This window comes from Streptomyces sp. NPDC006197, from assembly GCF_040613865.1.
Lineage (GTDB): Bacteria > Actinomycetota > Actinomycetes > Streptomycetales > Streptomycetaceae > Streptomyces.
Genome location: NZ_JBEXSZ010000018.1, coordinates 1 through 57671 on the forward strand (window position 1 = coordinate 1; position 57671 = coordinate 57671).

Sequence of the window (57671 nt, forward strand, 5' to 3'; positions counted from 1 at the left end):
CAGGCGCGGAACGCGGAGGCGCCGCTGAGCGCGCCGTCCCGTGTGCCCACCCGTCCCGCCCTGCGGGACGATTGCCCACACGGGCGGGTGGGCGGGGCACCGCCCAGCGGGGGCACGGGCCCACATGGGCGGGGGCAGGGGTCCGCGGGCGCGGAAGCGGCCTCAGGCGCGCCCCAGGACGTCCAGCGCCTCCGCCGCCGCGAGTTCCGCCGCCGCCGGGGCCGTCTTGAAGCCCGCGCCCGACCAGCCCGTCGCGAGGACGATCCGGCTGTCGGGCCGCTCGCGGCCGAGGTGGGGGCGGGAGTGCGGGGTGTAGAGGTCGACGCCCTGGCGTCCGCCGAGGAAGCGGGTCGCGGGGTCGGCGAGCCAGGGCCACCGCGCGGCCGCCCCCTGGCGTATGTACGCCACGTGCTCGTCGGTCAGCGTGGCCTCGCCGCCCGGGGGCACGTCCCATTCGTCGACGGGCCGCCCGGCCATGTAGCCGCCGGCCGCCTCTCCGGTGAGCTGGGGCCGGCCCCAGACGCCGCTGACCATGTCGACGACGGTCGGCAGGCCGGCGGTGGCGGGGTGGTGGAAGAAGCCGTACCGGATGCTCTTGGTGCGTCCGGCGTCCGCGCCGCTGAGCCGGTGTCCGGCGATCTCCCCGGTGCCGCCGCCGGCCGCGAGGACGACGGCGAAGGCCTCGACGGGGCCGCCGGGTTCGAGGAGGACCCGGACCCGGTCGGCGCCGGGCGGTGCGTCGAGTGCGCGTACCCGGGCGGGCAGCAGCCGGGCCCCGTGGGCGAGGGCGCGGTCGCGGTAGACGCGCGCGGTACGGGGCGGGTCGGCGTAACCGGCCTCGGGTTCCCAGACGGCGGCGGTGACGCCGTCGACGGAGAGCCCGGGGAAGCGGGCCCCGAGCACCTCCGGATCCAGCAACTCCGCCGGTACCCCGGCGCCGTTGAGCTCGGCGACGCCCTTCTCGGCCTGTTCCAGGTCGGCGTCGCCGCAGAGGACGAGCGACCCGGTGGCCATGAAGCCGTACGGCCCCGGCGCGAGCGCGGCGGGCCCCCAGGCGAGGTGGTGGCTGCGGAGGGCGAGCCCGCGCAGGTACGGGTCGGCCTCGAAGGACCGGACGAGCCCGCCGGACCAGGCGGTGGCGTGCTCGTCCCGCCCGTCCATGGGGGCGACGAGCGCGACCCGTGCGCCGTGCCGGGCGAGGACGGCGGCGGTGGCGGAGCCGACGACCCCGGCGCCGACGACGATGACGTCGTAGGCCCGCCCGTGCCGGCCACCGGTACGCGCCGGCGCCCCGGCCGCCACGGGCACGGGCACGACGTCCCACCCCACGCTCCCGGGCTCGGGCTCCCCGAGCGCGGTGAACCCCCGGTCGGCGTGGGCCCGTACGGCGGCGAGGAGGGTGCGTCCGGTGCGTGCCGGGTCCTCGGCGAGCGCGGCGGTGGCGGCGGCGAAGGCCGCGTCCACGTGGGCTTCGGGCCCGCCGCGCATCCGGGCCACGTACGAGGAGGGGACAGGGCCGAGGAGCTCCGCGAACTCGTCGACCGCGCAGTCGTCGGTGAACCAGGACGCGCCCTCGAACCCGGCCGCCCGCCACTCCCGGGCCGCCCGCGCGGCCCCGACGTGGGTGCCGCAGACGACGAGCGCGGTGAGCGCCGAGGCGTCCCGCCCTTCCGGCCCGTCGAGGACGTCCGGGGAAGGCCCGGTCAGGGCCGCCGGCACCGGTACGGCGCCCGTCGCGGGCCCGCTGCCGTCGGAGACCACGGCCCCCGACGGGACGGCGGGCCGCGCGGCCGCCGGGGCGTCCCGTACGAGCAGGGCGAGCCGCTCCCCGTACGCGCTGCCGTCGTGCGTGACGGCGACCCGGGTGTGTCCCGCGTCCCGTACGGCGGCGAGCAGGTCGGCCGCCTGGGCGCGGTCGTCCGGGCACCAGCGCAGGAGGGTGCCGGCGCTGTCGGCGAGGAGGCCGGGCGTGGTGGCCAGCGGGAGGAGGACGGGGAGTCCGGCCGCCCGGTAGACGGGGAGGGCGGCCGCCGCGCCGGCGCTGTTGAAGTGTCCGACGACCAGGGCGTGCCGGCCTTCGGCGACGACCGCCTCGGCGATCTGCCGGGCCGTCTCGGCCTCGCCGCGGTCGTCGTACAGCTCCCAGTTCACGGCCGTGCCGTACCGTTCGGCCGCCCGCTCCAGGTGTTCGCCCCAGGCGGCCCGGGGTCCGGAGAAGGGCCCGACGACGGCGCCGCGCGGGAGGGCCTCCGCCTCAGGCACTGAAGACCGCCCCGGGCCAGGCCGCCACCGGCGTCCCCGGGGCGAGCGGGGCGAGGGCCTCCGCGTCCACCCGGCGGGGTTCCGGCGCGAGACCGAGGAGGGCCGTGAGCCGAGCGGAGCCGTACGGGAGGGCGGGCGCGGCCCAGGCGGACAGGGCGGCGGCGACGGCGAGCTGGGCGGAGAGCGCGGAGCGGTGCGCGGCGGCGCCGTCCGGGCGCTCGGCCTCGAAGCCGTTCACGTGGCCGAAGTCCTCGGCGAGGCAGACCGCTTCGTCGAGCAGCGCGATCGCGCGCCGCGCGTCGTAGCCGCCGATCTCCGCCCCGTACGCCTCGCGCAGCTGTCCGACGGTCTCGGTGAGCCGGGCACGCAGCCGCTCCCACGCCGGGCCCCGGGGCGCCTCGGCGGGGGCGAGGCCGTCGGCGGACTCGGCGACGGCGGTGAGCAGCCGGCCGAGCCAGCCGTCCCAGCGCTCGGCGAGCCGGGCGCGGCTGAGTTCGAGGGCGGACGAACTGAAGCTGGTCTGGCGGCCGTTGGGGCGGTCGGACAGGACGTGGTAGCGCAGGACGTCCGCGCTCGTCCGGGCGAGCTCCTCGTGCGCCCAGATGGCGTGGCGCCTGCTGGTGGAGAACTTGAGCCCTTCGAGCCGGTAGAACTCGTTGACGACGAAGGCCTTCGGCAGCGCGATCTCCGGGTCGTACGCCCGGAAGGCGGCGGGGAACAGCAGGGCGTGGAAGTAGCCGTTGTCGAAGCCGAAGAACTGGACGGGCGCGGGCGCGGGGCCGGTCCCGCCGGCGCCGGTCCACTCCAGGAGGTAGCCGGGGGCCATCTCGAACCAGACGTAGATCCGCTGCTCCGTGAAGCCCTCGACGGGCACGGGGACGCCCCACTCGGAGGGGTGGCTGACGGCGATCTCGGGGAGGCCGTCGGCCCGCATCCGCTCGCAGAGGGAGCGCAGGTGCGGCGGCATGTCGACCTGCTCCCAGAAGGCGGTGAGCTGCTCCTCCCAGGGGGCGAGGGGGAAGTAGAGCCGCTCGCAGTCGCGGAGTTCGGGGGTGGCGCCGCAGCCGGTGCAGACGGGGTTCGCGAGGTCGGCGCAGTCGTTGGGGCGGCCGCAGGGCTCGCAGGCGTTGCCGTTGGAGCCGGAGCCGCAGTGCGGGCAGTCGCCCTTGAGGTAGGCCTCGTACAGCCAGCGCTCGCAGCCGGTGCAGTAGGGCAGCGGGCGCGTGCGGGCGACGATGTGCCCGGCTTCGTGCAGGCGGCCGAAGAACTCCTGGACGGCCGACTGGTAGCCGACGTCGCGGCGCGGGCGGACGATCGCGTCGAAGTCGGCGCCGGCCTGCCGCCACACGGACTCGATGGAGGCGCCGTAGCCGTCGGCGACCTCCTCGCCCTTGCGTCCGCCGTCGTTCAGGCCGCGGACGGGCACGTAGCTCTGGTGGTCGTCGAGGCCGGTGGTGTAGCGGACGGGGCCGGCGCCCTCGGCGGCGAGGAAGCGGCGCAGGACGTCGCCGGCGAGGTAGGGCCCGGCGAGGTGGCCGATGTGGAGGTCGCCGTTGGGGGTGGGCGGGGTGGCGGTGATCCAGTGGGTGGACGCGTCGGCGCTCATGCGGCGACCTCCTCGGTGTCGGTGTCGTTGTCGGTACGGATGGCGGGCTCGCGCAGCGGCCAGTACAGGGAGAGCCAGCTCAGCTCGGCGTCACCGGTGTTGTGGACGACGTGCTCCTGGTTCCGGGGCAGCACGACGATGTCGCCGGCGCGGAACGGCGGCTCCAGGCGCCCGTCGAGGGTCACGCTCCCGGTGCCGCCGAGGATGATCATGACCTCGTCCTGGTTGTGGCAGTCGGGGTCGGAGTCCCCGCCGGGCTTCAGGAAGCAGGCCATGGCGCCGACGGGCGGCTCGGCGTCCCCGCCCGGCCAGGGAATGATCCGCTGGCAGGCGAGCCCGAACTCCTCGGTGGCGGCGCTGCGGTCGATGCGGAAGCGGCGGTCGGCCATGGGGGCGTCTCCGGTCTTCGGGGGGAGGTCGCGGTACGGAGTGGGGGCGAGAGCCGGTTCTCCGGGCGGCAGGATGGGCGAGGTGAAGGGCATGGGGTCTCCTGGGACTGCGGGCGCGGTCGGGGCGGGCGCGGTCTGAGCGAGGACTGCCTGGGCGGGTGCGGGTGCGGGCGCGGTCTGAGCGAGGACTGCCTGGGCGGGTGCGGGCGCGGTCTGAGCGAGGACTGCCTGGGCGGGTGCGGGTGCGGGCGCGGTCGGGTCGGGTACGGCCCCGGACGCGACGGGACCTGGGGCGCGACGGGACCTGCGGGGGGGAGCTGCGGGGAGGCTGCGGGAGTGGCCGCGGTGGTGGCTACCGGGGGTCGAGGCCCGTCACCGACGCGACCGGGATGCGGGCGAGGCCGGCCATGACCTGGCGCGGCCCGGCCCCCCACCCGTACCGCCGCTTGAGCGGCGCGACGTGCGTGGCGATGAGCGCGAGGAGGGGCGCGAGGTCGGTGGGCGTGGCGCCGAGGAGGGCGAGCAGTTGCTCCGTACGGGTCAGGCCGGCGCCCGGGCCGATCCCGTGCACGGCGGCGTCCTGCCAGGTGGCTCCGGCGCTTCCGGCGACGACGGTGTTGTGCAGGGCGAAGCCCTGGTTGTCGTGGGCGTGGATGCCGACGGGCGCGGACACGGCGGCGCGGGTGGACTGGACGAGTTCGATGACGCGCTCGGGGCGGAGCGAGCCGAGGGAGTCGACGAGGAAGACGGCGTCGAGCGGGCCGAGTGCGGCGCTCTCGCCGAGGCAGCGGTCGAGCTCCGGGTAGGAGGCGAGGTCGATGTGGGTGAGGAAGAGGCAGACGCCGAAGCCGGCTTCCCGCAGGCGGTGCAGCGGGGCGGCGGCGCGGGCCACCCGGTCGTACCGGACGGCGAGGCGGACGAGGCCGACGGGCACGGGCCCCGTGGCCAGGGTGTCGGCGATCCGCCCCGCGGAGGCCGTGGCGGCGGCGTCCGTGGCGGGCAGGTGCGCGGTGTCGAGGAGGACGGAGAAGCGGGGGCCGTAGCGCTCGGGGAGCGGGACCGGCAGCAGTGCGCCGCGCGGGGCGGAGCGGTCGGCGGGGTCGTGGACGTCGCCCAGCTCGATGACGTCGATGCCGAGCCGCGCGCAGACCGCGAGGTAGTCGGCGGCCAGCGCGGGGGGTACGGATCCGCCGGTGAGCCGTCCGCCGGTGCGCAGGGTGCAGTCGAGCAGGGTCATCCGGTCACCCCCAGCCGGTGTCGTTCGTGCCCGTGCCGGCGGCGGGCGCACCCCAGCCGGTGTCGTACGTGCCGGTGAGGACGGTCGCGCCCCAGCCGGTGTCGTTCGTGCCGGTGCCGCCGGTGACGGCGCCGGCGGTGACGGTGGCGAGGCCCGCGAGGCCGACGACCAGGGTGGTGAGGAGGGTGGTGCGGATCCGCCGCTTCATGTCGTGTGCTCTCTTTCCGCTTCCGCGAGGAGTAAGTCGTGTGTTTCCGTGCCGAGTTGCGAGCTTCGCTGGCTGTGCGAGCTTGGTGCGCTTTGACCTTGTGGGCGGTGATACGAACGTATCCAGAGCGGCATGACTATGGGGCGGACCGCATGGCTCATTAGGCTGCATGGCAGCAAGAGGACGCCGTCACAAACGGGGGAAAAGGTGGCGATACCAGAAATACCGCGGGCCGATAGCGATGACGGAACTCCGGACTCCGCCGCTCCGGCGGAAACGGCATCCGCCGGACCGACCCCGGAGTCCACCGCCCTGGCCGCGATCGGCGCCGCGGGAACGGACCTCCCCGCGCCGCCCTCCGAGGACCCCGAGGACCCCCTGACCCGGGTCTACACCTGCCTCCTGGCCCGGGACCCGGCCCAGCCGCCGGCGTACTCCGCCGACCTCGCGGCGGAGCTCGGACTGCCGCTCGCCCGGGTGGAGTCGGCCGTCTCGGCCCTCCTCGACATGGGCCTGCTGCGCCGCACCCCGGAGCGGGCGGTGCTCCCGGTGGCGCCGGACGAGGCCGTCCAGCGCACCCTGGGGCCGCTGGAGCGCGAGATGCGCGCCCGCCGCCAGCACATGGAGCGCACCCGCGAGCAGTTGATGGCCTTCATGCCGCTGTACGAGTCCTACCTGCTCCGGCTGACGCACCTGCGACAGGCGGAGTACGTGGAGCTGCTCACCGATCTCCGCGCGGTGCGGGAGGCCATCACCGAACTGGGCCGGACCTGCGAGCGCGAGGTCATGACGGCGCAGCCGGGCGGCGGCCGACGCGCCGAGGTCCTCGAGGAGGCGGTGGCCCGCGACGAGGAACTCCTGCGCCGCGGCGTCCGGATGCGCGTCCTCTACCAGCACACCGCCCGCTTCTCCTCGGGCACCTGCGCCTACGTGGAGCGGGTCGGCCGGCTCGGCGCCCAGGTGCGCACCCTGGACGACGAGTTCCCGCGGATGCTCGTCTTCGACCGCTCGACGGCGGTCATCCCGGTCCCGGACGACCCGCACGCGGCGGTCCTGGTCCGCGAGCCGCACGTGGTGGCGTTCATGGTGGGCGCGTACGAGCGACTGTGGCTGGAGGCCCTGCCGTTCGAGACGGAGTGGGACCGGCAGACCATCATGGACATCTCCGACGAGCTGAAGCAGACCATCGTCCGCCTGCTCACCGAGGGCCTGACGGACGCGGCGATAGCCCGCCGCCTGGGCCTGTCGGTCCGCAGCTGCCGCCGCCATGTGGCCGACGTGATGGCCGCCCTCGGCGCCGAGAGCCGCTTCCAGGCCGGTTACCTCCTGGCCCAGCAGGAACGCGAGCAGCCGGGTTCCTGAGGGGACCGCGGGGTCACCCGTACGTGGTGAAGAGCGCTCGGGGGCCGTCGCACGGGCGCCACCGGGCATAGGGTCCGTGCAGACGGCACGGACACGACGAAGTCAGGGTGGACATGAGCGACTTGGCGGCCGAGGAGCGATCCGAACGGGAGGGCCCGGAGGGAAGCCCTCCGGACGAGGGCGCCCCGGCGTCCGGCCGCGCCGCGAAACGGCGTCGCCCCTTCTGGATCGAGCTGCCGTTCCTCGCGGGGATCGCGCTCGTCCTGGCGTTCCTGATCAAGACGTTCCTGCTCCAGGCGTTCCTGATCCCGTCGGGATCGATGCAGAACACCCTGCAGCTCGACGACCGGGTCCTGGTCGACAAGCTCACCCCGTGGTTCGGCTCGGAACCCGACAGGGGCGAGGTCGTGGTCTTCCGCGACCCCGGCGACTGGCTGGCGGGACGGCCGGTGAAGCAGCCGACCACGCTGCAGAAGGGCCTGGGCTTCGTCGGGCTGATGCCGGCGGCCGGAGAGCAGCACCTGATCAAGCGGGTCATCGGCGTCGCCGGCGACACCGTCGAGTGCAAGGGCGAGGGCCCCCTGAAGGTCAACGGCAAGGCCCTGACGGAGCCGTACGTCTTCCAGGGGAACACGGCCTGCAGCACGGACCCGGAGGGCCAGTTCGAGGTCACGGTCCCCGCCGGCCACCTGTGGGTGATGGGCGACCACCGGCAGAGCTCGCAGGACTCCCGCTACCACCGGAGTGACCCCCGGGGCGGCATGGTGCCCGTGACGGACGTGGTGGGCCGCGCCGTCGTGATCGCCTGGCCGGTCCCCCACTGGTCGACCCTCTCCGTCCCCGACACCTTCGACCAGCCGGGCCTCGCCGACCGTCCCTGACGGCCGCGCCGAGGGCCCGACCTGAAAGGAGTTCAGGTCGGGCCCTTTCCCGTCCGGGGCGGATCCCGAGAGGTGCCGTGGACCCGTGGCGGGGGCGGGGGTCAGCGCTGGGGGCGGGTGCGCCAGAACTCCAGGACCGCGGCGCGCAGCGTCCGGTCGGCGGTCACCGGGGAGGTGGCGTGCCAGACCGAGGAGTCGAAGGCGATGATCGAGCCGCCCGCCGGGGGCAGGGAGAGGACCGGCGGGCGCGTGGGGTGGTGCGAGCCGCGGACCTCGAAGTGCCCTCCTCCGTCCGCGGGCCAGTCCGGGTTGAAGTAGAGGACGACCGTGAGGGCCTTCTCCGGCTCGTCGTGGTGGGGCGAGATGAGCTCGCCCGGGGCGTGCGTGAAGAGCCCGATGTCGTGGGGGAGCCGAGTGAGGTCCATGTCGCTGACCTCGCACAGGCGCTTGAGCAGATCCGGCCCCGTCAGCTCGTCGAGGAGCTGTAACCACGAGGGGGTGAGCCGCTCGGCTGCGGCCAGGTGCTCGCCGTCGCGATGGAGCCACAGGGAGCTCAGCTGGAAGCGCTTGACCGGTGTGTCGACGACGACCCGCTGGAACAGCTCCTCGGAGGGGAACTCCTCGTCGAGCCGCTCGATGTCGCCGGCTGAGATCAGGCCCTCCGCGACGTGAGCTCCGATCGCGTCCCGTGGCTGGGAGAAGGCTGTGTCCGCGTGCAGCATGATGGCGTCCCCTCCGGAGGTGACGGTGCAGCCGCACGGTGCGGCTGCGGTTCCGCCACGGTAGGTGCGGCCGAGAGGAGATGCTGTACGGAGAGCCGTACCCGGACTCCGGAGGTCAGCTTCGGGGTGCGGTGATGCCGTGGAGCACCATGTCGCACAGGAGCTGGAGCTCGCTGTGGAGGTCGAAGGACTTCTGGTCCTCGCGGGACCAGCGGTAGAGGGTTCCGAGGTAGCCGTCGCGCAACAGGTGCCCGGCGCGCTGGGTGTTCACCACGGGAGCGATCTCGCCCCGCTGCTTCGCCTCCTCCAGGATGTCGGAGAAGATCTTCGCGGCGTAGGGCTCCTCGTCCATGGGGCGACCCGCCTTGACCCAAGCCGAGAGCATCACGCGCGTCACGCCGCCCTCGCTCTCGTTCAGCTCGGCCAAGGCGCTCATACAGTGTTCCAGGGAGAGTTGGACGGTGCCCTGGGCCACCGGCTCCTGGAGCCGTTCCTCCAGGTACGATCGGCGCCGCGCTCCCCAGGTGTCGATCAGGTCCTCTTTGCGCTGGAAGTAGTTGAAGAACGTACGCCGGGCCACATCGGCCTCCTCGGTGATCTCGTCCACCGAGGTCTGGTCGTACCCCTTCTCCACGAAGAGCTTCAGCGCGGCGTCGTACAGGCGGTTCTTGACACGCACCTTGTTGCGCTCACGACGCCCGAGGGGCGGGGCGATACAGAGGTCGGGGTCGACCATGACTGCTCCTGCTCTCCGGGGTCCGGCTGTCGCGTGCTCGTCTGTCACACCCCCGTCGGCAACGGTTCGCCTGCCCCTGCATCGGTTACCTTCGAATAATATTTGTACCACAGTGCATGAATGCCCGCGAGTCTACTTATGGATGTGCGGTCGGTGAACGGACCGCACGGCGCCGGCCCGGCCGTCGCCGCGGGCACGAGGCCCGTCACGGGACGGCCGGGCTCCTCACCTCGGGAAGACCAGGCCCACGGGGAGATCACGCAGTCAGTTGTACGGGGCTCTCCGCGCCCACCAGACGGTTCAGCGCGATCTCGATGCCCTGCTCCCGGAGTTCCGCCCGGAGTTGAAGGGCCATCAGGGAGTCCAGGCCGTAGTCGCGCAGGGGGCGGCGTTCGTCGATCTGATCGGGCGCCATGCCGAGGAGCCGGGCGGCCCCCCGGACGAGCACCCGCGTCGGCACCGGCCGAGCCCCCTCCACCGCACCGGGAACGGGTGCGGAGACGGGCTCGGGTGCGACCACGGGGACCGGCACCGACTCAAGGACCCGGACCGGCTCAAGGACCCGGACCGGCTCAGGGGCCCGGGCCGGCTCGACGGGCGGGGCCATGGCCTCCTCCGGCGCCAGCAGGCCCGACAGCCAGGTGGCCAGGGTCCGCCGGCCGGACGTCACCGCACGCGTCACCACCGCGGCGGCGCCGGGCAGCAGATGGGTCCCGAGGGTGGCGAGCAGTTCCGGCGAGGCGGCCGACCGGTCCGGTTCCCGCCGCAGGCCGATCCCCCGGAACTCCGCCAGGGCCCGCCCGTCCGGCGCCAGCACGATCGCGTCGGCGGTCACCGTGTCGTCCCCGGCGCCGTCCGGGAACACGACGTGCACCCAGAAGGTCTCCGGCAGTGCGGACAGGAACCGGCTGGACCCGAACACCAGCGGCCGGTACGCGAGTTGGGCGCGGGAACCGCCGGGCAGAGCGGCCAGGAGGGGCAACAGGCACGCCTCCCACTCGGCGTGCCGGGGGACGTCGGGGCGGTGCAGCAGAGCCACCACCTCGCCGTCGCGCCGCCACAGCGCCCGTACCGTCCGGAACGCGGGCGCGACCTCGTACCCGCGCTCCGCGACGCGCCGCAGGAACTCCGTACCGGACCAGTAGGAGCGGCAGCGGGCGAGGGCCGCGTCCAGGTCCACGCGGTCCGGTGCGTCGGCCGCGGGCCGGACCGAGGCGGTCAGGGACGGTGCGCCGGGCACCTCCTGGGCTCCGTCGGAGAGGGCCCGGACGGTCGCCGAGCGGTTCCCGGCCGAGGCGTCGGAGATCTCGGTCCGCAGGGTCAGCGTGCCGCCGGCGGGGACCTCCGGCCAGGCGTCACCGACCCGGGCGTTCTCGATGACGAGCTCCGCGCCGTCGCAGGCGGAGCGGGCCGCGTCGTGCAGGACGGCAAGCTGTACGGCCGGCGGTACGGGCGCGAACCCCCGTGACCCGACGCCGGTCACCCGTTCGTCGAGCGCGTGGTCCGTGACCACTGCGGCGGCGGAGGCGGGGCCGTCCGGGGCGAGCCGCAGATGGTCCTCGTGCCAGCGGTAGAAGGGGAGCGGCACGTGCGGCGCCGCGCCGCCGAACCAGCGCTCCCAGTCGACGGCGCCGCCGTGCGCGAAGTGCCGGCCGAGCGCCCGGGTCAGGGTGACGCGTTCGTCCTGGCGCCGGAGGGTGGAGGCGACCACCCTCGCGGTGGTCCCCGTGTGGTCGAGCGTCGACCGTACGGCGGCGGTGAGGACGGGGTGGGGGCTGATCTCGACGAAGACGGAGTCCGCCTCCTTGGCCAGGCACTGGACGCTCTCCCGGAACCGTACCGGCCGGCGCAGGTTGTCCACCCAGTACGCGGCGTCCAGGCGCGCCCCGTCGACCGGGCCGCAGAAGACGGAGGAGTACATCGGGAGGCGGGGCGCGGCGGGCCTCAGGCCGACCAGCGCCTCGGAGAGCGGCTCGCGCAGCCCGTCCATCACCGGGGAGTGGGAAGCGACGTTCACCGGCACCATCCGGTGGAACACCCCCTGCTCCCGGAGCCCGTCGGCGATGCGTTCCAGAGCGGCCAGGTCCCCGGCGAGCACGGTGGAGTCGGGGGAGTTCTCGGCGGCGACGCAGACGTCGGCCCCCTCGGCACGGACGAGTTCGCGAACGGCCTCCGCCGGGAGTTCCGTGACGAGCATGCCCCCCTGACCGGCCACCCGGGTCATGAGCCGGCTCCGCCGGCAGATCACGGCGGCCGCGTCGGTCAGGGACAGGGCCCCGGTGGTGCCCGCGGCGGCGACCTCGCCCATGCTGTGCCCGACGGAGACGTCGGGCACGACGCCCATGGCCCGCCAGTGGGCGGACAGGGCCGTCTGCACCGCCCACAGGACGGGCTGCACGGTCCCGACGTCGTCGGGGAAGTCGTCGTCCGTCGTGGTCAGCACGTCGATCACCGACCAGCCCGTCTCGGCGCGCACCGCGGCGTCGCACTCCTCCAGCGTCCGGCGGAAGACGGGTGAGGACTCCAGCAGGGCGCGGCCCATGCCCGCCCACTGCGAACCCTGGCCCGGGAACACGAAGACGGTCCGGGGCGCGGGGCCGAAGCCGGCCTCGCCGGTGCCCGCGTTCTCCGTCTCACGGCCTTCGGCCACGGCCCGCAGGCCCGCGGCGAGTTCGTCGTGGCCGGAGCCGGTGACCCAGAGCCGGTACGGGTGGGCCTCGCGCCGCAGGGCGGCGGCGGCGCAGACGGCGGCCGGCGTGTGGGCCCGGCCCGGCCCGTCCGGGCCGAGGAACTCGGCGTAGGCCGTGGCGAGTCCGACCAGCGACTGCGGTGAGCGGGCGCTGAGCACCAGCAGGTGCGTGCCCTCCCCGGCGAACGGTGTGGCGCGGTCCGCGGGGGCGTCCCGGTCCTCGTGGAGCGGTGCCTCCGCGGGGGTGTGGGCACCGACGATCACATGGGCGTTGGTGCCCGACAGTCCGAACGAGCTGACGCCCACCAGGGCGCGGTCGCCGGCCGGGACGAGCGGGGTGTTGGCGGTGACGACCTCGACGGGCATGTCGTCCCTGGTGAGCAGGGGGTGCGTCCGGGTGGCGTGCAGCGAGGCGGGGATGAGGCCGTGCCGGGCGATCAGGACGGCCTTGATCAGGCCGGCGATGCCGGCGGCCGCCTCGGTGTGGCCGATGTTGCTCTTCACGGAGCCGGTCAGCAGGGGGCGCTCCGGGGTGCGCCGGTCCCGCACGGCTTCGGCGAGGGCGGTCAGTTCGACGGTGTCGCCGGCCGCGGTGCCGGTGCCGTGGGCCTCGACGTAGTCCAGGTCCGCCGGTTCGATGCCGGCCTCCCGGCACGCGGAGCGCATCATGTCGACCTGACCGGAGACGGCGGGCTTGAGCAGGAGGCCGCTGCCGCGCCCGTCGTTGACCACGGCGCTGCCGTGCAGCACGGCGAGGATCCGGTCACCGTCGCGCTCCGCGTCGGCGAGCCGCTTCAGCAGGACGACCCCGACGCCTTCGCTGCGGACGAAGCCGTCGGCGGTCTCGGCGCCGAACTTGCAGCGTCCGTCGGGGGAGAGCATGGAGGCCTGCGAGTAGGCGATGGCGTCGTGCGGCGAGAGGATCACGTTGACCCCGCCGGCGACGGCGAGATCGGACTCACCGGTCCGCAGGCTCTGGCACGCGGTGTGCACGGCGACTAAGGACGAGGAGCAGGCGGTGTCCACGAGTAAGTTGGGGCCGCGCAGGTCGAGCGCGTAGGAGACGCGGCCGGTGGCCATGGAGCGCAGGTGGCTGCCCACCACCTGGCGCAGGGTGTACATCTCCGGGTCGTCCCGCTGGGAGTACTCGGCGGTCGCCTGTCCGACGAAGACGCCGGTACGGCTGCCGGCCAGCGAGGACGGGACGATGCCGGCGTCCTCCAGCGCCTCCCACACGACGGTGAGCAGAAGACGGTGCTGCGGGTCGAGGGCCGCCGCCTCCGAGGGGGCGATGCCGAAGAACGTGGGGTCGAACGCGAACGGGTCGTCGAGGAAGCCGCCGAAGCGCGAGACGGTCCGGCCCGGGGTGCGGGGCACCGAGGAGTAGCAGGCGTCGATGTCGAAGCGGTCCGACGGGATCCGGGTGACGGAGTCGGTGTTCGCGGTCAGGTTCCGCCAGTACTGGTCGACGGATGCGGCCTGGGGGAAGCGGCATCCCATACCCACGACGGCGATCGCTGACGTCCGGACAAGAGCGTTCACGGCATGAACCCATCTGAGGAGGGCGGGCAAGGAAACGGACCGTGGGGGGCGTGCGGGCCTCGCGTCGGTGATTCTGATGCAAATCTGCACTGGAGGTCAAGATTGCTCTTCAGGTCTCCTTTGCACGCCCTTCACGCCCTCTTCACACCCTTTCGGCCGTTTCGACACTCCGGGAACGTCGTGAATCGATCACCGAATGTGACCTGGAGCACTAAATATTGAATCGCAGGGCAAAGTTGCACCTTAATGTAAGAAGCCTCGCTCCCTCGGCGGAGAGACCGTCGTGCGGATACCGGACAACACGTCAGAAGGCGGTAACGGTGCGTTTTCTCGTCAGCCGTGCGTTCCTGGACGATGGCCGATTACACAGGCTTCGCTCAGCCCACCAGAGCTACTGGCGAAGACTTCTCCACCAGGGCGTCCTCCTCGGCGGAGGCACCCTGGAGGAGGGCAGCCGGGAGGTCCTGGTCCTGAGGGCCAGTGACCGGGACACGGTCCACCGGGTGCTCGGCGCCGACCCGTACACCCAGGAGCGCCTGACCCTGAGCGTCACGGTCCAGGGCCTGGACAACCTGCTCGGCGCGGAGGAGCGAGCAGATCCCGGGCCGCCCCGTGCCACGGGCGCCGACACCGGCGCCGATCCGGCCGGCCGACTGAGCGCCCATGAGTGGCGGGTCTCCCGGATGATGCTGGAGGGACTGACCAACCGGCAGATCGCGGAGCGGCTCGCGGTGTCCCCACGCGCCGTGGAGCAGCACATCACCCGCATCTACCGCAAGCTGTCGATCAGCCGTCGTGCGCAGCTGGCGGTGGCGCTCCGGGCGGAGGAGGTCCCCGCGGCCTGAGCGGCACGATCGCGCCCTCGCCCCGCACACGGGACGGCGGCTCGCCCCGGCGAGCCGCCGTCCCGTCGTGCCCGGAGAACGTGCTCAGCGTGCGGCGCAGGCCACCGCCCTGCCGGCCAGCGGCCTGAGCCGACGGAGCACCTCCTCCTCACCGAGGCACTGGGCCACCTGGAACAGATCGGGGCTGCGCCGACTGCCCGTCAGGCACACCCGCAGCACGTTGGCCACCTCCCGGACCGAGCCGTCGTACGCCTCGGGCGCCGCCTCGTACACGTGGACGTCCGGAGCGAAACCGTGCCGCTCGGCGACCGCGCGCACCACGCCGAACCATTCCTCCGGCGTCCCGGCGTGCCGGTAGTCGGCGGCCAGGTCCGAGGCCAGGGTGACGACCACCGGCTCGGGCAGCCCGCCGAGCCGGGCGTCGTCCGGCCGCTCCACGAGCTCGTGCAGCTCCGGGAAGCAGAAGCCGTACGCCGTCCGGAACTCGGACCAGCACGCCAGGTCCTTGCGCGGCGTGCCGGTGCCCCGCCGCGCCATCTCGAACGCCGCCACGGCCCGGTCCGGACGCGCGGCGAGAAGGCCGTGCAGCTCGGGGTCGTGCACGACGGCCCAGTCGCTCAGCCGCGCCAGCGCCTCCTTCGGCGTCAGCGAGGCGATGTGGTCCCGGCTGAGGGAGCGCAGCTTGGCCAGGTCCACCATGGGGCCGGCGGTTCCCATCTCGCCGAGCCGCACCGGCTCGGCGAGGGCCTGCCCGGTGGGCAGACCGGCCAGACGGCTGTTGGCGAGACCGCGCAGATAGTGCTCGACGGCCTGCGGCGGATACCCGGCCGCCACGTAGAAGCCGGCGGCCGACTCCGGGTCCTTCCGCTTGCTGAGCTTGCGCCGGCTGCTGCCGTCCAGCTTCATCAGCGGCGCGATGTGGGCGTACTCGGGCGGCTCGAAACCGAGGGCGCGGTGCAGCTGGTGGTGCAGGGGCAGGGAGGAGATCCACTCGTCACCGCGCACCACGGTGGTCACCCGCATCAGGTGGTCGTCCACCACGTGCGCGAGGTGGTACGTGGGCAGCCGGCGCCCTGCGGCGTCGGCGGACTTCAACAGGACCACGTCGTTGCCGTTGTCCAGCATGGTCAGCGTCCCGCGGACCAGGTCGCGGAAGCGCACCCGGCCCGGCAGCCCCACGGGGCAGCGCAACCGGACGGTGTACGGCTCCCCGGCCGTGATCCGGGCGTCCGCCTCCCGGAGGGAGAGCGAGCGGCAGCGGGCCCACTTGCCGTAGTAGCCGAGCGGGGACCGGGTGCGCCGCTGCTCGTCGGCGTTGCGCTCCAGCTCACCGGACGTGCAGAAGCACGGGTAGGCCCGCCCGTCGCGGACCAGTTCGCGCAGGTACGACAGGTAGACGGCGGCGCGGTCGGACTGCCGGTACGGGCCCCAGGGGCCGTCCGGTTCGCCCTCGTCCGGTTCGCCCTCGTCCGGTTCGAGCCCGAAGTAGCGGAAGACCCGCGCGAACTCCTCGGCGGCGCCCGGGACCTCGCGTTCCTGGTCGGTGTCCTCGATCCGGAGCAGGTACCTCCCGCCCGAACGGTGCGCGAGGTCGCGCGCCAGGGTCGCCACGTACAACCCGCCCAGGTGCATCGAGCCGGTGGGGCTCGGGGCGAACCGGGTCACCCGGGCCTGTGCCGGCAGCTCCCGCGGTGCGTAGTGCCGCTCCCAGTGGGCGGGCGGGAGCAGGTCGGCGGGGAACCAGGAGTCGATGAGGTCACGGTCCTGCATGGTTCGTCCTTCCGTCGCGTTGCCTCGGTACGGTGCCTCGGTGCGGCGGCCTGGTGCCCACGGCCGCGTCGGGACGTCGACGTTAGGGCGCCACGGCCCCGGTTCGGCCGGACGGGTGACGCGGATGTGTGGGAACCCGTACCCCCGGGGCCGCGGCCTCCCCCCGAACGCCCCGCGCCGCGCGAGTCTTGGACGCGACCGCGACGGCGACGGGAAAGGAGGCAGGACGTGCTGCGCGTGCTGCTGCTCGGCCTGGGAGCACTGGCCGTGGGAACCGACTCGTACGTGACGGCGGGGCTCCTGCCCGCGATCGGGCGGGACCTCCACGAGCCCGAGTCGGTGACCGGCCAGCTCGTGACCGTCTTCATGCTCTGTTACGCGCTCCTCGCCCCACTGGTGGGCGCGGCCCTCGGCCGGTGGGGCGTCCGGCACGTGCTGCTCGGCGCGCTCGGCCTGTTCTGCCTGGCCAACGCCGCCACGGCGGTGGTGTCCTCGCTGCCGGCGCTCATGGTGGCGCGCGGCCTCGCCGGGGTGGCCGCCGGGGTGTTCATGCCGGTCGCGGCGACCGCGGCCGCGGTGCTGGCCGGCCCCGAGCGGCGCGGGCGGGCGCTGACCGTGGTCCTCGGCGGGCTGAGTTCGGGCACGGTGCTCGGGGTCCCCGCCGGACTCCTTCTCGCCGAACACACCGGCTGGCGGTCGGCCCTGTGGCTGGTGACCGCGATCGGCGGGCTGGCGCTGGCCGGCTCGCTGGCCCTCCTTCCGGACGTCGCCGGAGCCGCCATGCCGTCCTTGCGCGAGCGCGGCGCCCAGCTGACCGACGGCCGGGTGGTCACCGCGGTGCTCACGACCTTTCTGCAGACCGTCGCCAGCCTGGGCCTCTACACCTACCTCGTACCGGTGCTCGACGCGTCCGGCGTCACCGCGCACCAGACGGCGCTGTGGCTGTGGGGCGCGGGCGGGGTCGTCGGCAGCTTCCTCGTGGGCCCGCTGCTGGACCGCACCGGCCGGCCCGGCGTCCATGTGGCGGTGCTGCTCGCCGCACTGTCCCTCGGCCTCGCGGCACTGCCGCTGCTGAGCGGGACCGCCGTCCTCCCCGTGCTCGTGCTGTGGGGCGCGGTCGGCTGGGCGTTCGTGGTGCCGCAGCAGCACCGGCTGCTCGGCCTGCGGCCGTCCGGAGGCGCTGCCGTCCTCGCCCTGAACAGCTCCGCCACCTACCTCGGCGGATCGGCCGGCGCGGCCCTCGGCGGGACCGCGCTCGCCGTCGGGGTCGGCCCGTCCCACCTGCCGTCGGCGGCGGCCGTCGCCGCGGCCGCCGCCTGTCTGTTGCACGTCCTCGTCCGCCGGCGCCCGCCGGCCGCCCCCCGCCCCGCCCCGGCCCCGGCGTCGTCCCCGGGGCTCGAACAGAACGGAGACTCCAGTGCGGTTCGGAGCTAACCTGCCCAACTACGGCCCGGCGACCACGCCCACGAGCATGCTGGACTGGGCGCGGCGCCTGGAGGCCCTCGGCTACCACCAGCTGATGGTCTCCGACCACGTGGCGAGCACGACCGACGTGGAGAGCCTGTTCCCGGCCCCGTTCTACGACCCGTTCACCGTGCTCGCCTGGCTCGCGGGGACCACGAGCCGGGTGCGCCTCGGGACGACCGTGGCCATCCTGCCGTACCGGCACCCCCTCCTGGTGGCCCGGCAGGTGGCCAACATCGACCAGCTCAGCGGCGGCCGGTTCGTCTTCGGCGCGGCCGCCGGCTGGGCGCCGGGCGAGTTCGCGGCACTCGGCGTGCCGTACGCCCGCCGGGGTGCCCGCAGCGACGAGTACCTGCGCGTGATGAGGGCCTTCTGGACCGAGGACGTCATCGCCCACGACGGCGAGTTCGTCTCCTTCGGCCCCGTGCGCACCGGGCCCCGGCCGGTGCGTCCGTCCGGGCCCGAGGTCTGGATCGGCGGGCACAGTGCGGGCGCCCTGCGGCGGGCCGTGCGGTACGGCGACGCCTGGCATCCCACCTCGGTCACCGCGGACTGGCTGACGCACGTCGGACTGCCCGCCCTGCGGCACACCGCCGAGCGGCTGGGCCGGGCGGTACCGGCACTCGCGCCGCGGATCAAGCTCCGGCTGACCGATCGCCCGCTGTCGGCGGGGCGGGTCCTCGGCGAGGGGAACCTGGAGCAGATCCACGACGACCTGGCCCTCCTGGAACGGCTCGGTGCGGAGGCGGTCGTCCTGGACCCCACGTTCCCCGCGCAGGTGCGCACCGCCGCGTCCGCGAAGGACGACCTCGCCGCGTTCGAGCTGCTGGCGGACGAGGTGATCGATCTGGAACACGGACGGCTGCGCTGACGTTGCGCCAGACATGGATGAGGACATGGCACACCCCGCCGGGAACCAGGGATGGGTGGCGGCCAGGCCGTACGGCAGCGAACCCGATCTGCGCAAGCTGCGGGTGCTGGTGGAGCTGGACCGGCGGGGCACGGTCAGCGCCGTGGCGGCCGCGCTGCACCTGACCCCTTCGGCGGTCTCCCAGCAACTCGCCGGACTGGCCAAGGAACTGGGCGTGCCGCTGACCGAACCGGTGGGCCGGCGGCTGCGGTTGACGGGCCAGGCGAAGCTGGTGCTGAGGAGCGCCGAGGAGATCTTCGCGTGCGTCGACCGGCTGCACCGCTCCCTGGCCGAGTACGGCGGCGGCGAGCGGGGCGAGGTCTCCGTCTCCGGGTTCGGCACCACCCTCGCGCCCCTGATCCTCCCGGCCGCCGGCATCGTCAAGCGGAACCGTCCCGGGCTGCGGACGAAGCTCGCCGAGGTCGATCCCCCGGCCAGCTTCGAACTCCTCGAACAGGGCCGCACCGACGTGGTCATCGCCGTGGAGTCCCCGGCCCTGCCCGCCTTCGACAGCCGCTTCGAGAAGCACCCCCTGATGACGGAGGTGTTCGACGTCGCCCTGCCCGCGGAGCATCCGCGGGCGCGGGTGCCCGCACTGGCGCTCGCGGACCTGGCCGAGGACGCGTGGATCTTCGCCACGGTCGGCATGTGCCAGGAGATCCCGCTGGCGGCCTGCGCGGCGGCCGGCTTCACCCCGCAGGCCACGCACGTCATCGGCGAATGGGACGCCACCCTGGCGGCGGTCCGCGAGGGGCTGGGCATCTGCCTCGTGCCCCGGCTGGCCCGCCGCGGCTCCCGGCCCGGTGTGGTGATCCGGCGGCTCGAGGACGCGCCCTCGCGACGGGTGTTCGCCGCCGTGCGCTCCGGCAGCGGCGGCATGCCGCAGATCGCGGCCGTCCTCGACGCCCTGCGCGAGGCGGCCCGGACCGCGGAAACGGAACTGAACGGCAGCCCCGTACCGGAAAACGAAGGCCAGGGGACCTCGTAGCCTTCCGATCGAAACATTCAGTCGCCCTTCACATTCATCGGAAAATTCCCTTGCTGGACGTGGAGCAGTCCCCGGAGCGACGCTTTCGAAGCGGGTCGACGGACGCATTTCCGTCCCTCCCCGCTCCCCTCGTTCCTTTCTCCCGTCCGCATCGAATGTGAGGACCGACCATGAAAACGGGCGCGCTGTTACGACTGTCCGGACTGAGCCTGCTGTGGGGTTCCGTCTTCCTGTGGATCAAGATCTCCGGCTACGGCTTCTCGCCGGTCGAGATGGTCTTCGTCCGGCTCGTCCTCGGAGCGGCCGTCCTGATGGCCATCGGCCTCGCCAAGGGCCAGCGCCTCCCCCGGGACAAGGCGACGCTCGGCCACATGACCGTGGCCGCGCTGCTCGGCAACGCCGTCCCCTGGCTGCTCTTCGCCCAGGGAGAGGTCGACGGCTCCAGCAACGTCGCCGGCATCGTCAGCGGCACCGGGCCGGTCTGGACGCTCGGCGCGGCCGTGCTCCTGGGCAGCGAGAAGCGACTGGGCGCCGGGCGCGTCTGGGGCATGGCCATCGGCCTGCTCGGCATCGTCCTGGTGGCCGCCCCCTGGGACCCGGGCACGCACGCCTCCACCAGCAGCATCGTCTTCTTCGTCCTCGGCGCCATCAGCTTCGGCAGCAGCTTCGCCTACGTCGGCCGCTTCCTGGCCGGCCGCGGCATCCCGATCTTCATGCTGGCCGGCGGACAGCTGAGCATCGCGGCCCTGCTCACGCTCCTCGCGGTGCCGTTCCTCGGACTCGACCCCGTCGAGTGGCGCACCGACTCCACGATCGCCCTGATCATCCTCGGCGTGGTGTGCACCGGCTTCGCCGTGCTGCTCAACACGGTCATCATCACCAAGGACGGTCCGGCGGCGGCGGCCACCGTCATCTACCTCATGACCGTCGTGTCCGTGGTCCTCGGCGCCGTCTTCCTCGGCGAGTCGCTCAGCTGGACCGTGCTGCTCGGCACCGCCGCGGTGCTCGCCGCGACCGCACTCCTCCGTCGCAAGCCGGCCGAGAAGCCGTCCGGCGAGCTCGCCGACACGTCCTCCCGGAGCACCGGCACCGCGGCGCCGGCCCAGCGCACGGCCCCCGTCGCCGGCACCAAGTGAGCCCGGAGCCCGACACCCGGGCGGGACCCGGCCGGCCGGTACCACCACGGCCCGCCGGGTCCCGCCGTTCCACCGGGGGTTCCGGCGCCCACGGCCCCCACCGACCCGCTGAGGTGACCCACCCATGCCGTACGTCGTCGAACGCACCTTCCACCCCGCCGAGTCCCGCCTGCGCCAGGCCTGGTCCGAACACCTCGCCCACCTCCGGTCCCTGACGGGACGCGGCATCCTCCTGGGCGGCGGCCCCGCCGGGGCCGGCGACGGCGACATCCTCGTGCTCGCCGTGGAGGACGAGGTGTCGCTCCACCGGGTGCTGCGGGGCGATCCGCTGGTGCGACAAGGACTCGTCGCCCGGACGAGGGTCCGCTCCTGGACCGTCGAGTACGGGCACAACGCGCTCACCGGACGCGAGCCGGACGGCCCCGCGGCCGCCCCCGTCGGCCCGCTCACCCCGCACGAGTCCCGCATCGCCCGCATGGTGGTCTCCGGCATGACCAACCAGAAGATCGCCGAGGAGCTGAACGTCTCGTGCCGCGCGGTGGAGCAGCACCTCACCCGCATGTACCGGAAGTTGTCGATCCACCGCAGGGCCCAGCTCGCCACCGCCATCGGGGCGTCCGACCCCCGCTACGGAATTCCGCACAGGGTACGGCTCACTGCGTGATTCCGTAGTGCCCCGGCATCACCCCGAGACCTAGCGTTTCCGACGATCCCAGCCGTCAGGAAACGTCGTGGAAAAGGGGAAACAGATGTCCTTGCATTCTGCGGAACGCGTCGGGGTGGTCGTTCCTTCCGGAAATGCGGCCGCCGAACCGGAAATCGGAGCTCTCGTCCGGCCCGCAATGAACGTGCACACCTCGCGTTTCCCGGTCCTGCCGGGAATGAGCCTGCGCGAGCGGCTCGACACGTACAACGAGCGCCTCGACGAGGTCGTCGGCGGATTCGGCGGCCTGAAGCTCGGCGCGACCGTGGTGGCCTGCAGCGGCTCCCACTACCTCCTCGGCCCCGAGGGCGACCGGGCGCTGTGCGAGAAGCTCGGGGAAGCCGGCGGCCACCCCGTGGCCTCCTCCACCCTCGCCACCCTCGACACCTGCGCCGACCTCGGCATCCGCGACATCGTGCTCGTCTCGCCGTACGCGCCCTGGCTGACCGACCTGTCCCGCACGTTCTGGGAGGACGCGGGCCTGACGGTCTCACAGGTCGTCCCGGTCAAGGCCGGTGACCGCTTCTCGCCGTACGACGTCAGCACCGACGACCTGGTCCGCCAGGTCGCCGACGCCGGTCTCGGCGACGACCGGGCCCTGCTCTTCACCGGTACCGGCATGTTCACCTTCGAGGCCCTGGCCCGGATCGGCGAGGGCAACGACCGGGTCCTGCTCACCTCCAACATCTGCTCGGCCCGCTGGGCGCTCAAGCAGACCGGGCTGCCCACCGACCCCGCGGAGGAGACCGGGCTGCTGCGCCGGCTCGCCGACCGCGCCGGCGTGACGAAGTGAGCGCTCGCCGCCGTCCGGTGGTCGTGGTGGGAGCCGGGCCGGTCGGACTCACCGCGGCCCTGGTCCTGGCCCGGGGCGGGGTTCCGGTGACCGTGCTCGACTCCGGTCCCGGCCTGTCGACCGCCTCCCGCGCCTCCACCTTCCACCCCTCCACCCTCGACCTCCTCGACGAGCTCGGCGTGGCGTCCGCGCTGCGCACGGCGGGCCGGGAGGTCCACGAGATCCAGTGGCGCGACCTGGAACAGCGGGTGCTGCACCGGATGCGCTACGACACGCTGACGGGTCACACCGCACATCCCTACCGGGTGCACGTCGAGCAGTCGCGCCTCACCCCCCTGCTGCTGGCGGCACTGGAGGCCCACCCGCACGCCGAGGTGTGCTTCTCCAGCACCGTCGTCGACGCCGGCCCCCGGGGCGACGACGCGGTACGCCTCCGGATCGACGGGCCGGCCGGAGCCCGCACGACCCTGGACGCCGGACACGTCGTGGCCGCCGACGGCAGCCGCAGCACGGTCCGCGCCGCCCTCGGGCTGCCGTCGGAAGCCACCGAATACCCCTGGTACGCCCTGCGGGTGGTGACCACCACGGCCCTGGACGAACTCCTTCCCGGACTGGCGCCGTTGGCCTACGTCCGCGACCCCGGTCTGTCGTTCAGCGTCCTGGGCATGCCCGACCACTGGCGACTCATCTTCCGGATTCCGGCGGACGTGCCGCGCGAGCAGGTCGTGGAACGACCCGCGGTGCGCGCCCTGCTGGAGCGGGCCCTGCCCTCCCGCGCCACGGCGATCGAGCTCGCCGACGCGCACACCTACCGGCTGGCGTCGTACGTCCTGCCGCACTACCGCGCGGGCCGCGTCCTCTTCGCCGGGGACGCCGCCCATCTCACCTCGACCGCCGGCGGCATGAACATGAACTGCGGGCTGCACGACGCGGTCGCCTGGGGACGCGCGCTCACCCGGATCCACGACGGCGAGGCCGACGAGCGGATCCTCGACGGCGTGGCCGCCGAACGGCGGTCGGCCGTGACGGACAAGGTGATCCCGCGCAGCGAGGCCCGCACCGCGGGCATCGACGACGCGGCCGGGCTGCGCCGCGCCCTGGAAGGCATCGGCCGGATCGCCGCCGATCCGGCCCGCGTCACCGACTACCTGTTCGCGGCCTCCCTCCTGGACTGCGCCCCCCGCCCCCGGCAGCTCACCCCCTGAGCCCCGCCGGACCCCCGCACCCCCACGCCCCCCACAGCCACACCCGATCGTCCGCACCCTCATGTCCCGCCCACCCACAGAGAGGACGGAAGCGCCATGCGCCTCTGGTTCCACAAACACACCGTGGAGGGACGGCTGCCACTGCTCGACCAGTGGTATCGCGAGCACCTGGACGCGATCGCCGCCCCTGGCACCACCATCGACATCAAGACGCTGCCGGCCGACACGTACCCCGACAACACCCCGTTCGGGCTCGTCGGCCACCACGCCGCCCAGGTGCTCTTCAGCGAGCACTTCGCGCACGCGGCCCTGGAGGCCGAGCGCCAGGGCTACGACGCCTGGATCACGGCCGCCGGGCAGGACCCCGGCCTCCGCGACGCACGCCACCTCGCCGCCGTCCCCACCCTCGGATACGGCGAGACCGCGTTCTTCCTGTCGGCCATGACCGGGCACCGCTTCGGGCTGCTCGGCTTCATGCCGCCCCTCGAAGAGCCCATCCGGGCCAACATCACCCGCTACGGCCTGGAGCGCTCGCTCTCCGCGTACGAAGTCGTCCCCGGCGGCTGGGACGGCGTCCACCGCGCCCTCGACGGCGACTACGACCAGTTCGTCACCGTCTACAGCGAGGCCGCCGCCCGCGCCCGCGCGGCGGGCGCGGAGATCATCGTCCCCGCCGAGGGCATCCCCAACGAGATCCTCTGGCACCTGGGCATCCGGGAGCTGCACGGCATGCCCGTCGTCGACCCGGCGGGACTCGCCGTCAAGGTGGCCGAACTCATCGTCGCCATGGGCGAGTTGGGCATATTCGCCCGATCCGGGGCCGGTTACTGGTTCCAGCGGCCGCCCGCCGAGATCTCCCGCCACCTCGAAAAGGTCTTCCTCGGCTCGACCCTCCAAGGAGCGTGATTCCCCATGTCCATCCAGTCCTCCATCGGCGTCGCCCCCTTCAGCACCCCCGCCGCCGCCCCGCTGCACCGGCCCCGCCGCCTGCGCCGCACCCCGCAGCTGCGCCGGCTCACCTCCGAGACCCAGGTCAACGCGGCCAACCTGATACAGCCGCTGTTCCTGCGCGAGGGCCTCGCCGAGCCCCGTGAGATCCCCTCCATGCCCGGCGTCTTCCAGCACACCCGGGACTCCCTGCGCAAGGCCGCCGCCGAGGCCGTCTCCGCCGGAGTGGGCGGGCTGATGCTCTTCGGCATCCCCGAGAACGACAAGAAGGACCCCCAGGGATCGGGAGCGGTCGACCCCGACGGCGTCCTCCAGGTCGCCCTCCGGGACGTCGTCGCCGAGGTCGGCGACTCCACCGTCGTCATCGGCGACATCAACCTCGACGAGTACACCACCCACGGCCACACCGGCGTCCTCGGCCCCGACGGGGACGTCGACAACGACGCCAGCGTGCGGCTCTACGCCGAGGCGGCCGTCGTGCAGGCCGAGGCGGGCGCCCAGATCGTCGCGCCCAGCGGCATGATGGACGGCCAGGTGCGTCACATCCGCGCCGCCCTGGACGCCGCGGGCCACCACACCGTCGCGATCCTCGGCTACTCGGCCAAGTACGCCTCCCACTTCTACGGGCCGTTCCGCGACGCCGTCGAGTCCTCCCTCCAGGGCAATCGGCGCACCTACCAGCAGGACCCGGGCAACATCCGGGAGTCCCTGCGCGAGGTCGCCCTCGACCTGGCCGAGGGCGCCGACATGGTGATGGTCAAGCCCGCCCTGGCCTACCTGGACATCGTCCGCCTCATCGCCGAGCGCGTCGACGTGCCCGTCTCCGCGTACCAGGTCTCGGGCGAGTACTCGATGATCGAGGCCGCCGCCGCCCGCGGCTGGCTCGACCGCGACGAGTCCATCGTGGAGAGCCTCACGTCCATCCACCGGGCCGGCGCCTCCCAGATCATCACCTACTGGGCCACCGAGTTCGCCCCCCGTCTGGGCCGCTGAGCCCCGCCCGTCGCGTACCGGCCCCCGGGCGCCCGCACCATCCCGCCCGGGGCCGTCGGCCGCACCCCTTTGTCTCCTCATCATCCGCGCCCGCCCTCTCCCCGAAGGTGTAAGGACTGTGCGACGAACGACACCGGACGACAACCGGTTCCTGGCGGTGGGCATCAGTCATGCCACCGCCCCCCTCGACCTGCTGGAACAGCTCTACGAGAGCCCCAAACCGCTCGACGACCTGGCGCAGGCCATCGCCGGCACCGAAGGCCTGGCCTCCTCCCTCGTCCTGTCCACCTGCAACAGGATGGAGGTGTACGTCGAGGCCGCCCCGGACACCGACCCGGTCCCCCTCCTCGACCGCCTGATCGCCGAGCACACCGGCGTCGGAGCCCAGGAGTTCACCCCGTACCAGTACGTGCGCCGTGCCGACGACGCCCTGCGCCACCTGTTCCAGGTCGCCTCCGGGCTCGACTCGGTCGTCCTCGGCGAGGACCAGATCCTCGGCCAGGTCAAGGAGGCCCTGGACCGCGCCCAGCGCACCGGATCCACCAGCAAGACCCTCAACCAGGCCGTCCAGGCCGCGCTCCGCGCCGGCAAGAGGGCCCGCAACGAGACCGGCCTCAACGAGGCCGGCCGCTCCCTGGCCACCGCCGGAATCTCCTTCTTCGAGCGGCTCGTGGGCTCCCTCGACGGGAAGACCGCCCTCGTCATAGGCGCCGGCTCCTTCGGCGGCGTCGTCCTCGCGGCGCTGCGCCGCTCCGGCCTGAGCACCGTCCACATGGCCAACCGCACCCCCGAGAAGGCCCAGCGCCTCGCCGAGACCGCCGCCGGCCGCGGCTACCCGCTGGAGGCCGTCCCCGAACTCCTCACCGAGATCGACGTGGTCGTCAGCTGCACCGCGGCCACCGAACCCCTGCTGCGGGCCGACGCCGTCGCCGCCGCCATGGCCGCACGCGGCGGACGCGCCCTGTACCTGCTCGACCTGTCGCTGCCCCGCAACATCGAGCCCGCGGCCGGTGCGGTCCCCGGCGTCACGCTCGTCGACCTCCAGCGCATCGCGGAGGAGGGCGGCGACGACGAACTCTCCGTCGCCAGCGTCGAGGCCGCCCACCGCATCATCGACAGCGAGGTCGAGAACCTCAAGGCCGCCCGCCGCGCCGCCCGGGCGACCCCGATCCTCGCCGCGATGCGCGCCAGCGCCACCGAGGCCGCGGACGCCGAACTCGACCGGCTCAGCAAGCGGTTGGACGGCATCGACGGCGACGCCCTGCAGGAAGTCTCCCGGACCGTGCAGCGCATCGTCGACAAGGTGCTCCACCAGCCCACGGTCCGCGCCCGCGAACTGGCCGGCCGCCCCGACGGCGAGGTCTACGTCGACGCCCTGCACGCCCTCTTCACCCCGCAGCCCGCACTCGCCCAGGAGGTCATGGCATGAGCGCAGTCTCCGCCCTGTGGAACGCCGAGTCCATCGCCGTCATCGGTGCCACCGAGCGCCCCGGCGCCCTGGGCCGCAAGCCCATGGACTTCCTGCTGCGGCACGGCTACAAGGGCCGCGTCCTGCCGATCAACCCGCGCGGCGGCGAGATCCTCGGCGTCCCCGCGTACACGTCCGTCACGGAGGCGCCCGGCCCGATCGACCTGGCCCTGATCATGGTCGGCGCCGACCGGGTCGCCGGCGCCGTCGACGACTGCGTCGCCGCCGGCGTGCCCCTCGCCATCATCGCCTCCTCCGGCTTCGCGGAAACCGGCCCCGAAGGGGCCGCACTCCAGGAGGAGACCGTCGCCCGCGCCCGGGCCGGCGGACTGCGGCTGATCGGCCCGAACTGCATCGGCGCCGTCAGCTTCAACAACCGCGTCCTCGCGACCTTCAGCCCCCTCTTCGGTGCGGAGAGCGTCCCCTTCGAGCCCGGCACCCTCGGCTTCGTCAGCCAGAGCGGCGCCCTCGGCTTCGGCGCGGCGAGCCTCGCCCTCCAACGCGGGCTGCGCCCCGGCTGGGTGGTCAGCACCGGCAACGACGCCGACGTCACCGCCCTGGAGGTGCTGCGCGAGCTGGCCGAGGAGCCCGAGTGCCACGGCCTCCTCGGCTACCTGGAGGACGTGCCCGACCTGGAGACCCTCCGCGCCCTCAGCGCCTCCGGCAAGCCGGTCGCCCTCCTGAAGTCCGGACGCACCGAGGCCGGCGGACGCGCCGCGGCCTCCCACACGGGCGCCCTCGCCACCGACGACCGGGTGCTCGACGCCGCCCTGCGCCAGCTGGGCATCGTCCGCGTCGACGACATCGACGAACTCCTCGACGTGGCCCACGCGTTCGAGTTCCCGCTGCGCCCGAAGGGCCCGCGGGTGGCCGTGGTCACCACCTCCGGCGGCTCCGGCATCCTCGCCGCCGACGCCATCGAGGACGCGGGCCTGGAGCTGAGCGAACTGTCCGAGGAGAGCATCGCGGCCCTCACCGAGATCGTCCCGCCCTTCGGCGCGGTGCAGAACCCGGTCGACATCACCGCGACCGTGCTCAGCGACCCCTCGCTCTTCGACCGGTCGCTGGACGTGCTGATCGCGGACGACTCCGTCGACCTGATCATCGCCTGCTTCTGCGTGATGGCCGGGCCGGACGTGGAGAAGGCGGTCACCGCCCTCTCGAAGGCGGCCCGCAAGGGCGGCAAGCCGATCCTGGTGGCCCGTACCGGCGCCGACTTCCTCGCCCCCGACGCCCCCGCCATGCTCCGGGACGCACAGCTGCCGGACTACCCGACCCCGGCGCGAGCGCTGAAGGCCGCCTCGGCCCTGTGGCAGGTCAGCCGGCCGCGCCCGCAGGGCACCCCGGCCGCCACCGCGGAGCCGCTTCCGGCACCGGCGGCCGACGCCACCGAGCCCCAGCTGAAGGCGTTGCTCGCCGGCGCGGGCGTCCCCGTGCCGAAGGGCCGCATCGCCCGGGACGCCGACGACGCCGCCGCGCTGGTGCGGGAGCTGGGCGGCGAGGCCGTGTTCAAGGCCGTGGTGCCCGGACTGCTGCACAAGTCGGAGGCGGGCGGCGTCCGCGTCGGAGTGGGGGGGCAGGAGGCCCCGGCCGCGTTCCGCGACCTCGCGGCGCTCGGCGGCGAGGTCCTGGTCGAGGAGCTCGCCGAGGACGGGGTGGAGGTGCTGGTCGGCGTTCGCACCAGCCCGCTCGGCAACGTCCTCACCGTCGGCCTCGGCGGCATCTTCACCGAGCTCCTCGACGACGTGTCCCACCGGGTCGCACCGCTGGCCGAGGGCGACGCCGAGCGCATGATCGCCGAACTGCGCGGTGCCGCCCTGCTGCACGGGGCGCGCGGCACGCAGGCCCTCGACACCGGGGCCCTCGCCGATCTGCTCCACCGGCTCTCCGACGCGGTGAGCACCTGGCCGGGCGACTTCGAGCTGGACCTCAACCCCGTACGGGTGCTGCCGAACGGCGTCGTCGTCCTCGACGCCGCCTTCACCGCCGAGGGCGGCGACCAGGCCGCCTGACGCCCCTTCGGCCAGGGGAGCCGACGACATCCCCCCGTCGGCTCCCCTTCCCTCCCCACCCCACTCTCAGCGACCGCGAAAGGCACCGACCGATGTCCTCACCCACCCTTCCGACCGTCCCCACCGCCACCGGTGCCGACTCGGCGGCGCTCTTCGAGCGGGCCGCGACCGTCATCCCGGGCGGAGTCAACTCGCCGGTGCGCGCCTTCGGTTCCGTCGGGGGCACCCCCGTCTTCATGGCCTCGGCGCAGGGCCCGTACCTCGTCGACGTGGAGGGCCGCGAGTACGTCGACCTCATCTGCTCCTGGGGCCCGATGATCCTCGGCCACCGCCACCCGGCGGTCCTGGAGGCGGTCACCGCCGCCCTCTCCGCCGGCACCTCCTTCGGCACGGCCACCGAGGGCGAGATCGCCCTCGCCGAGGAGATCGTCGCCCGGGTCGCCCCCGTGGAGAAGGTACGCCTCGTCACCTCCGGCACCGAGGCGACCATGTCGGCGATCCGGCTCGCCCGCGGCTTCACCGGCCGCTCGAAGATCGTCAAGTTCGCCGGCTGCTACCACGGGCACGTCGACGCGCTGCTCGCCGCCGCCGGTTCGGGCCTCGCCACGTTCACCCTGCCGGACACCCCGGGCGTCACCGGCGCCCAGGCCGCCGACACCCTCGTCCTGCCCTACAACGACCTGGCCGCGGTGGAGCGCGTCTTCGCCGAGCAGGGCTCCGAGATCGCCTGCGTCATCACCGAGGCCGCCCCGGGCAACATGGGCGCCGTCCCGCCGCTGCCGGGCTTCAACGCGGGTCTGAAGGAGCTGTGCCGGCGCCACGGCGCCCTCTTCATCTCCGACGAGGTCATGACGGGCTTCCGGGCCGACAGGGCCGGCTGGTACGGCCGCGACGGCGTGGCGGCGGACCTCTTCACCTACGGCAAGGTCATGGGCGGCGGCTTCCCGGCCGCGGCCTTCGGCGGCCGCGCCGACGTCATGGCCCATCTCGCCCCAGCCGGGCCCGTCTACCAGGCGGGCACCCTCGCCGGGAACCCGGTCGCCACCGCGGCCGGCCTGGCGACCCTGCGCCACTGCACCGACGAGGTCTACGAGCGCCTCGGGACCGTGTCCGACACGATCGGCGCCGAGGTCTCCAAGGCCCTGGGCGCGGAGGGCGTCCCCCACAGCCTCCAGTACTCGGGAACCATGTTCTCGGTGTTCTTCTCCGAACGGACGGTCACCGACTACGACCAGGTCAGGGCCACCGAGGCCTTCCGCTACCGCGCCTTCTTCCACGAGATGCTGCGCCAGGGCGTGTACCTGCCGCCGTCCCCGTTCGAGGCCTGGTTCGTGTCGGCCGCGCACGACGACCGGGCCGTCGACCGGGTCGTCGCCGCCCTCCCCCGGGCCGCGAAGGCCGCGGCGCGGGCCGTGCCCCCGACGGCCTGACCGGAGCCCGGCGCGGGCCGTGCCCCCGACGGCCTGACCGGAGCCCGGCACGCGTGTGCCGCCGACACGGGGTCCGACCCGGTCTCGGCGGCACGCACGGGGCGCACGGGCTCAGTCGACGAGCTCGATCCCGACCCTGATGTTCCCGCGCACGGCCCGGGAGTACGGGCAGCGGGAGTGCGCCCGGTCCACGAGCTCCCGGGCCGTCTCCGGGGCGACCCCCGGAAGCCGCACGGTCAGGTCCGCGCTGATGCCGTAACCCGAGTCGTCCCGCTCCAGGTGGACGCGGGCCGTCACGGTCGGCTCCCCGCCGAGCACCACCCGCGCCTCGCGCGCGGACAGGCGCAGCGCGCTGTGGAAGCAGGCCGCGTAGCCGGCCGCGAACAACTGCTCCGGGTTGGTCCGTTCGCCCGCGCCGCCCACTTCCTTCGGCGCGTCGAGCCGCAGCTCGAGCACACCGTCGGAGGAACTGACCCGGCCCGTGCGGCCGTCGCCGGACGACACGACTTCGGCGGTGTAGAGAACCGTCACGATTCCTGCCCTTTCGTAGGCGGGGAAATGGAGGAAAAGCACTCGGAAGGGTGGCAAGGAAAACCGGGCCGAGCCATACGGAAGCCCGAACAAGACATCGACGCAGCACTCTCAACCGATTCGTTGGAAATTCCTGGAAAGGGGAGGGACCCCATGGGCCCACTGCACGGAGTACGCGTGGTCGAGCTGGCGAGCGGCGCCCCGTGCGCCTTCGCCGCCACGCTCCTCGCGGACCTCGGCGCCGACGTCGTCCGCATCGACCGCCCGGGCGCGGGCGCGTTCGGCCCGGCCGACCCGCTGAGCCGCTCCCGCCGTTCGGTCACGGCCGATCTGAAGGACCCCGAGGGGGTGCGCCGGGTGCGTGCCCTCGTCGACCGTGCCGACGTACTGCTCGAAGGCCTGCGTCCGGGCGCGACGGAGCGTCTGGGATTGGGCCCGGCGTCCTTCGCCGAGTCCAATCCGGGACTCGTCTACGCCCGCGTCTCCGGGTGGGGACAGACCGGGCCGTGGGCGCAGCGCCCGGGACACGACCTCAGCTTCCTCGCCCTGGCCGGACTGCTCGACAGCGACGCCGACCCCTCCGACGTCCCGGCCCGGCCGGCGCCTCCGTCGACCTACCTCTCCACCTTCGCGGGCGGCGGGATGCTCCAGGTCCTCGGCGTGCTGGCCGCGTTGCACGAGCGCTCGCGCAGCGGGCGCGGCCAGACGGTCGACGCGGCCATGGTCGACGGGGCCGCCCTGCTGGAGGTGATGGTCCGGCAGTGGCGGGACAACCCCGGCAACGTCACCGTGACCGATGCGCCGTTCTACACCACGTACGCCTGCGAGGACGGCCTGAGCGTCGCGGTCGGCGCGATCGAACCGCGGTTCTACCAGGTGCTCGTCGCCCAGCTCGGCCTGGACGCCGACGAGCTGCCCGACCGCGACGACAAGAGCGCCTGGCCCGCGCTGCGGGACCGGATCGGAGCGGCCTTCCGCGCCCGCCCGAGGGACCACTGGGCCAAGGTGTTCTCGGAGCACGACGCCTGCGTGGTCCCCGTCCTCGCCCCGGACGAGTCCGCGGAGCACCCCGCCCTGCGCGAACGCACGACCTTCGTGGAGGTCTCGGGCCGACCGCAACCGGCGCCCGCACCGCGCTTCTCCCGCACCCCGGCGGCCGCTCCCCGACCGGCCCCGCACCCCGGCGACGACACGGAGCGGGTGCTGCGGGACTGGGGCGTGCCCGCCTGACGGTACGCATGCGCGCGAGCGTTCCCCGGCGGGCTCCGGTCCACCACCTGCCCGGCCCAGGCCCCTCGACGGGACCCGCCGGCCCCGCTCGGGGACGCTCGCCCCCCTCCGCCACGACGGACTGATCCGGAAAACACAAAACCCCAGGTCACGGCGAGTGAGTCCTGGGGTTTCGCTGAGCCGCCTTCGGGATTCGAACCCGAGACCTACGCATTACGAGTGCGTTGCTCTGGCCAACTGAGCTAAGGCGGCGTGCTGTGCAGACCCATCGTGGGTGCAGCAGCGTCGCCAAGTCTACACAGTTTCCGGAGGTGCTCCGACCACCCCCGGATCAGGCCTACGAGCAGCGCTTTCCGTCTGCCGGAGGGGTGCCCTCCAGGAGGTAGGCGTTGATCGCGGTGTCGATGCAGTCGCTGCCCCGGCCGTAGGCGGTGTGGCCGTCGCCCTCGTAGGTCAGCAGGGTGCCGGAGGAGAGCTGGTCGGCCAGGGACCGGGCCCAGCGGTACGGGGTGGCCGGGTCGCGGGTGGTGCCGACGACGAGGATCGGGGCGGCGCCCTCGGCGGTGATGCGGTGCGGCCGGCCGGTGGACGGGGCGGGCCAGTAGGTGCAGTTGAGGGCGGCCCAGGCGAGGCCCGCGCCGAAGACCGGGGAGGCCTTCTCGAAGGACGGGACGGCCTTCTCGACGGCCGCGGCGTCACGGTAGGCGGGCGGCAGGTCCAGGCAGTTCACGGCCGCGTTGGCGGACATCAGGTTGGCGTACGTGCCGTCCGTCTCGCGCTCGTAGTAGCTGTCGGCCAGCGCGAGCAGCCCGGAGCCCTCGCCGCCCATCGCCTGGGCGAGGGCCTCGCGCAACTGGGGCCAGGCACCCTCGTCGTACATGGCGGCGATCACACCCGTGGTGGCGAGGGACTCGCCGAGCTTCCGGCTCTCCCCCGTGGGCACGGGCTCGGCGTCCACGTCGCGGAAGAACTTCTTCATCGCCTCCCCGGCCGCGGCGACGGACCCGGTGCCCAGGGGGCAGTCCGGCTTGCGGACGCAGTCGGCGGCGAAGGCGCGGAAGGCGGTCTCGAAGCCGCCGGTCTGGTCCCGGTTGAGGTCGAGCGCGGAGAGCGAGGGGTCCATCGCCCCGTCGAGGACGAGACGGCCGACCCGGTCGGGGAACAGCTCGGCGTAGGTGGCGCCGAGGAACGTGCCGTACGACGCCCCCACGTAGGTGAGCTTCCCGTCGCCGAGCACCGCCCGCAGGACGTCCATGTCGCGGGCCGTCTCGACGGTGGAGACGTGCGGCAGGACCTTCCCCGACTTCTTCTCGCAGCCGGCCGCGAAGTCCTTGAAGGCCGCGCTGAGCGCGTTGATCTCCGCCGTGTCGTCGGGGGTCTGGTCGACCTGCGTGTACGCGTCCATCTGCGGGCCCGTCAGGCACTCGACGGGCTCGCTGCGGGCCACGCCGCGCGGGTCGACGGCCACCATGTCGTAGCGGGCGCGGACGGGCGCCGGGTATCCGATGCCCGCGTACCCCTGGAGGTAGCCGACGGCGGAGCCGCCGGGCCCGCCCGGGTTGACCAGGAGCGATCCGAGCCGCTTGCCGGGGCCGGTGGCCCGGGCCCGGGAGACCGCGAGCTCGACCTCCTCCCCGTCCGGCTTCGCGTAGTCGAGCGGGGCGCGCAGGGTGGCGCACTGGAAACCCTCGACGCCGCAGTCGCGCCACTTCAGCTTCTGCTCGTAGTACTTCTTCAGCTTCGGCGCCTCGGGCGCGGAGGAGGGTGCCGGCGCGGCCGTCCGGGGCGCGGCGGCGTCGCTCCCGCCCGAGCAGCCGGAGAGGACCAGCCCGGCGGCCACGAGGGCCGTGGCGGACGTACGGAGCAAGCGCCTGGAATCCATCCCCGGAGCGTATCCGCAGCGGTACGGACCGTGTCCAATCGCCCGGGGCCGGCCCACCGGGGTCAGCCCCGCAGCGCCATCGTCATCGCCTCCACCGCGAGCAGCGGCGCCACGTTCCGGTCGAGGGCCTTGCGACAGGCGAGGACCGCCTCGATGCGGCGCAGGGTCCGCTCCGGGGTGGTGTCGCGGGCGATCCGCTCCAGCGCGTCCCGCACGTCCGCGTTCGCCAACGCCGAGCGCGAGCGGAGCTGGAGGGCCAGGACGTCACGGTAGAAGCCGGTCAGGTCGGTGAGCGCGAGGTCCAGGCTGTCGCGCTGCGTCCGCGTCCTGCGCCGCTTCTGCCGCTCCTCCAGCTCCTTCATCGCCCCGGCCGTGCCGCGCGGCATCCGCCCGCCCTGCGCCGCGCCGAGGGCCGCCTTCAGCTCCTCGGTCTCCTTGACGTCGACCTCCTCCGCGAGCTGCTTCGCGTCCTCCGCGGCCGCGTCGACCAGCTCCTGCGCCGCCTTGAGGCAGCCGCCGACGTCGTCGACCCGCAGCGGCAGCTTCAGGACGACGGACCGGCGCGCGCGGGCCCGCTCGTCGGTGGCGAGCCGCCGCGCCCGGTCGATGTGCCCCTGGGTGGCGCGGGCCGCGGCGTGCGCCACCTCCGGCTCGATGCCGTCGCGCCGCACGAGCACGTCGGCGACGGCCTCCACCGGCGGGGTGCGCAGGGTCAGGTGGCGGCAGCGGGAGCGGATCGTGGGCAGCACGTCCTCCAGGGAGGGCGCGCAGAGCAGCCAGACCGTGCGCGGCGCGGGCTCCTCGACGGCCTTCAGGAGCACGTTCCCCGCGCCCTCGGTGAGCCGGTCGGCGTCCTCCAGGACGATGACCTGCCAGCGACCGCCCGCCGGGGAGAGCTGGGCGCGCCGGACGAGGTCGCGGGTCTCCTTCACACCGATGGACAGCAGGTCCGTACGGACGATCTCGACGTCCGCGTGCGTCCCGACGAGGGTCGTGTGGCAGCCGTCGCAGAAGCCGCAGCCCGGGGCCCCGCCGAGCGCCCGGTCGGGGCTCACGCACTGCAGCGCGGCGGCGAAGGCACGCGCCGCGGTCGCCCGGCCCGAGCCCGGAGGGCCGGTGAAGAGCCAGGCGTGGGTCATCTTGGAGGCCTCGGGGTCCGGCCCGCCGGCCGCGTGGGCGGTGACGAGCGCGTCGGCGTCGCGCGCGGCGGCGGCGAGCTGCTCCTCGACCCGGGTCTGTCCGACCAGGTCGTCCCATACGGCCATGTCTGCCCCTCCTCAGGTACGTCCTCCATTGTGGGGCAGCGCTCTGACAGCCCCCGCCGGCCTGTGGAAAACCCCTCCCCCTCAGGCCTCGCCGCGGGGCCGGGTCAGCCACAGGCCGACGGCGGAGCCGAGCAGGACCGCTCCCGTGCCGGCGCTTCCGGCGATCTGGAGGGCACCGGTCCAGCCGGCGAAGGAGCTGACGAAGACGTTGGCCAGGACGCTCGCGGTGAGCAGCAGCCAGAGAAGGACGCGCATGGGATGCCTCCGTGGGGCGGTTTCCGGGAGTTCGCCGTCGCGGTTCCGACGGCTCTTCGATCCTGGCCTCCGTCCCGTCCCCGCACAGCCGTGCCCGCCCCCGGAACGATGGTGTAGCCCGCTCCACCGTCCCCCGAGAAGCCGCCGCCTACCCTGGCTCCATGCGTGAGGCGATCAAGGAAGCGGCCCGGGCGTGGCTCCACCTCACGGTCGGGGCCGCGGTCTCCCTCCTCTGCCACCTGATGGTGGGAGTCGCCCTCTTCACCTCCGTCGTCACCCTCACGGTCATCGGAGCCGGCGTGCTCCCCGAGAGCGTGCTGCTGCTGCGCCGGCTCGCCGACTGGGAGCGGCGCCGTACGGCCGCGTGGACCGGGACGCCCGTCCCCGAGGCGTACCTGCCGCTCGAAGGACCCCTCCCCGCGCGCGTGCGGACCGCGGTCGGCGACCCGGGCACCCGGCAGGACCTGGTCTGGGCCGCCGCGCAGCTGCTCTACGGCCTGGTGCTCTGGTACCTCTCGCTGCTCCTCTGGGCGCCCGCGCTGCTGGTCGACGGCGTGAGGACCGGACTCACGGGACGGCGGCCGGTGGCCCTTCCGCTGATCGGCCGGCTCGCCGGCCTGGCGGCGGACTGGTCGCGCACGCTGCTCACGCCGACCCCGTCGGCCGCCCGGGACTCCGCCCTCGCCGCCCGGATCGAGCAGCTCACGGCCACCCGGGCGGGCGCGATCGCCGCGCACGGCGCCGAGCTGCGCCGGATCGAGCGCGACCTCCACGACGGCGCGCAGGCCCGTCTGGTGGCGCTGTCCATGCGGATCGGGCTCGCCCGGCGCGCGTACGACTCCGATCCCGCGACCGCCCGCAAGCTCCTGGACGACGCCCAGACGCAGGCCGAGGAGGCGCTCGCCGAGCTGCGGCACGTGGTGCGCGGCATCCACCCGCCGATCCTCACCGACCGCGGCCTGACCGGAGCGGTACGGGCCCTCGCCGCGAGCAGCGGCCTGGAGACGGCGGTCTCGGTGACCGGCCTCGGCGATCACGACCAGGACGGCCCCCGCGCCCCGGCCGCCGTGGAGGCCGCCGCGTACTTCGTGGTCGCCGAGGCGCTCACGAACGCCGCCAAGCACAGCGGCGCCTCCCGCGCCTCCGTCTCCCTGTCCCGTGAACCGGCCGCCCTACGCGTGCGCGTGCGGGACGAGGGGCGCGGCGGGGCCGAGGCGCGCGAGAGCGGCGGCTCCGGCCTGACGGGCATGCGGCGCCGGGTCGCCGCGCTCGACGGCACCGTACGGTTGACCAGCCCCACCGGGGGCCCGACCGTGATCGAAGTGGAGCTTCCGTGCGTGTGGTGATCGCCGAGGACAACGCCCTCCTCAGGGAGGGCCTGGTGCTGCTGCTGACCTCGTCCGGCCACGAGGTCGCCGGGGTCGCGGCCACCGGCCCCGAGATCCTGCCGCTGCTCCTGGAGCACCGGCCCGACGTGGCCGTCCTCGACGTGCGGCTGCCGCCCGGCTTCCGCGACGAGGGGCTGCGGGCGGCGCTCGCGGCCCGCGAGCGGCTCCCGGAGCTGCCGGTGCTCGTGCTCTCGCAGTACGTGGAGGAGACGTACGCGGCCGAGCTCCTGGGCGGTGGCGCGCGGGGCGTCGGCTACCTCCTGAAGGACCGGGTGGGCCGCGTCGACGAGTTCCTGGACGCCCTGGAACGGGTCGCGGCCGGCGGTACGGCCCTGGACCCGGAGGTCGTCACCGAGCTGATGGCCCGTCGCCGCGACGACCCGCTGGACTCCCTCACGCCCCGCGAGCGCGAGGTCCTGGAACTGATGGCGCAGGGCCACGACAACGGCACGATCGCCCGCTCGATGGTGGTCACCGAGCGGGCCGTGCACAAACACGTCGGGAACGTCTTCCTGAAGCTCGGCCTGCCGCCGACCGACAGCGGCGGCCACCGCCGGGTCCTCGCCGTCCTCGCGTACCTCAACGCCTAGGACGCGCCTCCTCCGACGCCCGGGCCCCGCCTCAACGCCCAGGACGCGCCTCCTCCGACGCCCAGGACGCGCCTCCTCCGACGTCCGGGCCCCGCCTCAACGCCCGGAAGCCGTCCGGGAGACCGGCAGGAACACGCCCGCGACGACCGTGGTCAGGACGACGCCCGCGATCGCGCCCGCCTGTGCGGGCGGCAGGTACGGCAGGCCTCCGGTGAGCGCCCAGGCGAAGGCGGTCAGCGGCAGCGCGCCCACCACGAGCCCGACGAGGAGGCCCGTCGCGGTCAGGAACCCGGCCTCCAGGCCGAGCATCCGGCGCAGCTGGCCCGCCGAGGCGCCGACCTGGCGGAGCAGTCCCAGTTCGCCGCGCCGCCCTGCGCCGATCAGGGCGAGGGTGCTCAGGACGGAGAGGACCGTGAGCCCGCCGATCGCCGCGACGATCCCGCCGGAGACGATCCCGTTCAGCTCGGCCCCGGGGGGCGTCACCGACTCGGGGGCGACGGGGGAGGCGCCCTCGGGTCCCGCCGCCAGTACGCGCGCGGGGTACGGATCGCTCATGTGCGGGGCCAGTTCGCCCTTCGGCAGGAGGAACTCGCCGAGGGCGAGCGAGCGTTCGTACACCGCGACCACCCGCAGCCGCTTCGGCGTCCCGTCGCCGAACCGCAGCTCCACCGTCGAACCGGGCTTCGCACCGAGGGACTCGGCCATGTCCGCGCCGACCGCGACCGTGCCCGCGGCGGCGAGTCCGGCCAGGTCGCCCGCGACGACACCGGGGTCGAGCGTGCCCGCAAGCCCCTCGGCGTCCACGCCGAGGACCGGGAGCCGGTCCAGGCGCGGCGTGCCGGCCTCGGTGCGGGCCAGGACCACGGTCGACCGCAGCACGTCCGTGGCCGTCTCCACCCCCGGGAGCTCGCGCACCCGCTCCGCCGTGGTGCCGGAGAAGGCGAGGTCGGCGGTGGTCGCGGCCCGCGCCTGTCCGGCGGCGGCCCGCTCCATGGTGGCGCCGGCCGAGAGCTGCACGAGGGCGAAGGAGGTGACGAGGACCACGGGCACGAGCGCGGCCCCGAGCCGGCGCGAGTGCGCGGCGGCACCGGCCGCGGTGAGCCGCCCGGCCGCGCCGCCGAACCACCGGAACGGGCGGTCCAGGACCGTCATCGCGGCCCGCGCGATCCACGGCCCGAGCAGCGCGCACCCGGCGACCAGCGTCACCGTGGCCGCCCCGGCTGCCGCGGCGGCCGCGTCGCCGCCCTGGAGCGTGGCCGTACCGGCCGAGGCCACGCCGAGCACGAGCAGCACGAGCCCGGCGACACGGCGGGCACCGCCCTTCCCCGCGCGGCCCGGCCGACGGGCCGCGAAGAGGACCACGAGCCGGGTGATGCCCACCACGAAGGCGGCGACGACGAGGACACCGGCGAACAGCCACGGCGGCGTGGGGAGTTCGAGGCCTTCCGGTACGACTCCGGTACGGGCCCGCAGCGCCGACCACAGCACCAGGAACACCGGCACGGACACGAGCGCGCCGAGCAGCGCCGCCGCGCCCGCCACCCGGGCCACCTCCCGGCCCGCCGCACCCCGCACCTGACGGGGCGTCGCGCCGACCGAGAGCAGCAGCTCCCGCTCGGCCGCGCGCTGTTGGAGGGCCTGCGCGACGAGCGAGGCGAGGACGAGGACGGCGACCAGGACGAGGGTTCCGGAGACGGCCGCGAGGAGCTGGAGGAGCTCCGTGCGCGCGGGCGGCGCGCCGAGGTGCTCCACGCCGCCCCGGCCGTTCCCGGTCAGCGCCCGGAGCGGCTGCCCCGCGGCTGCGTCCTGGAGTCCGGCGGCGTCCAGGGCGGCCCGTACGCGCGCGTGGAGGGTGTCCACGGGCACGCCGGGCTCGGCGAGGACTCCGACGGCGTCGACGGCACCGGGGTGCCCGGCGAGCCGCCGCGCCTCCCCCGCCGTGACGTAGAGCGCGGCCGGTCCCCCGGCGACGCCGACGACCCGGCGGCCGGCCACGGTGTCCCCGACGGCGGCGCCGAGACCGGCCCCCGCGACGGTCTCCCCGGCCTGCCGGGGCTCCCGCCCGTCGATCAACCGGTACGGGGCGAGCCGGGCCGCCTCCCAGGAACGCCCGGTGTACGCGCGCGACGCCGCACCCGCGGGACCCGCACCCCCTTCCCGTACGACGAACGTGTCGTCAGGCACCGCTTCCCGTACCCCCGGCACGGCCCGCAGGACGGCGACGGCCGCCTCGGGGACCCGTACCCGCTCGGTCAGGCCCACCGTCTCGGTCGTCGGCTCGCCGCCCCACGGCGTGGCCGTCCATCGGACCTCCTGGTCGCCGGCGACGACGACGGGCGCGGCGGCGTACCGCTCCACGCGCGCGTGGCCCAGTCCGGTGGAGCCCAGCGCGAGGGCCAGGGAGCCGAGCAGCGCGGTGGTGACGGCGACGGCCGCGAACACGGCGGCCCACGCCTTGCGGTGGGCCCGCAGCGACCGGGCGGCGAGCAGCCGCACGGCGGGGTTCGCGAGGCGGCTCACCGCGCCACCGCCGGGTGACGGCCGGCCGCGGCGCGGGCGCCGAGCGTCTCCCGCACGCCCGCCTCGTCCGGGTGGTCGAGGCGGGCGACGATCCGGCCCCGGTCCAGGAACACGACCTCGTCCGCCCAGGTGGCGGCCACCGGGTCGTGGGTGACGAGGACGACCGTGCGCCCCCGCTCGTCGACCGCGCGCCGCAGCAGGGCGAGGACCCCGGCCGCCGTGACCGGGTCGAGGGCGGCGGTCGGCTCGTCGGCGAAGACGACCTCGGGCTCGTCGATCAGGGCGCGGGCGATCGCCACCCGCTGCCGCTGGCCGCCGGAGAGGCTCTCGGGCCGGTCCTCGGCCCGGTCGGCGAGCCCCACGGCGTCGAGAGCGGCCAGGGCGCGGGCGTCGAGCGCCCGGCCTTCGCGGGCCCCGGCGAGGAGCAGCGGCAGGGTGACGTTCTCCCGCACGTTCAGGGCGGAGACGAGGTTGAGCGACTGGAACACGAAGCCGATCCGGTCCCGCCGGAGCCGGGTGAGACCGGCCGCCTTCAGGGTGGCGAGGTCGGTGCCCCCGATCCGTACCCGCCCGGCCGTCGGCCGTTCGAGCCCGGCCGCGCAGCGCAGCAGGGTGGACTTGCCGGAGCCCGACCGGCCCATCACGGCCACGAAGCGCCCGTGCGGCACGACCAGGTCGACCCCGTCCAGCGCGGGCGCCCCGCCTCCGTACGTGCGGCTCACCCCGTCCAGGGCCAGGGCGGCGCCGTTCTCCGTCACTACTGTCGTCGTCATGCCGACCACGCTAGAAAACCGCAGGTCACAGCGGTATGGAGCTGGCTGCCGCAGTGGGGGTGGAGCTAGCTCCACCCCCACCGGGGTTCAACGACGGCGGCGCGGGCCCTCGTCCTCGTCCTCGTGCGGGCCGAACAGCTCGTCCGCGAGGGTCGGCAGGTCGTCGAGCGGGGTCTCCTCCGCCCAGTCGGAGCGGCGGCGCGGCCGGCCGTTCTCGTCGAGCTGGGGCAGCTCCCGGGTCCGGTCGTTGTCCCCGTGCGGCTCGTTCCGCTCGTCGCGGAAGATGCCCGGCGGCACCCGGTCGGCGGGGTCGGACGCCCCGGCGCCCCGCACGGGAGGCAGCACGGCCGTCTCGTCGGCGGCCCGCGGGTCCCGGATCTGCGGCAGCACGGCGGTCTCGTCGGCAGCCCGCTGGTCCTGTACGGGAGGCAGCACGGCCGTCTCGTCGGCAGCCCGCGGGTCCCGGATCTGCGGCAGCACGGCGGTCTCCGCCTCCGGCCGCTCGACCGTCCCCGGCCGCTCGGCCGTCCCCGGCTTCACGACCGGCGTCTCCACGGTGACCTCGTCCGGCGAGACGGTCGGCGCGTCCGGCTTCACGAGCGGCGTCTCCAGGGTGACCTCGTTCGCCGACGCCTCCGTGGACCGGGCGGCACGAGCGGCCCGCTCCGCCGCGGCCGTCCGCTCGGCGGCGGCCTTCTCCGCGGCCGCCCGCTCCCGGGCCGCCTTCTCCCGGGCGGCCTTCGCGGCCTCGGCCCGTTCGGCGGCGGCCAGCTCCGCCGCGGCACGCTCGGCGGCCGCCCGTCCCGCCGCCGCCTTGGCCGCGGCCTCGGCGGCGAGCCTCTCCGCCGCGGCCTTCGCCGCCGCCTCCTCCGCCGCCTTCTCCGCCGCGGCGGCCTCGGCGGCCCGGCGGGCCTCCTCGGCACGGAGCAGGGCCTCCTCGGCCTTGCGCTGCTTCTCCAGGCGGCGCGCCTCGGCCTCGGCCCGCAGCCGGGCCTCCTCCTCGGCCTCCTTGCGGAGCCGTTCCTGCTCCTCCTGGCGGGCCTTCTCCTCGGCCGCGAGGCGCCGGCGCTCCTCCTCGGCGGCGAGCCTGGCCTCCTCGGCCCTGCGGCGGGCCTCCTCCGCCTGCCGTTCGGCCTCCAGACGGCGCGCCTCTTCCTCCTCGCGCCGCTTGCGCTCCTCCTCCTCGGCGCGGAGCTTGGCGAGCTGCTCCTGCCGCTCGCGCTCCAGGCGCTCCTCCTCGGCCTTGCGGGCGGCCTCTTCCTCCGCCAGGCGCCGGGCCTCCTCCTCGGCCTTCCGGCGGGCCTCCTCCGCGGCCTTCACCTCGGCCTCGGAGAGCGGCAGCACCCGGTCGAGCCGGTGGCGCACGACGGTGGTGACGGCCTCGGGCTCCTGCCCGGCGTCGACGACGAGGTAGCGGCCGGGGTCGGCGGCCGCGAGGGCCAGGAAACCGGCCCGTACGCGCGCGTGGAACTCCGGCGGCTCGGACTCCAGCCGGTCGGGCGCCTCGGTGAACCGTTCCCGCGCGGTCTCCGGGGAGACGTCCAGGACCACCGTCAGGTGCGGCACGAGACCGTCGGTCGCCCAGCGCGAGATGCGGGCGATCTCGGTCGGGGACAGGTCACGGCCCGCGCCCTGGTAGGCCACGGACGAGTCGATGTACCGGTCGGAGAGGACCACCGCGCCCCGCTCCAGGGCCGGACGGACCAGGGAGTCGACGTGCTCGGCGCGGTCGGCCGCGTACAGCAGGGCCTCGGCCCGGTTCGAGAGCCCCGCCGACGACACGTCGAGGAGGATCGAGCGGAGCCGCTTGCCGATCGGCGTGGCCCCCGGCTCACGGGTGACGACGACCTCGTGGCCCTTGGCGCGGATCCACTCGGCGAGCGCCTGGACCTGCGTGGACTTCCCGGCGCCGTCGCCGCCCTCCAGGGCGATGAAGAAACCGGTCGGGGAGGGCGCCTGGACCGGGTCGGAGCCGCGCAGCGCGTCGCGCAGGTCGCGGCGGAGCGGGACGCCCGCCCGGTCGTCGGTCTTCGCGAGGACGAGCGCGGCGACCGGAAGCAGCAGGGCGCCCACGAGGGCGAGCGTGAAGGCGGCGCCGCCGTGCGCGAAGACGAACTCCCCGGAGGCGAGCCGGTGCGGCCCGATCGCGGCGGCGAGCAGCGGGGCGGCGAGCGCGCCGAGGCCCATGGCGACGCGTGCGGTGGCCTGGAGGTGCTCGGTGGTCCGGGCCCGGCGGGGCTCCTCGGTCTCCTGGTCGATCAGGGTGTGGCCGGTGTTGGCCGCGACCCCGGCGGCGTACCCGGCGAGGACGGCGAGGAACAGCACGGTCGCCGTGTCCGGGACCAGGCCCATCGCGATCAGGGCGACGCCGGTGACGGTGACGGCGAGGGCCAGCAGCCGGCGCCGGGACAGGACCGGCAGGACGGAGCCCGCGGTGCGGATGCCGACGGCAGTGGCGCCGCCGAGCGCCAGGATCAGGAGGGCGTACGTGACGGGCCCGCCGCCCAGGTCGTACGCGTGGAGCACGGCGAGGGACGCGGCCGCGGCGATCGCCCCGGCGACGGTGGCGGAGGCGAGGACGAGCAGCGGCAGGGCGCCGGTGCGGCCCTTCCCCTCGCCCTCGGTCTTCCGGGCCGGCCTGCGCAGGCCCTCCAGGGGCGAGCGGGGCCGGGGCGTCTCCCCGCCGGGCAGCGCCATCGCGTACAGGGCGGTGACGGAGGCGGCGAACAGTCCGGCGGAGACGTACGAGCCGAGGGCCGCCTGGTGCAGCGTGAACCAGTCGATCCCGGCGCCGAGCAGGTTCCCGACGAGGGTGGCGACGAGCAGCACGGCGGCCGCGGCGGGGACGGCGAGGAAGCCGGTCCGCAGGGACAGCCGGCGCAGCGCGCCGAGGTGGTCGGGCAGCGGCCGCACGGCGGCGCCCTCCAGGGGCGGGGCGGGCAGCAGCGCGGGCGCGGCTCCCTCGCGGCCCACGGTCCAGAGCCGCTCGGCCGCGCCGGTGACGAAGACGGTGCCGAGCAGGTACCAGAGGGCGCTGTCGGGGGTCCAGTCGATCCACAGCGGGGCGATGACGAGCAGCGCGATCCGCGCCCCGTCGGCGCCGATCATGGTCCAGCGCCGGTCGAGCGGGCCACTGGGCCCGGTGAGCGCGGTCAGCGGCCCGAGGAGGACGGCCCCGAAGAGGACCGAGGCCAGCAGGCGGGCGCCGACGACGGCGGCCACGGCGAACGCGGCCCCCCGGTAGCCGCCTCCGAGCGCGCCCTCGGCGACGGCCGCCTGATAGCCGAGCAGGACGAGGACGAGGAGGGCGAGGGCGTCACCGGTGCTGCCGACCAGGTGGGCGCCCCACAGCCTGCGCAGCGGCTGATGGCGCAAGAGGGCGCGTACGGCGCGCTCCCGGGAATCCGCGACGAGTGCGGCGTCGGAATCGCCCAGGTGGTCTGGCTGCTCTGCTCGCGTCATCCGTCCACCCTATCCGGACGGCCTTGCTCCCCGCGGCCCGCACTCGAACAAACGTGGGAGGGCGGAAGCACCGCTCCCGCCCTCCCACCAAGCCCCTTCGGGGACTACTCCGGCTTGGCCGCCGCCGTCTTCCTGGCCGCGGTCGTCTTCTTCGCCGTCGTGGTCTTCGCCGTCGTGGTCTTCGCGGCCGTCTTCTTGGCGGCGGTGGTCTTCTTCGCCGCCGTCTTCGTGGCCGTCTTCTTCGCCGCGGTCTTCTTCGCCGGGGCCTTCTTGGCGGCCTTCTTCGCCGGCCCCTTGGCCCGCTTCTCGGCGAGCAGCTCGTAGCCGCGCTCCGGCGTGATCGTCTCCACGCTGTCGCCGGTGCGCAGGGTGGCGTTGGTCTCGCCGTCCGTCACGTACGGGCCGAACCGCCCGTCCTTGACGACCACGGGCTTCTCGCTGACCGGGTCGGTGCCCAGCTCCTTCAGCGGCGGCTTGGCCGCGGCCCGGCCCCGCTGCTTCGGCTGGGCGTAGATCGCGAGCGCCTCTTCGAGGGTGATCGTGAAGAGCTGCTCCTCGTCGGTGAGCGACCGCGAGTCCGTGCCCTTCTTCAGGTACGGGCCGTAGCGGCCGTTCTGCGCGGTGATCTCGACGCCCTCGGCGTCCGTGCCGACGACCCGCGGAAGGGACATCAGCCGGAGCGCGTCCTCCAGGGTGACCGTGTCCAGGGACATCGACTTGAAGAGGGAGGCCGTGCGCGGCTTCACCGCGTTCTTGCCGGTCTTCGGGGTGCCCTCGGGCAGGATCTCCGTCACGTACGGGCCGTAGCGGCCGTCCTTGGCGACGATCTGGTGGCCGCTGACCGGGTCGGTGCCCAGCTCGAAGTCGCCGCTCGGCTTGGCGAGCAGCTCCTCGGAGTACTCGACGGTGAGCTCGTCGGGCGCCAGGTCGGCCGACACGTCGGCCTTCTGGTAGCCCTCCTGGTCCTTCTCGCCGCGCTCGATGTACGGGCCGTACTTGCCGACGCGGAGCACGATGCCGTTGCCGACGGGGAAGGAGGAGATCTCGCGGGCGTCGATGGCGCCGAGGTCGGTGACGAGCTCCTTGAGGCCGCCGAGGTGGTCGCCGTCGCCGTTCCCGGCGTCCGCCGCGCCGCCCGTCCGGCCGGTCTCGCCCTCGCCGAAGTAGAAACGCTTCAGCCACGGCACGGACTGCGCCTCGCCGCGCGCGATGCGGTCGAGGTCGTCCTCCATGCGGGCGGTGAAGTCGTAGTCGACGAGCCGCCCGAAGTGCTTCTCCAGCAGGTTGACGACGGCGAAGCTCAGGAAGGACGGGACGAGCGCCGTGCCCTTCTTGAAGACGTAGCCGCGGTCGAGGATGGTGCCGATGATCGAGGCGTACGTCGACGGGCGGCCGATCTCGCGCTCTTCCAGCTCCTTGACCAGCGAGGCCTCGGTGTAGCGGGCCGGCGGCTTGGTCGCGTGGCCGTCCGCCGTGATCTCCTCGGCGGTCAGCGCGTCGCCCTCGGCGACCTGCGGCAGGCGCCGCTCGCGGTCGTCGAGCTCCGCGTTCGGGTCGTCGGCCCCCTCCACGTACGCCTTCATGAAGCCGTGGAAGGTGATCGTCTTGCCGGAGGCGCTGAACTCGGCGTCACGGCCGTCGGCGGCGGTGCCGCCGATCTTCACGGTGACCGAGTTCCCGGTCGCGTCCTTCATCTGGGAGGCGACGGTCCGCTTCCAGATCAGCTCGTACAGCTTGAACTGGTCACCCGTGAGACCGGTCTCGGCGGGAGTGCGGAAACGATCACCCGAAGGCCGGATCGCCTCGTGCGCCTCCTGCGCGTTCTTCACCTTGCCCGCGTAGACACGCGGCTTCTCCGGCAGGTAGTCGGCGCCGTACAGCTGCGTGACCTGCGCCCGGGCCGCCGCCACGGCGGTGTCGGAGAGGATCGTGGAGTCCGTACGCATGTAGGTGATGAAGCCGTTCTCGTACAGCTTCTGCGCCACCTGCATGGTCGCCTTCGCACCGAAGCCCAGCTTGCGGCTCGCCTCCTGCTGGAGGGTCGTGGTCCGGAAGGGGGCGTACGGGGAGCGGCGGTACGGCTTCGACTCGACCGAGCGCACCGAGAACGCCGTGTCGGCGAGCGCTGCGGCGAGGGCCCGCGCGTTCGTCTCGTCCAGGTGGAGCACGTTCGCGGTCTTCAGCTGCCCGTCGGCGCCGAAGTCCCGGCCCTGCGCGACACGCTTGCCGTCGACCGTCGCGAGGCGCGCGACCAGCGAGGACGGGTCGGAGGCGTCACCGGTGCGGCCGGTGCCGAAGGTGCCGGTGAGGTCCCAGTACTCGGCGGAGCGGAAGGCGATGCGCTCGCGCTCCCGCTCGACGACGAGACGGGTGGCGACGGACTGCACGCGGCCGGCGGACAGCCGCGGCATGACCTTCTTCCACAGGACCGGCGAGACCTCGTAGCCGTACAGGCGGTCGAGGATGCGGCGGGTCTCCTGGGCGTCGACCATGCGCTGGTTCAGCTCGCGCGGGTTGGCGACGGCCTCGCGGATCGCGTCCTTGGTGATCTCGTGGAAGACCATCCGGTGGACCGGGACCTTGGGCTTCAGGACTTCCTGGAGGTGCCACGCGATGGCCTCGCCCTCGCGGTCCTCATCGGTGGCGAGGAAGAGTTCGTCGGACTCGGCAAGGAGCTCCTTGAGCTTCCTGACCTGCGCCTTCTTGTCGGCGTTGACGACATAGATGGGCTGGAAGTCGTGCTCGACGTCGACCCCGAGGCGGCGCACCTCGCCGGTGTACTTCTCCGGCACCTCGGCGGCGCCGGAGGGGAGGTCGCGGATGTGCCCGACGCTCGCCTCGACCACGTAGCCGGGGCCGAGGTAGCCCTTGATCGTCTTCGCCTTGGCAGGCGACTCGACGATGACGAGTCGGCGGCCGCCGTGTGCGGTCTCGCTGGTCGGGGACAACTTCGCTCTTCTCTCCGGATCGACACTCTCTGGCACGTACGGCACTGGCACGCACGGCAGCGCACGGACGGTGACGCTCCCGTCGCTGCGGAGTGTGACGGTACAACCCGCCCCCGTGTCAAACGGCAAAAGCCCGCAACGGCCACTCGAACGGTAACCCGAGTCCTGGCATTCCTGCCGCCCGGACTCCCGGTCGGGCGGGGCGGAGGACATCTCGGAGAGATCACAAACAAACCGGGAGCAGCCCCCGGACCGGAGCCGGAGCCGGGCTCGGCACGTGGTGCGGACCCGGGTTCGGAGGCGGGTTCGGACCCGGGTTCGGAGCCGGGTTCAGAGCCGGCCGAAGCACCAGACGCCGAGGAGGAGGAAGGCGGCGCCGGCGAGGCTCGTCAGCGCGACGGCGGCACGCGGGGGGACCCCGTACGCCACGGGCTCGCGGTGCAGCGCCCGTACGGTGGTCCACAGCAGCAGCGCGCCTCCGAACAGCGTGAACGCCGCCCCCGCGAAGATCGCCGGCCCGCTCTCCATGCCCGTACCCCGTTCCGTTCACGTGCGGCGTTCGCCTCTCGCGGCCGAGGCTGACAGCCCCGGGCATCGGGGGCGCGAACTCCGGGTGAACGGAGCGGGCCGGGACCGTACGGGTTCACGACCGGGCTCGTACGGGTTCACGAAGATGGCCGGTAGTGGCCCGCTCCCGGGGCCCCCTCCCCCCACCCCTCCCCTCCCCCTTTCCTCTCCCGCCGTGTGACATCCCTCGTCACATCACGTCGAGCGTGGCCCGGCGTCGGCTCCCCCGCTCGAAGACGGCGAGGAGGACGACGGCGAGCAGCGCCCACCCGGCGCCGACGGCGAGCTCGGCCCCGAGCAGGTGACCGTCCAGGCCGGCGCCGGCGGTCAGCCCGCGCGCCGCGTCCGCCGCGTGTGTGAGCGGCAGCAGCTCACCGGCGGCCCGCATCCACTCCGGCAGCGTCTCCCGGGGCACGGCGGCGCCGGTCAGGAGCAGCAGCCCGGAACTGGCCACGTTCGACACCAGGAACACGTCGCGGAAGCGCAGCCCGAGCGCCCCGAGCGCGAGCCCGAAGGCCGAGCAGGCGCCCGCCGCGACGAGCAGCACCAGACCCAGCCCGGGCAGCGCCCCGGCGGGCACGGGCAGCCCGAGGACGAGGGCGGCGGCGGTGAGCACGAAGGCGCTGACGAACAGCCCGTTGAGGACGTACGGGAGAGCTCGCCCGAGCCACAGCGGGACCCTGTGGCGGGGGGAGAGCAGGACGGCCCCGAGGGTGCCGTACCGGCGCTCGTTGGAGACGGCCATCGTGCCGCCGTACACGCAGGAGGCGGAAGCTGCGAGGACGGCGTTGCCGACAAGGTGGAAACGATCGTCGGCGACACCCAGTTCCCTGCCCAGGAAGACGAAGAAGAAAACCTGGAGAAGCGGTCCGACCAGCAGCGTTCCGATGAACATCGGCGGGGTCGTCCAGTTGAACAGGGCGCGGTACGAGATCGCCCCGCCGACCACGAGCAGCCGGGAGGAGGCATGGAAGCGGAAGCCGAGGAGACGGTACCGGAAGCGGAACATCCGACGGTGGCCTTTCAGGCGAGGGCGAGGGTGGCGGCGGCGCGGGCCCGGCGCTCCACGCGCCCGAGGACGAGGACGGCGGCGAGGGCGTATCCGGCGCCGAGCGCGACGGCGGTAAGCATCGGCGTGATCACGTCGCCGCCGGAGGTCGCCGCGTGCACGGCCCGCGCGCCCCAGGTCGTGGGCAGCGCCCAGGAGATCGGGCGGGTCCAGACGGGCAGCACGGTGACGGGCACGAGCAGCCCGGACAGCAGCCAGACGGGCGTGTCGAGCGGGTTGGCGAGGGCGTTGGCGTTGCGGAGCAGCACGAAGGTGGCGGCGAGCAGCAGCCCCGTCATGCCGAGGACGAGGACGCACACCGGGACGGCGGCGAGGAAGAGCAGCGGGTGCGCGAAGTCGAGCGGCACGTCGAAGAGCAGCACGCCCCACAGGACGGTCGCGCCCATCGCGTACGTGCCGATGACGGCGGTCGCGAGGGTGATGGGGAGGAGGACGAGCGCGAGCGGCGTGGGTGCGACGACCAGGGTCTCCAGGGTGCCGAGCCAGCGCTGGTTCTGCACCGCGCCGCCCGAGCCGAAGAGGACCGAGCCCCAGATGCCCATGAGTCCGGCCCCGACGGAGGCGGTGAGCAGCCGGTCCGGGTCTCCGGCGGCGCGGAACAGGTAGACGGCGAGGGTGGCGTAGACGAGCGGGACGAGGACGGCGAAGGTGATCTCGATCGGGGAGCGCGACATGTACGAGACGTGGGTGCGCACTCCGACGAGGATCAGTCGCGGGAGGCGCGTCATGCGGCCGCCTCCTCGGCTTCGGTCCCGAGGCCGGCCGTCTCCTCCACGATCGCGATGTAGGCGTCCTCCAGGGACGGTTCGCGGCTCGTGACCCGGCCGATCCGTACGCCGTCGAGTGCGGCGAGGACGGGTCCGTGCAGGTCGGAGGCGCCGCGGCCGGTCTGTACGGTGACCGTCTGCAGGGCTCCCCGGTCCTCCGTCGACACGCCCCGCACGCCGGGCACGCGCCGTACCCGGTCGAGCCGCTCCTCGTCCACGCCGTACGCCTCGATCTCCAGCACGTCCCGTCCCCGTACGAGGGACTTGAGGCTGTCGGGGGTGCCGAGGGCGCGGATGCGGCCGCCCGCGATGACGGCGATCCGGTCGCAGAGCTCGTCGGCCTCGGCCATGTAGTGGGTGGTGAGGAGGACGGTGGTGCCGGCGGCGGCCAGGTCGGCGACCGTGCGGCGCAGGTCGCGGGCGGCGACGGGGTCGACGCCGATGGACGGTTCGTCGAGGAAGAGGACGTCGGGGTGGTGGAGCAGTCCACGGGCGATGTGGAGGCGCTGGCGCATGCCGCGCGAGTACCCCTCGACGCGTTCCTTCTCCCGGCCCACCAGGCCGACGCGGTCGAGGAGTTCGGCGATGCGCCGCTTCTGCTCGCGCGCCGGGACGCCGTACAGCTCGGCGAAGTAGCGGAGGTTGTCGAGGGCGGAGAGCCGGTCGTACAGGCCCCGGTCGCCACCGAAGACGTATCCGATCCTGCGGCGTACGGCGACGGGGTCGCGGGCCACGTCGTGGCCGAACACCCGGGCCGTGCCGGAGGTCGGCAGCAGCAGGGTGTTGAGCATCTTGATGGTGGTGGTCTTGCCGGCGCCGTTGGGCCCGAGCAGGCCGAACAGCTCCCCCGGCGCCACCTCGAAGGTGACCCCGCGCACGGCCTCGGTCTCGGTCCGCCGGGCCCTCGGCCACCCGGTCCGGCTGGTGTAGGTGCGGCGCAGCGCGTCCGCCTCGATTGCGAGCATGCGCCGGACGGTAGGGGCCGGCGGAAGGGCCGGGCCATCGATTCGGAAGGCCCCGAATCGTCGGGCCGCGACCCCGAGTCCTCGGGTCACGGCCCGAATCGTCAGGCCGCGGCGGTGAGGACGTTCTCTCCGGCGAGCAGCGCGAGCAGTGAACGGCCCGTGTCCGTCAGCTGGTAGTACACGGAGCGCCCGACGCGGTGGCGGGTCACGACGCCGGCCTCCGCGAGCACCGACAGGTGTTCGGAGACCGTGCTGGGTGCGAGACCGAGCCGGTCGGCGAGCCCGGCGGTGGTCAGGGGACCGCCCAGTTCGCGCAGGACCGCCGCCCGGCCCCGGCCGAGCATCAGACCGAGCCGGTCCTCGGCGACGGGCTCGGCCGGTTCGCGCAGGGCGGCGGCGCCCCGGGCCTGGAAGCTGAGCGCGAAGACCTCGGGGTCGTCGGTGGAGTAGAGCCTGCAGCCCTCCGCGAAGACCAGCGGCACGAGGACGAGGCGGCGCTCACCGGGGGCGTACTCGGCGTCGATGTACTTGGTCAGTTCGAGTACGGGCGGCTCCCACCGTCCCCGCGTCTCCAGGCCCGCGAACAGCGCGTCGACGCCCTCGGTCGCGAACGTCCTGGCCCGGACGAGCACCTCGTCCTCGACGAGCCGGCGCATCGTCGGCCAGTACGGCTCGATCGCGCCTTCCCACCAGGCCGCGTACGCGTCGGCGAGCGCCGCGCAGGCGGCCTCCGGGTCCTTCAGATAGGGCTGGAGGAAGGGCGCGTCGGCCATGCCGGGGTAGCACTCGGCCGCCTGGGCGCGGACGAACTCCGGGTCGGTGGCCCGCAGCGCGGCGAGCTCCTCGTGGACGTGGACCGTGCCGAACGGCCGGGGCAGCAGGAAGTCGGAGACCTGGCCGCGCTCCCTGACGAACAGGTCCCACAGCGGGCGGAGCCGGTCGTCCTCGCGCCACACCTCGCGCGCCTGCCCCACCCACTCCTGGTACGGCCAGGAGGGGTGGCGCCACGGCAGCGCGAGGTGTGCCGCGCAGAACGCGTCGCGCAGCGGGCTGATCGCGATCCGGGTCGCCCCGAGCGAGGCCTCGTCCAGCTCGATCCGTATCAAGCACCGCTCCCCTCGGGCGCGGGCAGCAGGGAGTCGGGGATCAGGAAGCCCTCCTCGACGAGCAGCCGGATCGCCTGCGGGGTGCGGTCCCGCAGCATGACCGGGTCCTCGCCCATCAGCTGTCCGATCGCGTCGAGGATGCGGCCGGCGCTGAGCGTGCCGTCGCACACGCCGGCGAACCCGGCGCCGACGTGGTCGACCTTGGTGGCCCGGCGCATGCCGCGGTTCTGCCGGAGCACCACGTGCTCCGGGTCCTCGGCGCCCGGCAGCCCGACCTGCTCCTGCACCACCTCGGGGGCGAGCGTGAACCGGTCGGCGAGGAGCGCGGCGTCGTCGTGGCCGCGCAGGTAGTCCTGGCGCTCGAAGTGGGCGCGGACGGTGGGGCCGAGGGGCTGCTCGACGGGGTGCGGCCACTCCTCGATGAGGATCGAGGGCTCGACCGCTCCGGAGGCCACGGCCTCGTTGCGCCGGATCGTGATCCAGCCGAAGCCGACCGCGCGGGTCTTGCTCGCCTCGAACTCGTCGAGCCAGCGGTCGTACGCCGCCCGGTAGGCGTCCGGGTCGCCGCGGTGGTCTCCGCTGTCGCGCAGCCACAGCTCCGTGTACTGGGTGATGTCCTGGACCTCGCGCTGCACGATCCAGGCGTCGCAGCCGCGCGGCACCCAGGACCGCAGCCGCTCCTGCCACTCCTCGCCCTCGACGTGCTGCCAGTTGGCGAGGAACTGGGCGTATCCGCCGTCGTTGAGCCGCTCCCCGGCCTGCTGCACGAGCGTGCGGCACAGGTCGTCGCCGCTCATCCCGCCGTCCCGGTAGGTGAGCCCGGCGCCGGGGGAGATCACGAACGGCGGGTTGGAGACGATCAGGTCGTACGTGTCGCCGTCGACGGGCTCGAAGAGCGAGCCGGTCCGCAGCTCGGCCTCCCGGGCCCCGGAGAGGGCGAGGGTGAGCCGGGTGAAGTCCAGGGCGCGCGGGTTGAGGTCGGTGGCGGTGACCAGGGTGGCGTGCTGGGCGGCGTGGAGCGCCTGGATGCCGGAGCCGGTGCCGAGGTCGAGTGCGGAGGAGACCGGCGTGCGGACCGTGATGCCGGCGAGGGTGGTGGAGGCGCCGCCGACGCCGAGGACGACTGCTGCGTCTGCCTGGCGGCCGTTCTTCCCGCTGCCTCCGGCGCCGCCGACGGCGCAGCCCAGGTCGGAGACGATGAACCAGTCCTCGCCGTCCGGCCCGCCGTACGGCCGGACGTCGACCGTGGCGAGCACGGTGTCGTCCTCGCGGACCACCCAGCCGTCGTCGAGGGCCTCCTCCAGCGGGAGCGCGGCGGCGGCCCGGGCGGCCGTGACGGGCTCCTGGAGCAGGAAGAGCCGGACGAGGGTCTCCAGCGGGGAGTCGCCGCGGGTGGCGCGCAGGGCGGGCACGGTCTCGCTGCGGGCGAGCGCCGCGTAGGCCGGGGCGCCGAGCAGGTCGAGCAGTCCGTCGGCGGTGAAGTCGGCGGCGAGCAGCGCCTCGCGCAGACGGGCGGCGTGCGCGGGCACCGGGAGGCGGGGAGGGAGGCTGGTCGTACTCACCGCTCCATTGTGACGGCCGCCACCGACATCCGGGCTGCCGACCCGGCGGCGCGCGGCCGATCGCCGCGGGCGCCGGGCCGACCGGCCCTCGGTTCGCCTACTCGCTCTTGCCGACCGTGGACTTCTTGGTCGGCTTGGCGGACGCCTTCTTGGTCGGGTTCGTGGAACCGGAGTCCGAGTCGGAATCGGAGTCGGAGTCGGAAGTGGCGTCGGAGGTGGCGCCGGCGTTCGGGGAGGCGGAGGTCTTCGGCGGGACCGAGGCCGTGGGCTTCTGGCAGCCGGGCTGCTTGGCCATCGCCTGGCCCAGCTCGCCGTCCTCCAGCTTGGACAGGGCGTTCTGGTCCATCTTCTCGATCTTGGTCAGGCCGTCGGCGACGCCCTGGAGGCCGTCCGCGAACTTCTGCTGGTTCGTCGGGTCCAGCGCGTCGACCTGCTTCTTGAGCCCCTCGTAGGCCACGGCGGTGTCGTTGAGCTCCTTGATCGCGTCCTTCTGGACCTTCTCGCCGTTCTCGACGGGCGGGGCGCCGGCGGCCTCGACGGCCTTGGCGAGGGCCCGGTCGGCGTTCGCGATGTCCTGGAACGCCTTCGAGTCGGCGGCCTGGATCTCGGCCGGCTTGCTGTCGGCAGCGGTCGAGATGATGATCTGGTGGGCGTCGGCCCGCTTCTGGATCTGGGGCTTCGCCTGGTCGCAGAACGTCTTCGCCCAGTCACCCACCTTGTCGCCCTCGTCGTCGCTGCAACCGGCCAGCGCGAGCACCAGTACCGCGCCGCCGGACAGTGCGGCCGCAAGCTTCTTGTTCAACGGATCGGTCCCTTCCAAGGCTCTCGGCCCCGGAACATACACGCCGAACGGGCTACTTCCACTTTTCGTACGACTGAATCGTCCCATATTGCAGTCTTTTGAACCAAGGGATGAGTCCCCCGACCGACCCGGAAACCCCCGGTAATGAGACGGACGCCACGTCAGGAGATCGCCACCGTCCGCCTCTTGGAGGCCCGGACCGCGCCCACCACGACGAGGAGCGCGACCGCCGCGACCGCCGCCCGCAGCCCGGCGCTCGCGTCGCCGCCGTAGCTGAACCGCACGACCGCCGGGGCGATCAGCAGCGCGACCAGGTTCATCACCTTCAGGAGCGGATTGATCGCCGGACCCGCCGTGTCCTTGAACGGGTCGCCGACCGTGTCCCCGATGACGGTCGCCTCGTGCGCCTCACTGCCCTTGCCGCCGTGGTTCCCGTCCTCGACCAGCTTCTTCGCGTTGTCCCAGGCGCCACCGGAGTTGGCGAGGAAGACCGCCATCAGCGCGCCCGCCCCGATCGCCCCGGCCAGGTACGCGCCGAGCGCGCCGACCCCGAGCGCGAAGCCGACCGCGATCGGGGCCATCACGGCGAGCAGCCCGGGTGTGGCGAGTTCGCGCAGCGCGTCCTTGGTGCAGATGTCGACGACCCGCCCGTACTCGGGCTTCTCGGTGAAGTCCATGATCCCGGGGTGCTCGCGGAACTGCCGCCGCACCTCGTAGACGACCGAACCGGCCGAGCGGGACACCGCGTTGATCGCGAGCCCCGAGAAGAGGAAGACGACCGCCGCGCCGAGGATCAGGCCGAAGAGGTTGTTGGGCTGCGAGATGTCCATCGAGAGCGTCACCTCGCCGGCCTTCACGCCGAACTCCCCGACGTCGGCGACCGAGGTCGCGATGGCGTCCCGGTACGAGCCGAAGAGCGCCGAGGCCGCCAGGACGGCGGTAGCGATGGCGATGCCCTTGGTGATGGCCTTCGTGGTGTTGCCGACGGCGTCCAGGTCGGTGAGCACCTGCGCGCCCGCCCCCGTGACGTCCCCGGACATCTCCGCGATGCCCTGGGCGTTGTCGGCGACCGGGCCGAAGGTGTCCATGGCGACGATCACCCCGACGGTGGTGAGCAGCCCCGTCCCGGCGAGGGCCACCGCGAACAGCGCCAGCATGATCGAGGCACCGCCGAGCAGGAACGCCCCGTAGACGGTGAGCCCGATCAGCAGGGCCGTGTAGACGGCGGACTCCATGCCGAGCGCCACGCCCGCGAGGACGACGGTCGCCGGGCCGGTGAGGGAGGACTTGCCGATGTCCCTGACCGGCCGCCGGCTCGTCTCGGTGAAGTAGCCGGTGAGCTGCTGGATGAGCGCGGCGAGGACGATGCCGAGCGCGACCGCGACCAGGGCGAGGACCCGCGGGTCGCCGCCGTGGGCGCGGATGCCCGGCTCGGTGACGCCTTCGAGCTCGGCGTACGAGGACGGGAGGTAGACGAAGGCGGCGACGGCGACGCCCACCAGCGAGATGACCGCCGAGACCAGGAAGCCGCGGTTGATCGCGCTCATCCCGCCGCGGTCGGCGCGCCGCGGGGCGACCGTGAGGATGCCGATCACGGCGGTGACCACGCCGATCGCCGGCACCATCAGGGGGAACGCGAGGCCATGGTCGCCGAAGGCCGCCTTGCCGAGGATGAGCGCGGCGACCAGGGTCACGGCGTACGACTCGAAGAGGTCGGCCGCCATGCCGGCGCAGTCGCCGACGTTGTCGCCCACGTTGTCGGCGATGGTGGCGGCGTTGCGCGGGTCGTCCTCGGGGATGCCCTGCTCGACCTTGCCGACGAGGTCGGCGCCGACGTCGGCGGCCTTGGTGAAGATCCCGCCGCCCACCCGCATGAACATGGCGATGAGCGCGGCGCCGAGTCCGAATCCCTCCAGGACCTTGGGCGCGTCGGCGGCGTAGACGAGGACGACGCAGGCGGCCCCGAGCAGCCCGAGGCCGACCGTGCACATGCCGACGACCCCGCCCGTACGGAACGCGATCCGCATGGCCCGGTGCGCGACCTCGTTCAGGTCCCTCTCGGGTTCGCCCGGCGACGGCGTGGCCTCCCTGGCCGCGGCGGCCACCCGCACGTTGGCCCGTACGGCGAGCCGCATGCCGAGGTAGCCGGTGACCGCCGAGAAGAGCGCCCCGACCAGGAAGAACAGGGAACGTCCTGCCCGCTGCGACCAGTTGTCGGCCGGCAGCAGCATCAGCAGGAAGAACACGGCGGCCGCGAAGACGGCGAGGGTCCGCAGCTGCCGCGCGAGGTAGGCGTTGGCGCCCTCCTGCACCGCGGCGGCGATCTCCTTCATCCTCTCGGTGCCCTCACCGGCCGCGAGCACCTGGCGGACGAGGAGCCGCGCGACGACCAGTGCGGCGAGGGCGACGGCCGCGACGACGACCACGATCGTCCGGTTCCCGCTCGTGAGCACCGCCGCGGCGAGAGTTGTGGGGTACATGGAGACGGATCATAGGGAGACAAGACGGTACATACGGGGATGCACCAATTCGTGGGCGAGGACACCCGGAGCGGGGGGCCGGAGAAAGACCGGGGGAAGACCGGGGGAAGACCGGAAAGGCGTCGGCACAAGAGAAGCACCGGCACAAGAGAAGAGGCCCTGCGGTCGCAGGGCCTCTTCTCTCAGCGCGTGTACGGGTCAGGTCCCGCCCGCGTACGGGTCAGGACAGGACGTCCGCCGAGTTCACCGGCCACGTCATCCGGATGGTGCCGCCGTCCTGGCCGGCGCTCACCTCGACGTCGTCGACGAGCCCGCGGATCACCGCGAGCCCCATCTCGTCCTCGCCGTCGGCGTCGTCGAAGTCCTCGGCCGGGGCCGCGGCCCGCGCGCCGGGGACACCGGCCGCGTCGGCCGCCGCCACCCCCGCACCCGGCACCTCGTCGCCGACCTCGATGGAGAACGTCTTCTCCTCCTCGGTCAGGACGACCCGGATGGGGGTCGTGACGTCGTTGCTGCGATGCAGCCCGACCGCACGGGAACAGGCCTCACCCACAGCGAGACGCACCTCGTCGAGGACCGCCTCGTCCACACCCGCCCGGCGCGCGACCGCGGCCGCCACCAGGCGGGCCGTACGGACGTGCTCCGGCTGAGCGCTGAAGCGGAGTTCAACGGTGGCCATGCGAACCCCCTGGGCTCAGTCGACGGCGTTGACGGCCTCGTCGACCGAGGTGTGGATCGGGAACACCTTGGTGAGGCCCGTGATCCGGAAAATCTTCAGAATGCGCTCCTGGTTGCAGACCAGACGCAGCGAGCCCTCGTGCGCGCGAACGCGCTTCAGGCCGCCGACGAGCACACCGAGGCCGGTGGAGTCGAGGAAGTCCACGCCCTCCATGTCGACGACCAGGTGGTAACTGCCGTCGTTCACCAACTCGACCAACTGCTCGCGCAGCTTGGGCGCGGTATACACATCAATCTCGCCACCGACCTCGACGACCGTACGGTCACCACCAGCGCCGGACACATTGCGAGTCGACAGGGACAGGTCCACGGATCCTCCAGCACCTTGCTATCGGGCGATCGTTCCCTCGTGTCTCCGGGGCGGAGCCGAGGAACGGAACGCCAGCCGCGATGGCATTCAATCACTTACCAGCAGCCATGCACGACGCCTTGGAAGCATTGTCCGTCATGGCAGTGACACACTCGGTGCCGA

At 73.9% G+C, this 57671-nt stretch carries 46 protein-coding genes and 1 tRNA gene (1 of these 47 running past the window's edge); 19 read left to right on the plus strand and 28 right to left on the minus strand.

Annotated elements, in window-relative coordinates; translation table 11 throughout:
• Nucleotides 1-162 precede the first annotated feature (162 nt).
• From ABZ318_RS08280 to ABZ318_RS08300, 5 genes are all read right to left on the minus strand, one after another.
• A complete protein-coding gene (locus tag ABZ318_RS08280) occupies nucleotides 163-2262 on the minus strand; it encodes an FAD-dependent oxidoreductase (RefSeq protein ID WP_356901674.1) in 2100 nt (699 codons plus the stop codon).
• Nucleotides 2255-3868 carry a class I tRNA ligase family protein gene (locus ABZ318_RS08285; protein WP_356901675.1) on the minus strand — a complete coding sequence of 538 codons (1614 nt, stop codon included), beginning with the start codon at nucleotides 3866-3868 and terminating at the stop codon, nucleotides 2255-2257. Before ABZ318_RS08285 ends, ABZ318_RS08280 begins: the two co-directional genes overlap by 8 nt.
• On the minus strand, nucleotides 3865-4350 hold the full coding sequence (locus ABZ318_RS08290; protein WP_356901676.1) for a cupin domain-containing protein: 486 nt from the start codon (nucleotides 4348-4350) through the stop codon (nucleotides 3865-3867). Before ABZ318_RS08290 ends, ABZ318_RS08285 begins: the two co-directional genes overlap by 4 nt.
• A gap of 259 nt (nucleotides 4351-4609) precedes the next feature.
• The gene (locus ABZ318_RS08295) at nucleotides 4610-5494 is read right to left on the minus strand and encodes a hypothetical protein (protein ID WP_356901677.1); all 885 of its coding nucleotides are present in this window, start codon (nucleotides 5492-5494) and stop codon (nucleotides 4610-4612) included.
• Nucleotides 5495-5498: 4 nt separating this feature from the next.
• On the minus strand, nucleotides 5499-5702 hold the full coding sequence (locus ABZ318_RS08300) for a hypothetical protein (RefSeq protein WP_356901678.1): 204 nt from the start codon (nucleotides 5700-5702) through the stop codon (nucleotides 5499-5501).
• A 207-nt stretch (nucleotides 5703-5909) separates the two neighbouring features.
• Between ABZ318_RS08300 and ABZ318_RS08305 the strand changes: the two genes are divergently transcribed.
• Nucleotides 5910-7064 carry a LuxR C-terminal-related transcriptional regulator gene (locus ABZ318_RS08305; RefSeq protein WP_356901679.1) on the plus strand — a complete coding sequence of 385 codons (1155 nt, stop codon included), beginning with the start codon at nucleotides 5910-5912 and terminating at the stop codon, nucleotides 7062-7064.
• A 113-nt stretch (nucleotides 7065-7177) separates the two neighbouring features.
• Nucleotides 7178-7945, plus strand: coding sequence for a signal peptidase I (gene lepB / locus ABZ318_RS08310; protein WP_356901680.1), 768 nt, complete (start codon nucleotides 7178-7180; stop codon nucleotides 7943-7945).
• 101 nt (nucleotides 7946-8046) lie between these two features.
• Here the strand turns inward: lepB and ABZ318_RS08315 are convergent, their stop codons facing one another.
• From ABZ318_RS08315 to ABZ318_RS08325, 3 genes are all read right to left on the minus strand, one after another.
• Complete coding sequence (locus ABZ318_RS08315; protein ID WP_356901681.1) at nucleotides 8047-8667, minus strand: 2OG-Fe(II) oxygenase; 621 nt, start codon at nucleotides 8665-8667, stop codon at nucleotides 8047-8049.
• A 115-nt stretch (nucleotides 8668-8782) separates the two neighbouring features.
• Nucleotides 8783-9403: a TetR/AcrR family transcriptional regulator gene (locus ABZ318_RS08320; protein WP_356901682.1), complete on the minus strand. Its 621-nt coding sequence runs from the start codon at nucleotides 9401-9403 to the stop codon at nucleotides 8783-8785.
• Between the two features lie 256 nt (nucleotides 9404-9659).
• Nucleotides 9660-13634: an acyltransferase domain-containing protein gene (locus ABZ318_RS08325; RefSeq protein WP_356901683.1), complete on the minus strand. Its 3975-nt coding sequence runs from the start codon at nucleotides 13632-13634 to the stop codon at nucleotides 9660-9662.
• A 320-nt stretch (nucleotides 13635-13954) separates the two neighbouring features.
• Here ABZ318_RS08325 and ABZ318_RS08330 point away from each other — a divergent pair, with 320 nt between their 5' ends.
• The gene (locus ABZ318_RS08330; RefSeq protein WP_356901684.1) at nucleotides 13955-14479 is read left to right on the plus strand and encodes a LuxR C-terminal-related transcriptional regulator; all 525 of its coding nucleotides are present in this window, start codon (nucleotides 13955-13957) and stop codon (nucleotides 14477-14479) included.
• An 84-nt stretch (nucleotides 14480-14563) separates the two neighbouring features.
• Here ABZ318_RS08330 and ABZ318_RS08335 read toward each other — a convergent pair whose 3' ends face one another.
• Nucleotides 14564-16249 (minus strand): glutamate--tRNA ligase family protein, encoded by a 1686-nt coding sequence (locus ABZ318_RS08335; RefSeq protein ID WP_356901685.1) that lies wholly within the window; start codon nucleotides 16247-16249, stop codon nucleotides 14564-14566.
• Between the two features lie 228 nt (nucleotides 16250-16477).
• On the opposite strand from ABZ318_RS08335, the gene ABZ318_RS08340 reads away from it, so the two are divergent.
• From ABZ318_RS08340 to hemL, 12 genes are all read left to right on the plus strand, one after another.
• The gene (locus ABZ318_RS08340) at nucleotides 16478-17683 is read left to right on the plus strand and encodes an MFS transporter (RefSeq protein ID WP_356901686.1); all 1206 of its coding nucleotides are present in this window, start codon (nucleotides 16478-16480) and stop codon (nucleotides 17681-17683) included.
• Nucleotides 17667-18584 carry a TIGR03619 family F420-dependent LLM class oxidoreductase gene (locus ABZ318_RS08345; protein ID WP_356901687.1) on the plus strand — a complete coding sequence of 306 codons (918 nt, stop codon included), beginning with the start codon at nucleotides 17667-17669 and terminating at the stop codon, nucleotides 18582-18584. Before ABZ318_RS08340 ends, ABZ318_RS08345 begins: the two co-directional genes overlap by 17 nt.
• A 25-nt stretch (nucleotides 18585-18609) precedes the next feature.
• Nucleotides 18610-19611: a LysR family transcriptional regulator gene (locus ABZ318_RS08350; RefSeq protein ID WP_356901688.1), complete on the plus strand. Its 1002-nt coding sequence runs from the start codon at nucleotides 18610-18612 to the stop codon at nucleotides 19609-19611.
• A gap of 170 nt (nucleotides 19612-19781) precedes the next feature.
• Nucleotides 19782-20747 (plus strand): DMT family transporter, encoded by a 966-nt coding sequence (locus tag ABZ318_RS08355; protein WP_356901689.1) that lies wholly within the window; start codon nucleotides 19782-19784, stop codon nucleotides 20745-20747.
• 124 nt (nucleotides 20748-20871) lie between these two features.
• Nucleotides 20872-21411, plus strand: coding sequence for a LuxR C-terminal-related transcriptional regulator (locus ABZ318_RS08360; RefSeq protein WP_356901690.1), 540 nt, complete (start codon nucleotides 20872-20874; stop codon nucleotides 21409-21411).
• Between the two features lie 178 nt (nucleotides 21412-21589).
• Complete coding sequence (locus ABZ318_RS08365) at nucleotides 21590-22243, plus strand: arylmalonate decarboxylase (protein ID WP_356901691.1); 654 nt, start codon at nucleotides 21590-21592, stop codon at nucleotides 22241-22243.
• On the plus strand, nucleotides 22240-23448 hold the full coding sequence (locus ABZ318_RS08370; RefSeq protein WP_356901692.1) for an FAD-dependent oxidoreductase: 1209 nt from the start codon (nucleotides 22240-22242) through the stop codon (nucleotides 23446-23448). The genes ABZ318_RS08365 and ABZ318_RS08370 overlap by 4 nt, the downstream gene beginning before the upstream one ends.
• Nucleotides 23449-23544: 96 nt before the next feature.
• A complete protein-coding gene (locus ABZ318_RS08375) occupies nucleotides 23545-24354 on the plus strand; it encodes an aspartate/glutamate racemase family protein (protein ID WP_356901693.1) in 810 nt (269 codons plus the stop codon).
• Nucleotides 24355-24360: 6 nt separating this feature from the next.
• Complete coding sequence (gene hemB, locus ABZ318_RS08380) at nucleotides 24361-25389, plus strand: porphobilinogen synthase (RefSeq protein ID WP_356901694.1); 1029 nt, start codon at nucleotides 24361-24363, stop codon at nucleotides 25387-25389.
• A 118-nt stretch (nucleotides 25390-25507) separates the two neighbouring features.
• Nucleotides 25508-26818 carry a glutamyl-tRNA reductase gene (hemA, locus tag ABZ318_RS08385; RefSeq protein ID WP_356901695.1) on the plus strand — a complete coding sequence of 437 codons (1311 nt, stop codon included), beginning with the start codon at nucleotides 25508-25510 and terminating at the stop codon, nucleotides 26816-26818.
• A complete protein-coding gene (locus ABZ318_RS08390) occupies nucleotides 26815-28869 on the plus strand; it encodes an acetate--CoA ligase family protein (protein WP_356901696.1) in 2055 nt (684 codons plus the stop codon). The genes hemA and ABZ318_RS08390 overlap by 4 nt, the downstream gene beginning before the upstream one ends.
• Before the next feature lie 92 nt (nucleotides 28870-28961).
• Nucleotides 28962-30299, plus strand: coding sequence for a glutamate-1-semialdehyde 2,1-aminomutase (hemL, locus tag ABZ318_RS08395; RefSeq protein WP_356901697.1), 1338 nt, complete (start codon nucleotides 28962-28964; stop codon nucleotides 30297-30299).
• A 111-nt stretch (nucleotides 30300-30410) separates the two neighbouring features.
• On the opposite strand, the gene ABZ318_RS08400 is transcribed toward hemL, so the two are convergent.
• Nucleotides 30411-30830 carry an organic hydroperoxide resistance protein gene (locus tag ABZ318_RS08400; protein ID WP_356901698.1) on the minus strand — a complete coding sequence of 140 codons (420 nt, stop codon included), beginning with the start codon at nucleotides 30828-30830 and terminating at the stop codon, nucleotides 30411-30413.
• Nucleotides 30831-30983: 153 nt separating this feature from the next.
• Here ABZ318_RS08400 and ABZ318_RS08405 point away from each other — a divergent pair, with 153 nt between their 5' ends.
• A complete protein-coding gene (locus tag ABZ318_RS08405) occupies nucleotides 30984-32060 on the plus strand; it encodes a CaiB/BaiF CoA-transferase family protein (RefSeq protein WP_356901699.1) in 1077 nt (358 codons plus the stop codon).
• A 178-nt stretch (nucleotides 32061-32238) separates the two neighbouring features.
• Here the strand turns inward: ABZ318_RS08405 and ABZ318_RS08410 are convergent.
• The 4 genes from ABZ318_RS08410 to ABZ318_RS08425 all read right to left on the minus strand — a co-directional run bounded on the left by ABZ318_RS08410 (nucleotide 32239) and on the right by ABZ318_RS08425 (nucleotide 35462).
• Nucleotides 32239-32312, minus strand: a tRNA-Thr gene (locus tag ABZ318_RS08410).
• An 85-nt stretch (nucleotides 32313-32397) separates the two neighbouring features.
• Complete coding sequence (locus tag ABZ318_RS08415; protein WP_356901700.1) at nucleotides 32398-33942, minus strand: alpha/beta hydrolase; 1545 nt, start codon at nucleotides 33940-33942, stop codon at nucleotides 32398-32400.
• A gap of 62 nt (nucleotides 33943-34004) precedes the next feature.
• On the minus strand, nucleotides 34005-35207 hold the full coding sequence (locus ABZ318_RS08420) for a DNA polymerase III subunit delta' (RefSeq protein ID WP_356901701.1): 1203 nt from the start codon (nucleotides 35205-35207) through the stop codon (nucleotides 34005-34007).
• Nucleotides 35208-35288: 81 nt separating this feature from the next.
• A complete protein-coding gene (locus ABZ318_RS08425; RefSeq protein WP_356901702.1) occupies nucleotides 35289-35462 on the minus strand; it encodes a hypothetical protein in 174 nt (57 codons plus the stop codon).
• Nucleotides 35463-35623: 161 nt separating this feature from the next.
• Between ABZ318_RS08425 and ABZ318_RS08430 the strand changes: the two genes are divergently transcribed.
• The gene (locus ABZ318_RS08430; RefSeq protein ID WP_356901703.1) at nucleotides 35624-36808 is read left to right on the plus strand and encodes a histidine kinase; all 1185 of its coding nucleotides are present in this window, start codon (nucleotides 35624-35626) and stop codon (nucleotides 36806-36808) included.
• The gene (locus ABZ318_RS08435; protein WP_356901704.1) at nucleotides 36796-37440 is read left to right on the plus strand and encodes a response regulator transcription factor; all 645 of its coding nucleotides are present in this window, start codon (nucleotides 36796-36798) and stop codon (nucleotides 37438-37440) included. The genes ABZ318_RS08430 and ABZ318_RS08435 overlap by 13 nt, the downstream gene beginning before the upstream one ends.
• A gap of 96 nt (nucleotides 37441-37536) precedes the next feature.
• Here the strand turns inward: ABZ318_RS08435 and ABZ318_RS08440 are convergent, their stop codons facing one another.
• The 14 genes from ABZ318_RS08440 to ABZ318_RS08505 all read right to left on the minus strand — a co-directional run bounded on the left by ABZ318_RS08440 (nucleotide 37537) and on the right by ABZ318_RS08505 (nucleotide 57509).
• Nucleotides 37537-39960, minus strand: a complete 2424-nt coding sequence (locus tag ABZ318_RS08440; RefSeq protein ID WP_356901705.1) for an ABC transporter permease — start codon at nucleotides 39958-39960, stop codon at nucleotides 37537-37539.
• Nucleotides 39957-40733, minus strand: coding sequence for an ABC transporter ATP-binding protein (locus ABZ318_RS08445; RefSeq protein WP_356901706.1), 777 nt, complete (start codon nucleotides 40731-40733; stop codon nucleotides 39957-39959). The genes ABZ318_RS08440 and ABZ318_RS08445 overlap by 4 nt, the downstream gene beginning before the upstream one ends.
• A gap of 87 nt (nucleotides 40734-40820) precedes the next feature.
• Entirely contained in the window at nucleotides 40821-44195 is a 3375-nt protein-coding gene (gene tmk, locus ABZ318_RS08450) for a dTMP kinase (protein ID WP_356901707.1), read from the minus strand.
• Nucleotides 44196-44299: 104 nt separating this feature from the next.
• Nucleotides 44300-47143 carry a type I DNA topoisomerase gene (gene topA, locus ABZ318_RS08455; RefSeq protein WP_356901708.1) on the minus strand — a complete coding sequence of 948 codons (2844 nt, stop codon included), beginning with the start codon at nucleotides 47141-47143 and terminating at the stop codon, nucleotides 44300-44302.
• Nucleotides 47144-47473: 330 nt separating this feature from the next.
• Nucleotides 47474-47671, minus strand: a complete 198-nt coding sequence (locus ABZ318_RS08460; protein ID WP_030692561.1) for a hypothetical protein — start codon at nucleotides 47669-47671, stop codon at nucleotides 47474-47476.
• A gap of 229 nt (nucleotides 47672-47900) precedes the next feature.
• Nucleotides 47901-48719, minus strand: a complete 819-nt coding sequence (locus tag ABZ318_RS08465; RefSeq protein WP_356901709.1) for an ABC transporter permease — start codon at nucleotides 48717-48719, stop codon at nucleotides 47901-47903.
• A gap of 14 nt (nucleotides 48720-48733) precedes the next feature.
• Nucleotides 48734-49507 (minus strand): ABC transporter permease, encoded by a 774-nt coding sequence (locus ABZ318_RS08470; protein WP_356901710.1) that lies wholly within the window; start codon nucleotides 49505-49507, stop codon nucleotides 48734-48736.
• Nucleotides 49504-50511, minus strand: a complete 1008-nt coding sequence (locus ABZ318_RS08475; protein WP_356901711.1) for an ABC transporter ATP-binding protein — start codon at nucleotides 50509-50511, stop codon at nucleotides 49504-49506. Before ABZ318_RS08475 ends, ABZ318_RS08470 begins: the two co-directional genes overlap by 4 nt.
• Nucleotides 50512-50612: 101 nt before the next feature.
• Complete coding sequence (locus ABZ318_RS08480; protein ID WP_356901712.1) at nucleotides 50613-51617, minus strand: helix-turn-helix domain-containing protein; 1005 nt, start codon at nucleotides 51615-51617, stop codon at nucleotides 50613-50615.
• A complete protein-coding gene (locus ABZ318_RS08485) occupies nucleotides 51614-53179 on the minus strand; it encodes a methyltransferase (protein WP_356901713.1) in 1566 nt (521 codons plus the stop codon). The genes ABZ318_RS08480 and ABZ318_RS08485 overlap by 4 nt, the downstream gene beginning before the upstream one ends.
• 97 nt (nucleotides 53180-53276) lie before the next feature.
• A complete protein-coding gene (locus tag ABZ318_RS08490) occupies nucleotides 53277-53981 on the minus strand; it encodes a small secreted protein (protein ID WP_356901714.1) in 705 nt (234 codons plus the stop codon).
• 161 nt (nucleotides 53982-54142) lie between these two features.
• Complete coding sequence (locus tag ABZ318_RS08495) at nucleotides 54143-56461, minus strand: sodium-translocating pyrophosphatase (protein ID WP_356901715.1); 2319 nt, start codon at nucleotides 56459-56461, stop codon at nucleotides 54143-54145.
• Between the two features lie 220 nt (nucleotides 56462-56681).
• Nucleotides 56682-57140 carry an ATP-binding protein gene (locus ABZ318_RS08500; RefSeq protein WP_356901716.1) on the minus strand — a complete coding sequence of 153 codons (459 nt, stop codon included), beginning with the start codon at nucleotides 57138-57140 and terminating at the stop codon, nucleotides 56682-56684.
• Between the two features lie 15 nt (nucleotides 57141-57155).
• Nucleotides 57156-57509 carry an STAS domain-containing protein gene (locus ABZ318_RS08505; RefSeq protein WP_015034520.1) on the minus strand — a complete coding sequence of 118 codons (354 nt, stop codon included), beginning with the start codon at nucleotides 57507-57509 and terminating at the stop codon, nucleotides 57156-57158.
• 80 nt (nucleotides 57510-57589) lie between these two features.
• Between ABZ318_RS08505 and ABZ318_RS08510 the strand changes: the two genes are divergently transcribed.
• A protein-coding gene (locus tag ABZ318_RS08510) for a DEAD/DEAH box helicase (RefSeq protein ID WP_356901717.1) crosses the window boundary here: on the plus strand, nucleotides 57590-57671 show its start. It continues 2384 nt past the right edge of the window; the window shows 82 of its 2466 coding nt (coding positions 1-82); the start codon lies at nucleotides 57590-57592; its stop codon lies off the right edge, out of view.

Excerpts from the sequence above, each read along its gene's own strand:
- ABZ318_RS08445 (WP_356901706.1), bottom strand. The coding sequence starts at position 40,733 with ATGACGACGACAGTAGTGACGGAGAACGGCGCCGCCCTGGCCCTGGAC.
- ABZ318_RS08495 (WP_356901715.1), bottom strand. The coding sequence starts at position 56,461 with ATGTACCCCACAACTCTCGCCGCGGCGGTGCTCACGAGCGGGAACCGG.
- ABZ318_RS08335 (WP_356901685.1), bottom strand. The coding sequence starts at position 16,249 with ATGCAGGACCGTGACCTCATCGACTCCTGGTTCCCCGCCGACCTGCTC.
- ABZ318_RS08390 (WP_356901696.1), top strand. The coding sequence starts at position 26,815 with ATGAGCGCAGTCTCCGCCCTGTGGAACGCCGAGTCCATCGCCGTCATC.
- ABZ318_RS08425 (WP_356901702.1), bottom strand. The coding sequence starts at position 35,462 with ATGCGCGTCCTTCTCTGGCTGCTGCTCACCGCGAGCGTCCTGGCCAAC.
- ABZ318_RS08470 (WP_356901710.1), bottom strand. The coding sequence starts at position 49,507 with ATGACGCGCCTCCCGCGACTGATCCTCGTCGGAGTGCGCACCCACGTC.
- ABZ318_RS08320 (WP_356901682.1), bottom strand. The coding sequence starts at position 9,403 with ATGGTCGACCCCGACCTCTGTATCGCCCCGCCCCTCGGGCGTCGTGAG.
- ABZ318_RS08500 (WP_356901716.1), bottom strand. The coding sequence starts at position 57,140 with ATGGCCACCGTTGAACTCCGCTTCAGCGCTCAGCCGGAGCACGTCCGT.
- ABZ318_RS08360 (WP_356901690.1), top strand. The coding sequence starts at position 20,872 with ATGCCGTACGTCGTCGAACGCACCTTCCACCCCGCCGAGTCCCGCCTG.
- ABZ318_RS08420 (WP_356901701.1), bottom strand. The coding sequence starts at position 35,207 with ATGGCCGTATGGGACGACCTGGTCGGACAGACCCGGGTCGAGGAGCAG.
- ABZ318_RS08430 (WP_356901703.1), top strand. The coding sequence starts at position 35,624 with ATGCGTGAGGCGATCAAGGAAGCGGCCCGGGCGTGGCTCCACCTCACG.
- tmk (WP_356901707.1), bottom strand. The coding sequence starts at position 44,195 with ATGACGCGAGCAGAGCAGCCAGACCACCTGGGCGATTCCGACGCCGCA.
- ABZ318_RS08315 (WP_356901681.1), bottom strand. The coding sequence starts at position 8,667 with ATGCTGCACGCGGACACAGCCTTCTCCCAGCCACGGGACGCGATCGGA.
- ABZ318_RS08460 (WP_030692561.1), bottom strand. The coding sequence starts at position 47,671 with ATGGAGAGCGGGCCGGCGATCTTCGCGGGGGCGGCGTTCACGCTGTTC.
- ABZ318_RS08350 (WP_356901688.1), top strand. The coding sequence starts at position 18,610 with ATGGCACACCCCGCCGGGAACCAGGGATGGGTGGCGGCCAGGCCGTAC.
- ABZ318_RS08290 (WP_356901676.1), bottom strand. The coding sequence starts at position 4,350 with ATGCCCTTCACCTCGCCCATCCTGCCGCCCGGAGAACCGGCTCTCGCC.
- ABZ318_RS08375 (WP_356901693.1), top strand. The coding sequence starts at position 23,545 with ATGCGCCTCTGGTTCCACAAACACACCGTGGAGGGACGGCTGCCACTG.
- ABZ318_RS08405 (WP_356901699.1), top strand. The coding sequence starts at position 30,984 with ATGGGCCCACTGCACGGAGTACGCGTGGTCGAGCTGGCGAGCGGCGCC.
- ABZ318_RS08355 (WP_356901689.1), top strand. The coding sequence starts at position 19,782 with ATGAAAACGGGCGCGCTGTTACGACTGTCCGGACTGAGCCTGCTGTGG.
- ABZ318_RS08465 (WP_356901709.1), bottom strand. The coding sequence starts at position 48,719 with ATGTTCCGCTTCCGGTACCGTCTCCTCGGCTTCCGCTTCCATGCCTCC.
- ABZ318_RS08365 (WP_356901691.1), top strand. The coding sequence starts at position 21,590 with ATGAACGTGCACACCTCGCGTTTCCCGGTCCTGCCGGGAATGAGCCTG.
- ABZ318_RS08285 (WP_356901675.1), bottom strand. The coding sequence starts at position 3,868 with ATGAGCGCCGACGCGTCCACCCACTGGATCACCGCCACCCCGCCCACC.
- ABZ318_RS08295 (WP_356901677.1), bottom strand. The coding sequence starts at position 5,494 with ATGACCCTGCTCGACTGCACCCTGCGCACCGGCGGACGGCTCACCGGC.
- ABZ318_RS08415 (WP_356901700.1), bottom strand. The coding sequence starts at position 33,942 with ATGGATTCCAGGCGCTTGCTCCGTACGTCCGCCACGGCCCTCGTGGCC.
- ABZ318_RS08300 (WP_356901678.1), bottom strand. The coding sequence starts at position 5,702 with ATGAAGCGGCGGATCCGCACCACCCTCCTCACCACCCTGGTCGTCGGC.
- ABZ318_RS08475 (WP_356901711.1), bottom strand. The coding sequence starts at position 50,511 with ATGCTCGCAATCGAGGCGGACGCGCTGCGCCGCACCTACACCAGCCGG.
- lepB (WP_356901680.1), top strand. The coding sequence starts at position 7,178 with ATGAGCGACTTGGCGGCCGAGGAGCGATCCGAACGGGAGGGCCCGGAG.
- hemL (WP_356901697.1), top strand. The coding sequence starts at position 28,962 with ATGTCCTCACCCACCCTTCCGACCGTCCCCACCGCCACCGGTGCCGAC.
- hemB (WP_356901694.1), top strand. The coding sequence starts at position 24,361 with ATGTCCATCCAGTCCTCCATCGGCGTCGCCCCCTTCAGCACCCCCGCC.